This is a genomic window from Butyrivibrio sp. M55 (assembly GCF_900116865.1).
In the GTDB taxonomy this organism is placed as follows: Bacteria; Bacillota; Clostridia; order Lachnospirales; family Lachnospiraceae; genus Butyrivibrio.
The window spans coordinates 57,672-115,342 of record NZ_FPCD01000009.1; the positions used below are offsets into that span (position 1 = coordinate 57,672).

Annotated in this window: 47 protein-coding genes and 1 riboswitch (1 of these 48 only partly in view); of the genes, 37 read left to right on the plus strand and 10 right to left on the minus strand. The window is 41.7% G+C overall.

Annotated elements, in window-relative coordinates; all coding sequences use genetic code 11:
- Both BM398_RS10900 and BM398_RS10905 read left to right on the plus strand, forming a co-directional pair.
- Positions 1-759 carry the 3' portion of a GGGtGRT protein gene (locus BM398_RS10900; RefSeq protein WP_026654450.1) on the plus strand. Its footprint begins 261 nt before the window's first position, so only the last 759 of its 1,020 coding nucleotides appear in the window; its start codon lies off the left edge, out of view; its stop codon occupies positions 757-759.
- Positions 760-1,084: 325 nt separating this feature from the next.
- The gene (locus BM398_RS10905; protein WP_092337701.1) at positions 1,085-1,657 is read left to right on the plus strand and encodes a VanZ family protein; all 573 of its coding nucleotides are present in this window, start codon (positions 1,085-1,087) and stop codon (positions 1,655-1,657) included.
- Between the two features lie 75 nt (positions 1,658-1,732).
- On the opposite strand, the gene BM398_RS10910 is transcribed toward BM398_RS10905, so the two are convergent.
- Together BM398_RS10910 and BM398_RS10915 are read right to left on the minus strand one after the other, a co-directional pair.
- Complete coding sequence (locus tag BM398_RS10910) at positions 1,733-2,773, minus strand: GGDEF domain-containing protein (protein ID WP_092337702.1); 1,041 nt, start codon at positions 2,771-2,773, stop codon at positions 1,733-1,735.
- Between the two features lie 201 nt (positions 2,774-2,974).
- Positions 2,975-4,435, minus strand: coding sequence for a GGDEF domain-containing protein (locus BM398_RS10915; protein WP_175531915.1), 1,461 nt, complete (start codon positions 4,433-4,435; stop codon positions 2,975-2,977).
- A 176-nt stretch (positions 4,436-4,611) separates the two neighbouring features.
- On the opposite strand from BM398_RS10915, the gene BM398_RS10920 reads away from it, so the two are divergent.
- The 3 genes from BM398_RS10920 to BM398_RS10930 are packed head-to-tail and all read left to right on the plus strand — an operon-like array spanning position 4,612 to position 6,901.
- Positions 4,612-5,061, plus strand: coding sequence for an NfeD family protein (locus BM398_RS10920; protein ID WP_092337704.1), 450 nt, complete (start codon positions 4,612-4,614; stop codon positions 5,059-5,061).
- A gap of 22 nt (positions 5,062-5,083) precedes the next feature.
- Complete coding sequence (locus tag BM398_RS10925; protein WP_175531916.1) at positions 5,084-5,998, plus strand: SPFH domain-containing protein; 915 nt, start codon at positions 5,084-5,086, stop codon at positions 5,996-5,998.
- Between the two features lie 9 nt (positions 5,999-6,007).
- Positions 6,008-6,901 carry a metallophosphoesterase family protein gene (locus tag BM398_RS10930; RefSeq protein ID WP_092337706.1) on the plus strand — a complete coding sequence of 298 codons (894 nt, stop codon included), beginning with the start codon at positions 6,008-6,010 and terminating at the stop codon, positions 6,899-6,901.
- Here BM398_RS10930 and BM398_RS10935 read toward each other — a convergent pair.
- On the minus strand, positions 6,898-7,287 hold the full coding sequence (locus tag BM398_RS10935) for a hypothetical protein (protein ID WP_026667004.1): 390 nt from the start codon (positions 7,285-7,287) through the stop codon (positions 6,898-6,900). The two genes, BM398_RS10930 and BM398_RS10935, sit on opposite strands and share 4 nt — an antisense overlap.
- Positions 7,288-7,564: 277 nt before the next feature.
- Between BM398_RS10935 and BM398_RS10940 the strand changes: the two genes are divergently transcribed.
- A complete protein-coding gene (locus BM398_RS10940) occupies positions 7,565-8,608 on the plus strand; it encodes an SseB family protein (protein WP_092337707.1) in 1,044 nt (347 codons plus the stop codon).
- Positions 8,609-8,691: 83 nt separating this feature from the next.
- Here BM398_RS10940 and BM398_RS10945 read toward each other — a convergent pair whose 3' ends face one another.
- Complete coding sequence (locus tag BM398_RS10945) at positions 8,692-9,018, minus strand: hypothetical protein (RefSeq protein ID WP_092337708.1); 327 nt, start codon at positions 9,016-9,018, stop codon at positions 8,692-8,694.
- 208 nt (positions 9,019-9,226) lie between these two features.
- Positions 9,227-9,314, plus strand: a riboswitch (cyclic di-GMP riboswitch).
- 68 nt (positions 9,315-9,382) lie between these two features.
- Between BM398_RS10945 and BM398_RS10950 the strand changes: the two genes are divergently transcribed.
- From BM398_RS10950 to groL, 3 genes are all read left to right on the plus strand, one after another.
- The gene (locus BM398_RS10950) at positions 9,383-10,048 is read left to right on the plus strand and encodes a hypothetical protein (protein ID WP_092337709.1); all 666 of its coding nucleotides are present in this window, start codon (positions 9,383-9,385) and stop codon (positions 10,046-10,048) included.
- A gap of 199 nt (positions 10,049-10,247) precedes the next feature.
- On the plus strand, positions 10,248-10,532 hold the full coding sequence (locus BM398_RS10955; RefSeq protein ID WP_026654460.1) for a co-chaperone GroES: 285 nt from the start codon (positions 10,248-10,250) through the stop codon (positions 10,530-10,532).
- 189 nt (positions 10,533-10,721) lie between these two features.
- Positions 10,722-12,344 (plus strand): chaperonin GroEL, encoded by a 1,623-nt coding sequence (groL, locus tag BM398_RS10960; RefSeq protein WP_026654461.1) that lies wholly within the window; start codon positions 10,722-10,724, stop codon positions 12,342-12,344.
- Between the two features lie 300 nt (positions 12,345-12,644).
- Here groL and BM398_RS10965 read toward each other — a convergent pair whose 3' ends face one another.
- Complete coding sequence (locus BM398_RS10965; protein ID WP_207648076.1) at positions 12,645-13,559, minus strand: peptidoglycan recognition protein family protein; 915 nt, start codon at positions 13,557-13,559, stop codon at positions 12,645-12,647.
- Positions 13,560-14,066: 507 nt separating this feature from the next.
- Between BM398_RS10965 and BM398_RS10970 the strand changes: the two genes are divergently transcribed.
- Together BM398_RS10970 and BM398_RS10975 are read left to right on the plus strand one after the other, a co-directional pair.
- Positions 14,067-14,786: a queuosine precursor transporter gene (locus BM398_RS10970; RefSeq protein ID WP_092337710.1), complete on the plus strand. Its 720-nt coding sequence runs from the start codon at positions 14,067-14,069 to the stop codon at positions 14,784-14,786.
- Positions 14,783-15,532, plus strand: coding sequence for a radical SAM protein (locus BM398_RS10975; RefSeq protein WP_092337711.1), 750 nt, complete (start codon positions 14,783-14,785; stop codon positions 15,530-15,532). Before BM398_RS10970 ends, BM398_RS10975 begins: the two co-directional genes overlap by 4 nt.
- 71 nt (positions 15,533-15,603) lie before the next feature.
- Here BM398_RS10975 and BM398_RS10980 read toward each other — a convergent pair whose 3' ends face one another.
- A complete protein-coding gene (locus BM398_RS10980) occupies positions 15,604-16,476 on the minus strand; it encodes an Rpn family recombination-promoting nuclease/putative transposase (protein ID WP_092337712.1) in 873 nt (290 codons plus the stop codon).
- Positions 16,477-16,817: 341 nt separating this feature from the next.
- Here BM398_RS10980 and BM398_RS10985 point away from each other — a divergent pair, with 341 nt between their 5' ends.
- The 11 genes from BM398_RS10985 (at position 16,818) to BM398_RS11035 (ending at position 29,261) form a co-directional block, all read left to right on the plus strand.
- Complete coding sequence (locus BM398_RS10985) at positions 16,818-18,203, plus strand: hypothetical protein (RefSeq protein ID WP_092337713.1); 1,386 nt, start codon at positions 16,818-16,820, stop codon at positions 18,201-18,203.
- A 139-nt stretch (positions 18,204-18,342) separates the two neighbouring features.
- The gene (locus tag BM398_RS10990) at positions 18,343-19,587 is read left to right on the plus strand and encodes an MFS transporter (RefSeq protein ID WP_092337714.1); all 1,245 of its coding nucleotides are present in this window, start codon (positions 18,343-18,345) and stop codon (positions 19,585-19,587) included.
- Between the two features lie 126 nt (positions 19,588-19,713).
- Positions 19,714-20,241, plus strand: coding sequence for a TIGR04002 family protein (locus tag BM398_RS10995; protein ID WP_092337715.1), 528 nt, complete (start codon positions 19,714-19,716; stop codon positions 20,239-20,241).
- An 11-nt stretch (positions 20,242-20,252) separates the two neighbouring features.
- The gene (locus tag BM398_RS11000; protein WP_092337716.1) at positions 20,253-20,849 is read left to right on the plus strand and encodes a TIGR04100 family radical SAM protein; all 597 of its coding nucleotides are present in this window, start codon (positions 20,253-20,255) and stop codon (positions 20,847-20,849) included.
- A gap of 288 nt (positions 20,850-21,137) precedes the next feature.
- Positions 21,138-22,067 (plus strand): hypothetical protein, encoded by a 930-nt coding sequence (locus BM398_RS11005; protein ID WP_092337717.1) that lies wholly within the window; start codon positions 21,138-21,140, stop codon positions 22,065-22,067.
- Between the two features lie 210 nt (positions 22,068-22,277).
- The gene (locus BM398_RS11010) at positions 22,278-23,726 is read left to right on the plus strand and encodes an aminotransferase class I/II-fold pyridoxal phosphate-dependent enzyme (RefSeq protein ID WP_092337718.1); all 1,449 of its coding nucleotides are present in this window, start codon (positions 22,278-22,280) and stop codon (positions 23,724-23,726) included.
- A gap of 23 nt (positions 23,727-23,749) precedes the next feature.
- Positions 23,750-24,613, plus strand: a complete 864-nt coding sequence (gene speE, locus BM398_RS11015) for a polyamine aminopropyltransferase (RefSeq protein WP_026654477.1) — start codon at positions 23,750-23,752, stop codon at positions 24,611-24,613.
- Positions 24,610-25,872, plus strand: a complete 1,263-nt coding sequence (locus tag BM398_RS11020) for a saccharopine dehydrogenase family protein (RefSeq protein WP_092337719.1) — start codon at positions 24,610-24,612, stop codon at positions 25,870-25,872. The genes speE and BM398_RS11020 overlap by 4 nt, the downstream gene beginning before the upstream one ends.
- A 116-nt stretch (positions 25,873-25,988) precedes the next feature.
- Positions 25,989-27,152, plus strand: a complete 1,164-nt coding sequence (gene nspC, locus BM398_RS11025; RefSeq protein ID WP_092337720.1) for a carboxynorspermidine decarboxylase — start codon at positions 25,989-25,991, stop codon at positions 27,150-27,152.
- A gap of 13 nt (positions 27,153-27,165) precedes the next feature.
- Positions 27,166-28,326, plus strand: coding sequence for an agmatine deiminase (gene aguA / locus BM398_RS11030; protein ID WP_255367727.1), 1,161 nt, complete (start codon positions 27,166-27,168; stop codon positions 28,324-28,326).
- Between the two features lie 35 nt (positions 28,327-28,361).
- On the plus strand, positions 28,362-29,261 hold the full coding sequence (locus BM398_RS11035) for a nitrilase-related carbon-nitrogen hydrolase (RefSeq protein ID WP_092337721.1): 900 nt from the start codon (positions 28,362-28,364) through the stop codon (positions 29,259-29,261).
- Positions 29,262-29,381: 120 nt separating this feature from the next.
- Here BM398_RS11035 and BM398_RS11040 read toward each other — a convergent pair whose 3' ends face one another.
- From BM398_RS11040 to hslO, 4 genes are all read right to left on the minus strand, one after another.
- A complete protein-coding gene (locus BM398_RS11040; protein ID WP_092337722.1) occupies positions 29,382-30,512 on the minus strand; it encodes a metallophosphoesterase in 1,131 nt (376 codons plus the stop codon).
- The gene (locus BM398_RS11045; RefSeq protein ID WP_092337723.1) at positions 30,509-31,843 is read right to left on the minus strand and encodes a metallophosphoesterase; all 1,335 of its coding nucleotides are present in this window, start codon (positions 31,841-31,843) and stop codon (positions 30,509-30,511) included. Before BM398_RS11045 ends, BM398_RS11040 begins: the two co-directional genes overlap by 4 nt.
- A 211-nt stretch (positions 31,844-32,054) precedes the next feature.
- Positions 32,055-33,680 (minus strand): bifunctional UDP-sugar hydrolase/5'-nucleotidase, encoded by a 1,626-nt coding sequence (locus BM398_RS11050; RefSeq protein ID WP_092337724.1) that lies wholly within the window; start codon positions 33,678-33,680, stop codon positions 32,055-32,057.
- Positions 33,681-33,780: 100 nt separating this feature from the next.
- Positions 33,781-34,668 carry an Hsp33 family molecular chaperone HslO gene (hslO, locus tag BM398_RS11055; RefSeq protein ID WP_092337725.1) on the minus strand — a complete coding sequence of 296 codons (888 nt, stop codon included), beginning with the start codon at positions 34,666-34,668 and terminating at the stop codon, positions 33,781-33,783.
- Positions 34,669-34,916: 248 nt separating this feature from the next.
- On the opposite strand from hslO, the gene BM398_RS11060 reads away from it, so the two are divergent.
- The 15 genes from BM398_RS11060 to alaS all read left to right on the plus strand — a co-directional run bounded on the left by BM398_RS11060 (position 34,917) and on the right by alaS (position 57,323).
- Positions 34,917-35,555 (plus strand): redox-sensing transcriptional repressor Rex, encoded by a 639-nt coding sequence (locus tag BM398_RS11060; protein WP_092337726.1) that lies wholly within the window; start codon positions 34,917-34,919, stop codon positions 35,553-35,555.
- Positions 35,556-35,573: 18 nt separating this feature from the next.
- Positions 35,574-36,236, plus strand: coding sequence for a hypothetical protein (locus BM398_RS11065; RefSeq protein WP_026654487.1), 663 nt, complete (start codon positions 35,574-35,576; stop codon positions 36,234-36,236).
- Between the two features lie 51 nt (positions 36,237-36,287).
- Complete coding sequence (locus tag BM398_RS11070; RefSeq protein WP_092337727.1) at positions 36,288-37,844, plus strand: NAD(P)H-hydrate dehydratase; 1,557 nt, start codon at positions 36,288-36,290, stop codon at positions 37,842-37,844.
- Positions 37,845-37,861: 17 nt separating this feature from the next.
- Entirely contained in the window at positions 37,862-39,019 is a 1,158-nt protein-coding gene (alr, locus tag BM398_RS11075) for an alanine racemase (protein WP_092337752.1), read from the plus strand.
- 137 nt (positions 39,020-39,156) lie between these two features.
- A complete protein-coding gene (locus BM398_RS11080) occupies positions 39,157-40,326 on the plus strand; it encodes a hypothetical protein (RefSeq protein ID WP_092337728.1) in 1,170 nt (389 codons plus the stop codon).
- Positions 40,327-40,427: 101 nt separating this feature from the next.
- Complete coding sequence (locus tag BM398_RS11085; RefSeq protein WP_026654493.1) at positions 40,428-41,789, plus strand: hemolysin family protein; 1,362 nt, start codon at positions 40,428-40,430, stop codon at positions 41,787-41,789.
- 30 nt (positions 41,790-41,819) lie between these two features.
- Complete coding sequence (locus BM398_RS11090; RefSeq protein ID WP_092337729.1) at positions 41,820-42,557, plus strand: YebC/PmpR family DNA-binding transcriptional regulator; 738 nt, start codon at positions 41,820-41,822, stop codon at positions 42,555-42,557.
- Between the two features lie 42 nt (positions 42,558-42,599).
- Positions 42,600-46,934: a hypothetical protein gene (locus BM398_RS11095; RefSeq protein ID WP_092337730.1), complete on the plus strand. Its 4,335-nt coding sequence runs from the start codon at positions 42,600-42,602 to the stop codon at positions 46,932-46,934.
- A gap of 13 nt (positions 46,935-46,947) precedes the next feature.
- Positions 46,948-49,878: an insulinase family protein gene (locus BM398_RS11100; RefSeq protein WP_092337731.1), complete on the plus strand. Its 2,931-nt coding sequence runs from the start codon at positions 46,948-46,950 to the stop codon at positions 49,876-49,878.
- A 30-nt stretch (positions 49,879-49,908) separates the two neighbouring features.
- Positions 49,909-50,940 (plus strand): DUF4349 domain-containing protein, encoded by a 1,032-nt coding sequence (locus tag BM398_RS11105; protein ID WP_175531918.1) that lies wholly within the window; start codon positions 49,909-49,911, stop codon positions 50,938-50,940.
- Positions 50,930-51,838, plus strand: a complete 909-nt coding sequence (era, locus tag BM398_RS11110; protein WP_026654499.1) for a GTPase Era — start codon at positions 50,930-50,932, stop codon at positions 51,836-51,838. The genes BM398_RS11105 and era overlap by 11 nt, the downstream gene beginning before the upstream one ends.
- An 18-nt stretch (positions 51,839-51,856) precedes the next feature.
- Entirely contained in the window at positions 51,857-52,516 is a 660-nt protein-coding gene (gene recO, locus BM398_RS11115; RefSeq protein WP_092337733.1) for a DNA repair protein RecO, read from the plus strand.
- A 90-nt stretch (positions 52,517-52,606) separates the two neighbouring features.
- Entirely contained in the window at positions 52,607-53,227 is a 621-nt protein-coding gene (locus BM398_RS11120; protein WP_092337734.1) for a hypothetical protein, read from the plus strand.
- Between the two features lie 29 nt (positions 53,228-53,256).
- Complete coding sequence (locus tag BM398_RS11125; protein WP_026654504.1) at positions 53,257-54,654, plus strand: glycine--tRNA ligase; 1,398 nt, start codon at positions 53,257-53,259, stop codon at positions 54,652-54,654.
- 11 nt (positions 54,655-54,665) lie between these two features.
- Positions 54,666-57,323 carry an alanine--tRNA ligase gene (gene alaS, locus BM398_RS11130; protein WP_092337735.1) on the plus strand — a complete coding sequence of 886 codons (2,658 nt, stop codon included), beginning with the start codon at positions 54,666-54,668 and terminating at the stop codon, positions 57,321-57,323.
- Positions 57,324-57,671 lie beyond the last annotated feature (348 nt).

Here is a 57,671-nt window from a genome sequence, read left to right on the forward strand (position 1 = left end):
TTCTGTATTCCCGGATCAGTTGCTGACCGCCGTAAGGTAGGTCTTGGACACGGTAACCTTGGAAAGATGCTTCTTGAAGAGGATACAGAGTGCTTCGCATTCCTTGCAGGTCACGAGTCATTCGCTGCTGCTGAGGGTGCTATCGGTATCGCTGAGAAGGCTAACAAGGTTCGTCAGAAACCTCTCAGAGTTATTCTTAACGGTCTTGGAAAAGACGCAGCTCAGATTATTTCTCGTATCAACGGTTTCACATATGTTGAGACTCAGTACGATTACTACACAGGCGAGGTAAAGGAAGTATTCAGAAAGTGCTACTCTAAGGATGCTAACTCACCTCGTGCAAAGGTTAACTGCTACGGCGCTAACGACGTACAGGAAGGTGTTGCTATCATGTGGAAGGAGAACGTTGACGTATCTATCACAGGTAACTCAACAAATCCTACAAGATTCCAGCACCCTGTTGCAGGAACATACAAGAAGGAGCGTACAGAGGCCGGCAAGAAGTACTTCTCAGTTGCTTCAGGCGGCGGTACAGGACGTACACTTCACCCTGATAACATGGCAGCAGGCCCTGCTTCTTATGGTATGACAGATACTATGGGACGTATGCACTCAGATGCTCAGTTCGCAGGATCTTCATCAGTTCCCGCTCACGTTGAGATGATGGGTCTTATCGGCGCAGGTAACAACCCGATGGTTGGTATGACTGTTTCTACAGCCGTTTCAATCGAAGAGGCTGCTAAGGCTGGTAAATTCTGACCTCAATCACTTAGCGAGGTTTTTTCGAGCTTAGTGAGTGTGGTCGTTCGATTTCGCACATCGTGCGAAAGTCGAACATACCCCTTTCACTTAATGAGACGTAGTCGAATTTAGTGAGCGTGGTCGTTCGGGCGAGTGCTTTGCACGAGAGCCGAACTTCCATATTAAGCCAGATAGCTGACTAAAATAACAAGGTCGGTTCTGTTTCACACAGAACCGACTTTTTCTTTGCGAAACCCAGTCTTTTTTTGACTTTGCGGCGCTTCAGTGTTATTATTTTCGCATGTCATAGGCTCTTTTTTATGGCTTGAAAGGAAAGTTTTATATGATTCAGATTACTTACATGGGGATGTTTGCTTTTATTACTATATGCTGGATCGTTGCAAGATTAATATGTGCCAGAGTTAATAAAAGTGTAAATATAAAATATGAATTGAAACTTTTGACTGTATATGCCTGTATCGTTGTTATTGCAAGATATGTATATTTTCCGTTTCAGCTTGAAAACGGTCACATAACACCTGTTATTTTTGACATTCATAAGGCATATCCGTTTAAATGCAATTTCAAGATGTTTCTTTTTCTGGAGCAGAAATATGCAGGTTATAAGATAAACATACTGGGAAACATTGCGATGTTTGTACCTGTGGGAATTGTGTTGCCTTTCTGCTTTAAGAATCTAAATAATATAATAAAAGTTACTTTGGTTGGATTATGTTGTACGCTTTTTATTGAGATATCCCAGCTGCCTTTATATCAAAGGCGCACCGATATCGACGATGTGTTGCTTAATACAATAGGAGTGTTTATCGGGGCTTTGGTTTATTTTGAAGCAAGAGCGGTATATGAATTTATTAAAGAAGACAGAAAAGACTCTAAGATGATCGCTGAAAACTGATCGTAGGAGAGTAGTTTTTACAAAATAAGAAACGCCTGCAAAACGTTGATTTTGCAGGCGTGATTTTTATAATGATTATTTGATCATATCGGGATAGTTATAATAGAATTCTTCGTTGAATTCCTGTTCGTACTTGTTTGCGTATTTCATAGCACTGTGCAGAGCGCCGTCTGTGTTGTCTGTGTAGTATCCGACTGTGAAATAGAGCCACTCGGGATCGCTTGCAAGATCTTTTAAGTTCTCAATTTTTTCCTCAAATTCATCTTCGGTACAGGTTGTTGATATGATCGCGAACTCGTCACCTGATGAGCGATAGATATAATCGTTCTGGAATACCTCTTTTAGCACCTTTCCGGCTTCTTTAAGAAGGGTATTTCCTACATCGTGACCCTTTTTCTCATTGACGGTCTTAAGCGTGTTGAGATAGCAGAATGCAACGCTGAACGGAGCCGGAGCAAGCTTTAACTGTGCTGACAGCTCATCGACCATGTTGTTCATGGCAGTTCTGTTATATACGCCTGTTCTTGAATCAATAAGGCTAAGGCTTCTTAATCTCTCTATAAGGAGATGGTGGGCAGCTTCTGAGGAAACAAATATAGACATAAGAGTTATAGCCTCTTTTATATTGTCTATATTCGATGTATCAAAGTTTGTGAGATACATATAGCCGATGATTGTATTCTGATGAATGAATGGAATGAGACATAGTGATTCGACTCCGTTTTCTTTAAGGGTTTCTACCCATTTCGGAGAGCGTTTTGCATAATATTCCATGTCGTCGCTGTTTTTTATTATTATAGAATCGTTTTCCAGGATCATTTCTTCCCAGGATTCAACTATTTCATAGGGAATTTTGTCAAAAACATTCTGAAGGACAATCTCATTGTTTCTCACACTTTCGCCAATAACGTCAAATCTGTAAAGGTCTCTTGAAATAGTCATGATGCATGAAGCATAGGAATCGGTGAATTCTCTTAGATCTTTTGCAACGTTATTCATGCTTGAGCGAAAATCTTCACCTTTGCGCATGTGAAGACAAGTCTTTATTATGAATGCCGAGAGATCGGGCGGTAATTCTTTTTCTTCAAAATGATCAAATAATGTGTCGAGTGACATTGTATACCTCCAAAATGCTTTCTGCCGCGTCCCTGCGGAGCTTATAAGGAAGTGCAGATTAAATCAATATTCCTTATATATATTATCCTTAAAACGATGAATAATCAAACAATAAAGTGTGAAAAATAATAAATAAAAAATTAAGGAATTGCATATATATCGGGCTTTTAGGAGGAATTTATCAAATGCGTATCAAAATGTTCAGCGTCTCATGTCGGGATGTCTTTCATAGAATTCGTTTTTGTCCTGATACATTCGCTCGTCTGCGTATCTCATTGCAAGCTCTAAAGGGCCTGAACCGCCATCGTGATAGTATCCTACTGCAAAGCACAGTTTGTTGGGATCGCTGGTGAGCTCGCGTAGTTTCTTTATCTTTTCCTCAAATTCGCGCTCGGTACTGTGCGTTGAGATAATGGAAAACTCGTCGCCACCTGCCCTGTAGATATTGTCATCTTTAAAGATGTCTTTGAGAATATCGGCTGCGGCGGCAATAAGCTTATCACCGGCATCGTGTCCCTGATTGTCGTTTACTATCTTAAGACCGTTGATATCGCAAAAAGCAACAGAGAACGGCATTGGATTAAATTTGAATTTGATCGAAAATTCTTCAACATCGGCATTCATGCAGTTTCTGTTCTTTACACCCGTAAGAATATCTATATTGCTAAGGTATTCGAGTCTTTCAAGGAACAGATGGTTTGCAACCTCGGCTGATAAGAAGAATGATAAGAGCTCGAGCATTTCTTTGGCTTTTGTCATTAAACGGATATCAAAGTTAGAAATATATAAATAACCAATGATGGAGTTTTGGCGCAAAAAAGGTACGAGACAAAGATTGAACACATTACTGGCCCTTAGTGTTTTTACCCACGCAGGTGCTTGTGTCTCATAGTAGTTTAGATCGTCTTCGTTTTTTATGATTATCGCATTTGTGTGCTTAAGCAGCATTTCCCAGCTGGCAACCGTAGAGAAAGGAATATGAGAGAAGATTTCTTTTATACTTACATTATCTACCGTGGAGCCGCTGATAACTTCGTATTTTTCAAGGTCACTCTGGTATGACATTACGCTCGCACCATAGGCACCTGTATACTCTCTGATGTAATCCGTAACAAGCTGCATACTGGAATAGAAATCATTTTCACTTTGGAGCTCGAGACAGGCTTTAATGATAAAAGAAGCAATATCGGGAGATACTGCGGAAAACTTATTTACATCCATCTCTTTGTTGAGGGTGTATATAAAAAGGCAATAAGCAACATCCGGATCTTTTTCGTCATCGCTTACAGCGACAGGGAGGAAGAAGTCTTCGGTCCAGTAGCCGTACATTTTGGTTGTATCTACATAAGTATGGAGAGGTTCTTTTTTCCAGGCAGATTTAAAACAGGCGTCCTCAAATTTGGGCTCCTTTTGCACGTTTATTGTGTATAGTGCGCCTTCTACCTTGGATTCGACTTCTTTTAATTTTTCTTCCAGACTTTTATCTGATGTTTCATCTTGAAAAAACAGGGCGACACAGTCATTGGTGAACGAAGTGTTTATTGCAAAATAGCGCAGTTCGCCGCAATTTCCATGTTCGTCTTTTTTTACCGATATAACGGTTGCAGAAAGAGGTATAGAATTTACTGATACTTTAAGTTTGGTATAAAGCTCACGATTCATATGCATATATCCTTTCCCCTATTAATATATGATAACCGCGATTCAATTAATAATCAAATGATATAGCGATAAAAAATCAATAAACCAATTAGGACCTAATATGGCCAAGATATAAATAGCTTTTTTGCCTAAAAAACTGTATAATACGAGTAATACTAGGGAGGAAGGGGGCATCTATGGATTTTATTTCTACACCGGCCGGTTATTGGCTGATAATCACTGTTGTATTTGCATTAATTGAACTTGCAACCGTAGGACTTGTGACAATTTGGTTCGCGGCAGGCAGTTTTGTAGCGATGATACTTGCGCTCATAGGGGCAGGTATTCCGGTTCAGATTGCTGTTTTTGTGCTTGTTTCAGTCATATGCATTGCGGCGGTAAGACCTCTTGCAACCAAGCATTTCAATAATAAGCTGACCAAGACCAACATTGATTCGGTTATCGGTAAGAAACTTATTGTAAAGACTAAGATCGATAATATGAATGAGAGCGGTAAGGTTGAGCTTGAGGGTTCAATTTGGCTTGCAAGGTCGATTGATGACAACATCATTATTTCCGAAGGAGAGGAAGTTGTAGTTGAGAAAATCGTCGGAAATAAGCTGATGGTAAAAAAAGTAACTGATTAAAAAATAAGGAGAGGACATAATTATGGCAGTGGTATCTATTGTAATCGTTCTTGTGATAATTTTGCTTGCGGCAAATATCAGGATCGTGCCTCAGGCACATTCATTTATTGTTGAGAGACTCGGAGCTTACAAGGAGACTTGGGATGTAGGTCTTCACATCAAGGTTCCGTTTATAGACAGAGTGGCAAGACAGGTTGACTTAAAGGAGCAGTATTGTGATTTCCCGCCTCAGCCCGTTATCACTCAGGATAACGTAACAATGCAGATTGATTCAATCGTATTCTTCAGAATTTCAGACCCTATGGCTTTTGCATACGGTGTAAGAAATCCTATCGGAGCTATCGAGAACCTTACTGCAACAACACTTCGTAACGTTATCGGTTCACTTACACTTGATGAGACACTTACATCAAGAGACCAGATCAACGCACAGATGCAGGATGCGCTTGATATCGCAACAGATCCTTGGGGAATCAAGATCACAAGAGTTGAGCTTAAGAACATCAATCCTCCCGAGCAGATCCGTGACGCGATGGAGAAGCAGATGAAGGCTGAGCGTGAAAAGAGAGAGAAGATTCTTTTCGCAGAAGGTGAGAAGCAGTCACAGATCACTGTTGCAGAAGGTGAGAAGCAGAGTAAGATTCTTCAGGCCGAAGCTGATAAGCAGGCTACAATCCTCAGAGCTGAAGCTGAGAGAGAAAAGAGAATCCGTGAGGCTGAAGGTCAGGCTGAGGCTATCAAGAATATCCAGCAGGCTAATGCAGAGGGTATCAAGATGCTCAAGGAAGCAGGAGCAGATGAGTCTGTTCTTACACTTAAGAGCCTTGAGGCATTTGAGAAGGCTGCTGACGGACAGGCAACCAAGATAATTGTTCCTTCAAGCATTCAGGGTGTTGCGGGACTTGCAGGATCATTAAAAGAAATTGTAAAAGGATAATCATCTTACATGATGGATATTGCTGTATTTGCCGATATACACGGCAATCATTCTGCGTTGCAGGCTTGTATTGATTATACGATGGAGAGAGGAATAACGAATTTTATACTCTTGGGGGATTATGTGTCGGATTGCCCATATCCTCAGAAGACAATGGAACTTGTTTATGTTCTCAAGCAGTATTTTAATACCTGCATAATACGCGGAAACAGAGAAGAGTATCTTCTTAATTACAAGAAAAGGGGCGGAGAGGGCTGGAAGGCAGGTTCTTCCAGCGGAAGCCTTCTTTACACATATAATAATCTTACGGATAAAGATTTTGATTTTTTTGCTTCGCTTCAGAATCAGGGAATATATGAGATGCCGGGAATGCCGAAATTTCAGTATTGCCACGGTTCGCCCGAGAATACCAGTGAGGTGCTTATCAGGGAGAAGCGAAATACGAAGAGGATACTCGCGCATATGAACACGTCGCTCCTTCTTCACGGGCATGTGCATATTCAGGATGCATATGTTTACAGAGGGAAAAAAGCGGTTGGCCCCGGATCTATTGGTATTCCGTGGTTTCATGGAGGAAAGACGCAGTTCTGTATTCTTCACGGAAACGGGAAGACATGGGAAGAAGAGCTTATTCAGCTTGAATATAACAGGAAAGAAATCTTAAAGGAATTTAAGGAGTCGGGCCTTTGCAATATTGCACCTGCCTGGGCAGCACTTGCAATGCACACGATAAGGACGGGAGTAGATCTTACTGAAACAGTTATGCTCCGCGCCATGCGATTGTGCGAGCAGGAGCGCGGAGCAGTTAAATGGCCGGATATTCCGGAAAAGTACTGGGCTATAGCTCTTAAAGAGAACTATATCGATCTTGCGGGAAAAGAGATTCCGCATAAAACAAATTAAGTTGTTGTATCAATTGATACAGATGTGTCGGCGGCAGTAGTTTTACTGCCGTCTTTTTCATATTGTTTAAGCTGGTTATCAAGCCAGTTTGATTTGAATTTCTCGTATTTGTCTGTAGTAACTTTGCTTGTGTCTTTGGTATTTGATGTAGAAGTTACTTTCTTTGAATCTGTAGCCTTGTCGGGATCCGAAACAGAAACGTTTGCAGTGCTTCCTGTCTCGCGATATGCATCAAGTGCTGCCTGATTGCCGACTTTTTTCACATATGATTTCATAAGCGACCTGTAAGAGCCGTTTTTTATGCTTGAATAATCCGAAATAAGATTGCTCATATCGGACATGTAATTGTATGAGCCCGATAGACTGTTAAATATATTTGTGCTCATAACATTGCCCTCCTTGTACATGCGATACATCTGTAAACTCAAAACATCCATGTTTTGAAAGCGACATTTTCTTAACAGTATTATGTAATATAAGTGCCGTGGATGCAATTTATTTATTATTAAAAGAGTATGAAATAATTATGGCAGGTTTTAAGAGGGCAAATTATTGATATAAGAGGGCTCACATGGTAAGATGTTAATAGGAAGTTTATATAATTAATTTCCTAATAACGTAGCAGAAGAAACAGTAAAAGACAAAAGGGATATTTTTTTATTAATGACAAGAGAAGAGAGAACACAGCATGCACATGCTATAAGCGACAGGTATGTGCCAAGGATAAGTCCGGATGAAACAGAAACCATGAAGGAGATTAAAAAGCTCCCGATTCAGGATATTATTACGATTCATTCAAATGCGTGTTATGCAGTCGAAAAGGGATTGTTTGTAGGTATTAGCAAGGATACCTTAAAGAAGAAGGATGCGCACGCGGTCAGATTTGTTAAGGCAATAGATGTACTTAAGAAGATCATAATAGAAAGGCTTAAGTCAGCGGAATGTCTTTGGACGATTACAGACAGGATAACTCATTCGCCGTTTATCGATGACGGAAACAGGGTCTGGGTTTTTACGGAAAGAGAGTATGCCGATGAATGTGTCGGTTACTTTATGAAGCAGTTCAGAACAACATTTGAAGTAACTGAAATACCTCACAGCGATCTGTTAAGATTCTTTGGTATCTCGGCTTATATGCGCGGAGTGGAGGTTTTTCAGGTAGATATCCTGGCGTATTCTGCGATATCTATTAAGAGCGAAGAAATAATCCCGGCACCAGATTTTAGCAAGACGCCTGCAATAAACCGTCCTGTGATGAATCCGGATTTTTTCCGCTCGGTGGCAAAGTTCCAGGAAGAGCGCCTTTACAGTGCCGATTATGACGGAAAAAAAGAAATGCTTAAAAAGCTTGAAGAAGATATAGTCAAAGCATTTCGAAGTGCTTCGTTTCTGGTGCCTGTTAAAGGAATGGATCAGATTGCAAAAAGAATTGATGCAAAAGGTTCGGTGAAAAAGGGAACAAAGATTTCCATTCCCTGTCTTTCCAAAGGAAGCGGTAAGAATGAAACTAACGCAACTCCTGTATTTACCGACTGGGATGAGTTTAATAAGGTTTATTCCCAGGAAGAGTGGGGCGGCTGGATCTGGAAAGCATCGGATCTTATGGGCGCACCGGAGGATATGATTGTTGTTAATTCGGGATCGCTTGGTTTTGAGATGTCCAAGGGTATAATCAGAAAAATGCTCGGACGAAAGAAACTCATGTAAATATTATGAAGGTATATAAAAAAACTCCTGTCATTTGGAATTGGCAGGAGGTATTATTATGAGCTTTTTTGATGTTTTGACATTCAATTTTGGGAATGCTTTGTATCCGGACTTTCATCTTCGGCATCATTCGTAAGAAGTGTGTTTTTCATATATGAATAGTTGATGAGCCTCTCGGCGTACTGCTCCGCAATATTGTATGCAAAAGATATCTTTCGGATATTTGAATCAATATCGTGCATTGTTATGTTGATCTTGGCCGCCATCATGCGCACATAGCTTTTGTTGGCGGGATCGAGCTCCATTTCTTCAAATTTTGCCAGTAGTTCATTGATCTCTTTTCTGCAGCTTTCAAGTTCTTTTTTATGCGATATAAGTTCATCGTTGATGAATATTATTTTAGTTTCCATAGCATTTTCCAATCTTAGAGAAGATGTTTCTCTACATTTTTGTAAAATAAATGTTAATAAAATGATTATAAATAATTTTTTCAAATGATGCAAGAGTTTGTGCCATAAAAGTGGATTATAAGGCTGGAATATTTGCAAATAAAGGAGAGTACCTGGCATGGCGTGGTTGAGATTGATAATATTTTACAGTTATGTTAAAATTAACATATATAAAACGGGGCAAACATATAGCAATGTATGGGCGCAAAGTCGTAAATCTTTTATTATTTATATAAAGAGATGGTTTGACTGCAAAATAGCGGATTGATCTGCTGTTTGTGCGGTCTTTTTTGTTAGTTGGGGTTTTTGAAAGGGAGTTGGTTGTATGAAAAAAAGAATTTTGACATGTTTAATGGCAACAGTGCTGATGTTCGCGCTTTCCGGATGTGATGAGCTACCTGAAATAGAGGGGCTGCCCGAAATTGAGGGTTTGCCGGATATAGAGGAAGTATCCGATATAGGTGAATTTGTTGAGTCTTTTATCAATGATGAAAAGGATATTGATATAGAAGGATTATTTAGTGATAGCGGATCGGAGGATGCATCCGATGGAGCTTCGGGAGAAGATGCGGCTACGGAAGCAACTTCCGAGGAACCTGAGCTTCCTGCCGGTTCTTTTGAATACAATGGAAAAGTTGCTTCGATAAATGATGATATTGAAACGATACTGAGTGTTATCAGTACGGAAGATAATCAGACGGGCGATAATTCCGGAAATATCTATTATATTGATACCGATAGAATGATTCTTTTCACTGAAGAGGTTGATGGGGTAAAAAAGCCTGCGCAGCTTACGGTTCATGATGAGAACTTAAAGACTTCCAAAGGCATTTCCGTAGGAAGTACGGAAGAAGAGTTAAGAGCCGCTTATGGAGAACCTTCAAGTGAAGCTGATGAGGGAAGCCATATCATGAATTATGATTTCCAGGACTGTGGAATCACGTTTGCAGTAGATGACAAGGTTGTTGCGATTACGTATTTTAAGCCATAAAAAAGCATATGATGCAAAAACGAGAAAAAAAGAGAATATGAAAGAAAAAACGCGAATATAATAAATATGGTATTATATTCGCGTTTGCACATATAAAGCGAAGTCACTAATATATGTTCTTAGAGGTTAGCACTCAACTTAAAAGAGTGCTAACAATTAAGAAGATTATTCAAACCATCATATAAAGGAGGCATTTGTAATGAAATTACAACCACTTGCAGACAGAGTTGTATTAAAGCAGCTTGAAGCAGAAGAGACAACAAAATCAGGAATCGTACTTCCCGGAGCAGAGAAGGAGAAGCCTCAGCAGGCAGAAGTTATCGCTGTCGGACCCGGTGGAGTAGTTGACGGTAAAGAAGTTACTATGCAGGTTAAGAAGGGTGACAATGTCATCTATTCAAAATATGCCGGAACAGAAGTTAAGCTTGATGATGTAACATACATTATTGTTAAGCAGAACGATATTCTTGCTATTATAAAATGAGTGATATAGCAGACAGAGGTCAAAAAGTCATGTGCTTGCACATATGACTTTTTGACTTCGGGATGCGAACATACATGAGGAAGTAGGCAGATATGCCGGATTCCGAATGTATGTAGGATTGCGGGAGCGAAGCGGAGCAATCCGTATATCACGGAAAAATAAATAATATATTAAACGGAGGCATTTAAAATGGCAAAGACAATTAAGTACGGCGCAGACGCCCGCACAGCTATGGTGGAAGGCGTTAATAAGCTTGCAGATACAGTCAGAGTTACAATCGGACCTAAGGGAAGAAACGTAGTTCTTGATAAATCATACGGTGCACCTACAATCACAAACGACGGTGTTACAATTGCAAAAGAGATCGAGCTTGAAGATGCTTATGAGAACATGGGCGCTCAGCTTGTAAAAGAAGTTGCTACAAAGACAAACGACGTAGCAGGTGACGGAACAACAACAGCTACAGTTCTTGCACAGGCAATGATCAATGAAGGTGTTAAGAACCTTGCTGCAGGTGCTAACCCCATCGTACTCAGAAAGGGTATGAAGAAGGCTACAGAGTGCGCTGTAGAAGCAATCGGAAAGATGGCTACAAAGGTTAAGGGCAAGGATCAGATCATGAGAGTTGCCGCTGTTTCATCAGGAGATGATGAAGTAGGACAGATGATCGCTGACGCTATGGAGAAGGTTTCAAACGACGGCGTTATCACAATCGAAGAGTCAAAGACAATGCAGACTGAGCTTGACCTTGTAGAAGGAATGCAGTTTGACAGAGGATATATCTCAGCATATATGGCTACAGATATGGATAAGATGGAAGCAAATCTTGAAGATCCTTATGTACTTATCACAGATAAGAAGATCTCAAACATTCAGGATATCCTTCCTCTTCTTGAGCAGATCGTTAAGACAGGATCTAAGCTCCTTATCATCGCTGAGGATGTAGACGGTGAGGCTCTTACAACACTTATCGTTAACAAGCTTCGCGGAACATTCAATGTAGTAGCGGTTAAGGCTCCCGGATACGGTGACAGAAGAAAGGCTATGCTTGAGGATATCGCTATCCTTACAGGCGGTAAGGTTATTTCTTCAGACCTTGGCCTTGAGCTTAAGGATACAACACTTGATGATCTTGGAAGAGCTAAGAGCATCAAGGTAGAAAAAGAGAAGACAACAATCGTTGACGGTCTTGGAGAGAAAGATGAGATCGCAGCAAGAGTTGCTCAGATTAAGAAGCAGATTGAAGATACAACATCAGATTTCGATAAAGAGAAGCTTCAGGAGAGACTTGCTAAGCTTGCAGGCGGTGTAGCTGTTATCAGAGTAGGTGCTGCAACAGAGACTGAAATGAAAGAAGCTAAGTACAGAATGGAAGACGCTCTCAACGCTACAAGAGCTGCTGTAGAAGAAGGTATCATCTTCGGTGGTGGATCAGCTTATATCCATGCATCTAAGGAAGTTGAGAAGCTTGCAGCAAGCCTTGAGGGAGATGAGAAGACAGGTGCTAACGTAGTTCTTAAGGCACTTGAGGCTCCTCTTTTCCACATCGCTAACAACGCAGGTCTTGACGGATCTGTTATCGTTAACAAGGTTAAAGAGAGCAAAGTTGGCGTAGGCTTCAATGCATACTCAGAAGAGTACGTAGACATGGTTAAGGACGGAATCATCGATCCTGCCAAGGTTACAAGAAGCGCTATCCAGAACGCTACATCCGTTGCATCAAGCTTCCTTACAACAGAAGCAGCCGTAGCAACAATCAAAGAGCCCGCTCCCGCAATGCCCGCAGGTGGCCCCGGTATGGGAATGATGTAAGCGATAACGAGCAAAACTCGCCAAGCGCATAATCAATCGCCACGTAGTGGTCAAAATAAAAAAGAGAACTGCCCTCAAGCTTGCTTGAAAGGGCAGTTCTCTTTTTTATTTTGAAAAGCTCCGAAGGAGCGTGATTGATTATGCGCTTGATAGAGCTTTGCGACAACGGACGACAAGAGAAAAACACCACATCGTACTGATTATTTATAAGCAATGTACGATGTGGTGTTTTTCTCTTGTATAGGCGCTTGCACTATGCTATCATCGCATAACTGCTCGCATTCCCCAACTCACTTTCTTTTAATAATAAATCTCTTCATACTCCTCAACCGGTGTCTCATACGAATACTCATCATATTCCGTATTATCTGCATAATAATCATTAGATTCACTATAATCTACATCCTCACTATTCTCCGCAGAATAATCTTCAGTATCATCACTATCGTCCAGACCATAATTTATATCGTCTACAGAAGCATGCTTGGGATATGTACTCGTAACTTCTTTTCCCTCTTCGGCAGTCTTTAAATCTGCCTTAAACTGATCCCACTTTTCCGGATTTTTTACATAATACATCGGACACTCTTTTCCGGTAACTTCGTAATGCCTTATAACATGGTCCGTACTGAGATTAAATGTTGCTCTGAGCCAGTTTACAAGCTTTATCAGCGACTGGTAAGACTCATCTGTAAATTCGCCTGTGACATCCGGGTGGCATACCTCAATAGAAATGGTGTCTTTGTTTCTGTCGTTACTTGAAGCGGACTTTTCAGTGAGAGGAACGCACATTATTATCTCGCCATCCATTCCTACAACAAAATGTGAGCATACATCTGAATCCTGCTGGTTGTAGTAATCTCTGTTCTGCTGTGCGGTAGTCCTTGGATTACCAACATAATGAATAACAATATCATTTATGCCTTCAAGAATCACACCACTCCTTGATGGGTTGCCCTTATCTATAAGTTGAACATCTATCCAAGATGGAATTTTTGTCTCAGCAGCAATCTCAACATTACTTTTTTTGGATAATATTGTAAAAGCCTGTGCGCCGATAGCAATGAGTATAAGCAGTTCAATAAAAAGAATGATTACATTGCTTTTTAGTTTGCTCTTCTTTTTTGGAGCCGGATTTTTTGTTTGGCTTTTTTGACTGCTCTGAATAGGAGAGCGGTCGTGCCGGGGCTGTGCTTGTCTTTTTCTTTCTTCCAATATAGTTCTTATATTTTTGCTTTCGTTAAAGTTTATTATGCGATTGTTCGGCATAAATTGTACCGATTGAGCTACCATATGTCTGTTCATATTTTTATACTTTCTTTTGATGTAATAGTCTAAATAAATATGTTAAAGGGGTTTTAGAGTTTTAGTAATAGTGTATTAACACTCCTAGTACACTTATACCATGTTTTAGAAACAGTGTCAACGATTATCATTAAGAAAAATAAAAAACGAAATAATACACATCTTGACACGACCCTAAACTCGTAGTACTATACCCAAGGTCATATCAGTAATGACTCGACAGTTCGTTTGCACCATCCTGTCGTTAAACAAAACCAGGGCTGATTGGAAATAACATGTATTATCATGCATTCTGATAGCTCTGCGTACATTCGCAGAGCTTTTCTTATTTCATAGGAAATAGTTTTCTTTATTTCTGATTTTCCCTGCGCAAATATTTCATGTAGACATATTTTTATTAAAGAAAGGTCATAGAAAATGAATTTATTACTGGGCATTTTGGAACTTATCGTATGTTTTTCGGGAGTCCTTGTAATGGACAAGCTTTTTGGGAAGTGGGGGCTCTATACATGGATGGCACTTGCAGTTGTTTTTGCAAATATTCAGGTTTCCAAGCAGGTTGATATCGGAGGTATTTCAACGGCTCTTGGAAATGTCATGTTTGCTTCGACATACCTTACGACAGATATTCTCAATGAGAAGTACAGTGACAAAGCAAGCAAGAATGCTGTGAAGATCGCGGCGGCAGCGCTCATTGCCTATATTATCTTTGCGATATTCACACAGCTTTTTGTTCCGAATTCATATGATACGGTAGATGGTGCCATGAAGAGCATCTTTGCTATGTCTGTGAGAATTACGACAGCATCCGGAGTAATGTTTGTGTTATCAAACTGGGGGGACGTTATTCTTTATCAGAAGATTAAACAGAAGACCGGTGGAAAATATATGTGGTTCAGAAACAACATATCTACCATCCTTTGCAACTGCGCTGAGAACTTTGGATTTTCAATACTTGCATTTATTGGAACATTTCCGCTTTTATATTGTCTCGAAGTTGCTCTTGCGGGATCTGTCATAGAGATGCTTATCGCGGCCTGCGATACGCCGTTTTTGTACCTTGCGGGATATCTTAACCGTAAAAGCGGAATTCTTTTGGAAAAAGATGATGATGACGAGCAGGAGGCAGTTGCATGATCTACGATCTTGTGCGCTATCAGCTTGTAGATGAAAACACGAGCTCTATGAAAAGAGAAAATGTTTTATTGGTATCTCTTGGCTGTTCTTGGGGAAAATGTACTTTTTGCGATTATCAGGATGATAAATCCTCGTCAGTTCTTGCATGTGATTCGGTAAATAAAAAAGTACTCGCACAGGTAAAAGGAACAGAAGTTGGTTCGACGGTTCTTGAAGTTACCTGCTCGGCGTCATATACCGAGCTTCCGTTTACTACGATCAATTACATCAGGGAAACTTGCAGAGATAAGGGAATTAAGACAGTTATCCTTGAAGGACATTATATTTATAGAGATGCAAATCGCTTTTTCACCGAGTTTTTTGAGCAGGATGGTATTGACACGGTTTTTCGCTGTGGCGTTGAAACATTCGATGAGCATATCAGAGAAGATATCCTGCATAAAGGGCTTCCGGGGGTCACACCTGAGCAGATAGCACAGCATTTTCAATGGAGCAATATTATGTTCGGGATGGAAGGCCAGACTATCGAACAGCTCAAAAAAGATATTGAGATAGGACTGGAGTATTTTGACCGAGTTAATCTAAGTATATATACAACGGTAAAGAACGGGCCTGAGCGTGATGTTGACGCGATAGAAAGATTCTATAACAGCGATTTCTACAAAGAACTTAAAATGAATCCTGCAATTGATATCTACGATGAATGGGATGAAGGGAACGAGCACAAAGTGGGGCATGATATATAGATGATAGAGCCGCTCTATCAACAAACGGAGATAACTCATATGAGCTATCTCCGTTTTGTTTACAGTATACTTTAATTATTATTTTTTGTGATGCTATCAAAGATTTTTTGAATCTCGTCTTTGGGGAAGGCAGGAATCGAAGCTGCAATAACATCCAGAGATATTCCATTTTTTATCATGTTGATGGTTACTTCGTGGTATGCTTCATTTTTTCCTTCGATTATACCTTTGATTTTTCCTTTATTTTCATACATATCAAGTAATTCGTCCATAGTAGAATCTCCTTCTTTAAGTTTTCCTTGCAAACTTTTAAATCGTTTATCACCTGTGAGTACAGATAATAACTTAAGTAATTGATCCGGATACTCAATTTTATCCTTAAGTTCGTTGGGATCTTTGGTTCCGTTCATATGCTTGGCAAGTATCTTAAAATCGCTATTAAATAAATGATTAATTTGTTCGGTCGATGTGTGCGAGATATCAAATACGTTGATATGATAATCGCTTACATATTTGCTTAATTCTTTAGGAATGCTTAGTCTGTTTTTTAGATTTATTGGAGCATTCCAAGGCTCTTTTCCATAGTATAACACAATAGTTGTGACAGGGTATCTGATAGAATAATCTTTTTTAATCAGCTGACTCCTGTATGAAGCTCCGTCATAACCGATCACTCTTAGAACCATATCTTTATCTATTACCGTCTGATTTTCGATTCCGATTATAGAAAAGATGACGTTTTCTTTTGACCAACGTTTTACAATATCGCGTTCTTGTTCGTGGAGTTCACCGTCATCGGCTTTATATTGCGATCTGCACGGGATGTCTATCAGTTCGTTTTCGTGAACGGTCTGACGCCCTGCAAACAGTGTTCCGTTTACGATATCTGCAAATACCTTGTTAATCTCTTCAAAGTGTTTTTCTGCAATATCTTTGTTTCCCATATTTTCCTTTCAATGATGCATAAATTTGGCGAGTCGCCATGAAATCAGCAAAGAATGGTTGTTGAAAAACCTGCTGACTAAATTATGATAACAGATAAATCTTAAGAAATACCTGCGAAATTCCTTAAGATTTTATGTAGAAGAGAATGAGTATACAATATTTACGAGAAAATAGATGAAATCTTGTTTAAAAAAAGGAATATTCTGAATTTATAAAAAATTTACTGTTAATTATAGTTAAACTATAAGATAATAAAAACATACCGAAAGAGTGATATGCTGTTATAGTATGACAGCAAGAAATATCTGAATAAGAGGATAGCTTTGAAAGGAGACAGTATATGGAAGGTATGGACACTCAGGATATTCTGGGCGAACAGGATTTATCTAATGCAAATATTGACGATCTTTTGGCTGCTATGAAAGCAGAAGAATCATCGGCAGGATTTTTGCGCGAAGATGTTGGGACTGCAACGGATGTGGGGAATGCCGCTGCAATTGATGATGCGCCGATTGATGTGCTTAATGCAATAGCAGATGCGGCGCCTGATGCTCAGGACATTATTGAAGCTGATGCGGCTATGACTGAAGCATTGGAGGGTATTGCGACAGATGTACAATCGGAGGAGCTTGCTGAAACTTTGGGAGAAGGCGAATCTATTGATATTGAACCGATAGAAGAGTTATTGGATACAGAGGAAACTGCTGAGGAAGTAACAGATGAAGCTGTAGATGAAGCTAAGGAAGCAGAACCGGCTGTTGATGTCGATGCAATGCTTGCTGCAATGGCGGAAGCCGAGACAGCAACTGATGTTGATGCGATGCTTGCTTCGATGGCTGAGGCAGATGCTTCCGGCAATGCAGAGTCTGAAGAGGTGAACCTTTCAGAGGAAGAGGCGGCGATTATGGATGATTTAGAGGCTTTGGCGGCAGAGATACCTGAAGTTGATAACGCTGCAGAAGTGCCGATTACCGAGACTGCAGATAACAGCATTACAGAGGCACCCATAACTGAAATTACAGAAAATATGTCAGATGAGATTCCTATCACGGAAGCAACGGAGCCTATGCCTGAGTTTTCGGAAGTAATCTTGGATGAGCCTGTTATAGAAGAAGATAAATTAGAAACTCAGGAAATTCCTGATATAGAAGAAGCTATGCCTGAAGCACCGGCTGCTGAGGATGCGTTTCTTGGAGAAGTTGTTGCCAAAGAGGCAGCGAATGTCGAGAGCAGTTTGCCCGATCCCGCTGAGATGGATGCTCTTATGGACGCAATGAAGGAGCCTGAGAGTGATCAAACTATTACTGAAGATATTGGAGGAGACATGTCAGCTGACGAGATGAATAATTTGGATGAAGTTTTGAATGCGGAGGTGGATGCTCTTACAGAGGCAGTTGTAGAGGAAGCAGCAGCTTCTGCTTCTGATATGACTATGGCAGATGCCGTATCGGGAGATGTAAATCAGATCGAGAGCTTCCTTGAAAGCAACGGATATGAATATACTGCCGTTAAAAACGGTGAAGAGACTATCTTTGTTCTTAAGACAAGTGAGAATAATGCTCTGGCTATTACCTATGCTGATGGGGAATTCCAATCACTTGAGCCGGGATTTAGCAAGGATAATCAGCGCGGCTACGGAGATATCCTTACCGCGTATGTAGAAGATACAATCACATCAGGCGGCCGGTTTGAGATTAAGAGACATAAAGGCGGCAAGCTTGTATAAATAATAAGAAAAGTTACATATGATTTTTTCGGAGGCCCTGGCGAACATGTCGGGGTCTCTTTTTACTTGACTGTTTATTGTAAAAATGCTATCTTCTTGACTTAATACGTAGAGTTGCTTCAAAGGAAGGATTGACATCATGAGATTATTTACGCAATACAAGGGACTTAAAAGAGAAAACTACATTTTGTTTATAGGAAGGATAGCAACGAATCTTGGCGCGATGATCTGGCCGATTCTTACTATGATCCTAAACAAGAAGCTTGGAATGGATGCCACTGATACTGCGACGTTTTCGATAATCAGCGGATTGTTCTTCCTTCCGGCAAATATATGGGGCGGACATCTTGCGGACAAATTTAACAAGAAAAAACTAATAATATTTTGCGATATTATATCTATCATCCTTTATATCACAAGTGGTTTTTTACCGCTTTCCCTCTTTACAATATGTGTAATAATGGCGGGATCCTTTTTCCAGACACTTGAGCATCCTGCTTATAGTGCACTTGTTGCTGATATAACACCCAAGGATAAAAGAGAAAAAGCCTTTTCGCTGTTGTACCTCGGAAAAAATATCGGACTGATACTTGCACCGACAATCGCAGGATTTTTGTTTAACAACCACCTGCAATTGTGCTTTATCATAAATGGACTTGCAATATCAATTTCTACCGTTCTGATTGGACTTTTTGTGAAAGATAAAGGTTTTCCCAATAGAGAAGCCAAATCGAACGCTATGGTAAAGAAAACGGGCAATGAGACTATATGGAGTGCTATTAAAAGCAGCACTGCGCTTATTTTCTTTATTATAGCCATGTGTTTTCAAGAAGGGGCATATTCTCAGTTTGGATACCTTATGCCACTTGATATTTCCAAAGCTTATCCGGAAACCGGTGCGGCGATATATGGTTCGGTTGCAAGTTTGAATTGCATAATAGTAGTTCTTTTTACTCCGTTCATGACCATGCTGCTGGAAAAAGTATCTCTTGCAAAAAAATATATGATGGGAACAGTGTTTCAGGTGCTCAGCTTTGTTTCGTTCCTTCTGTCATTTGGTCTGATCGGGGGATATTATATATCAATAATTCTCTTTACTTTGGGAGAAATCCTGACGGCCACGGCTGTAGGCGCGTATCTGGCCGGAAAAGTATCTGCCGATCTTAGAGGAAGATTGTATGGTATTACAGATTTTGTTTCAGCATTTATAACCGGCATTGTGAAGTATTACAGCGGATACCTGTTTGATAATTGCGGACTTAAATATGCGTGGACATTTTCAATAATTATGGCAGCTGTTGCTGTGATCGCGGCGATTGCTGCGGTGAAAGCCGATAAAAAAGAGATTGTCGATTGTTATGACGAGTCTCGAATGGCAAGTTGATCAAATTGGGATTAAAATGTCAAAAAAGCATCTGGTCATATCAAAAAAACATAATCTGACTATTTCTATATAATCAGATTTGCTGTAAAGTTTCATATAAATATTTGATATGGGAGGGATGTTTCCATGACAGAGAAAAATGCAAATACAAAAATACGACTTATGACCCTCACCGGAGCAATGACTGCGTTAACCGTCATATTTACGGCATATATTTTTCATATACCTGTTGGTGTGAACGGAGGATATGTGCATTTCGGTGATTCGATCATATATCTTTCGGCGGTACTTTTGCCTACGCCATATGCAATGATTGTAGGTGCACTCGGGGGAGGAATCGCCGATCTTTTGACAGCACCTATGTGGGCTGTTGCCACGGTAATAATAAAGATGCTTATCGTGTTGCCTTTTACAAGTAAAAGCGATGCGCTTCTTACGAAAAGAAATATTATAGCTCCCATAATTTCATTCTTTATCTCGGCGACCGGATATTATATTGCGGAAAAGATTCTGTTTGGAAGCGAAGTTGCACTATTGTCGGCTTTGTCGGGCAGCCTTGTACAGTCCGGCGGAAGTGCGATCTTTTTCTACATAGGAGCGGCAGCGTTCCAGAGCGCGGGAATAAAGAGAAATATTTTAAAATTTACATCATAAGGAGCGGGGAAATGGCAGATATCTTATATACATACAAAAACTCGGTTTATGCGAATATTACCAATAAATGTAATTGCAGTTGCACTTTTTGCATCAGATCACTAAAGAATGGACTTGGAAGTGCCGATAATCTATGGCATGAGAAAAATCCAACCAAAGAAGAAGTATTAGATGCGATACGAAATTATGATTTTTCCGGATATGATGAGCTTGTGTTCTGCGGATACGGCGAACCAACCTGTGCACTGGATACGCTTATTGAGGCGGCAGGGCTTGTGAAAAAAGAATTCGGATTAAAGACACGTCTTAATACCAACGGGCTTGGCAATGAGGAGAACGGCAGAAATATTGTGCCGGAGCTTTCCAAGGTGATCGACAGCGTTTCTGTCAGCCTTAATGCACCTGATGCGGCAAAGTATCAGGAAGTGTCGAGACCCAAATATGAAAACGGTTTTGATAAGATGGTTGATTTTGCAGTGAAATGCAAAGAACAGATAAAAGATGTCAAATGGTCGATTGTTGATGTCCTTCCTGAACAGGATATCGAGAAATGTAAGGAATTATCTGAAAAAACCGGAATTGAACTTAGGATAAGACATTATTCTTAAATAAGAAAAACTTGTGAAGCGCTACACCACGGGGATTGAAATGGTTTATTTTTTCTCTTGACTTTAGACTAAATTAATCATAAAATCCTTGCTGGATGTAGTGTTTTTTAGTTAATTATTCGGTAATGAGTAAGTTTATTATTGATTAAACGACTTTTCACAATCTTCACAATTTAGGTCGCATTATATGCTATAATATGACTCATGTATCAGATTGTGTGCGATACTAAGCAGCAAATGATGACACTTAATATTATGTTTCACGTTAAGCGGAGGAATTAGCCAAGTATGAAAATGTCAATTAATTCAATGTTACTGATCTCAACGCTATCAGTTGCCGTATGGGGATGCGCTGCAGCAGATACCGTAGTTGGGGTTGACCCGGCCAATGTTAAAATGGTCACTGCAAATGTAAATGCGAATGCAATACAGATTGCAGGAAGTGCGGATTCAGAAGATCCATCAAAGTTTGATTTTTTTAAGGATCACTCATTTGAAATCAAAGAAGAGATTAAGGATGCTATAGCTGATGCGACATCAATGCAGAATGAGATTGACAGAGTAGAGAAGATCGCTAAAAAGTACTCAGAGTTTTCTTCGATGGCTGTTACAGAAGAAGAGAAAGATGTTGCTGCAGGACTTGTTCGTACTGTATGGGATTGCGAATTAAATACGCTTTGCACAAGAGTTGCCGGCATATCAGATGCCGCTAAGAGAGAAAAACTTCTTGAAGACCAGAAAAACTGGAACGCAGTTAAAGAAGATGTAATGAAGAAAAGTATCGGCGACAGCAAAAATGGTGAAGCCGTAGATCCTAAACTTGCAAGCGAATTTATGGAGGATACCGCTCATAACAGATGCGTGGCTCTTGCATATGAAATTGCCCAGTCAAGAGAAGAGAAGTTTAAATTCCCTGACAGATCGGCATACGGAATTTTTGTTGATACTCAGGATTCAGATACTCTCAGCAGTATACTTATAACACGAAAAGGTGCTGATAACAGTAACGAGGCTGTAATTTCAATTCATCAGATGGCTCTTTTGGAAGGAACCTTTAAAGATAAAGGTAACGGCGAGCTTGAGTTTACCGGAAACAGAAACAATATTAAAGGAATCATTAAGCTGAACGGCTGGAAAGATGCAACATTAGAGATCACACAGAGTAATGATAAGATTTACAATGCGGGTCTTAATTACACATTTAATTTTGCATTTTGACACAGATATACAGAATAATAGAATAGTAGCTTAAATACTTTATTTCCTGCGAAATTTTACTTTCATAATGGGAAGATATATAGTATCATAATTTTGCTGCACAATTAGAATTGATTGGGGAGTAGTGCGTACGCTTTACACTGTACGCACCGCTCTTTTTTGATAGAGAACTTGTGCAACACCATTTCTCGATGGTAGGAGGAACGGCAGTTGGACCTTAGTAGACAAAAGAAAGCGCCTGTTTATGACGCTCTTGAAAAATTTCGCAAGCAAAGGGTAGTACCTTTTGATGTACCGGGGCATAAGAGGGGACGAGGAAACTCTGAACTGGTACGTTTTTTGGGTGACAGATGTGTTGGGATAGATGTTAATTCCATGAAACCTTTGGATAATCTCTGTCATCCGGTTTCCGTTATCAAGGAAGCTGAGGAGCTTATGGCGGATGCATTTGGCGCCGCGCATGCATTTATGATGGTAAATGGCACGACGAGTGCTGTTCAGGCGATGGTTCTTTCTCATGTAAAAAAAGGTGAAAAGATCATCATGCCCAGAAATGTGCATAAGAGTGCGATAAATGCACTTATCTTATGTGGGGCTGTACCTGTATATATTGATCCGAAGGTTGATACCAAGCTTGGAATTCCGCTTGGTATGGAGATTGCAGATGTAAAAAAGGCAGTGAAGGAAAATCCCGATGCCAAGGCTATTCTGATAAACAATCCTTCGTATTACGGAATTTGTTCAGATCTTAAAGCAATTGTCGATCTTGCACATGAAAACGGAATGAAAGCTCTGGTTGATGAGGCGCATGGAACTCATTTGTATTTTGGACCCGGGCTTCCTTTAAATGCTATGGCTGCCGGTGCGGATATGGCAGCTATCAGTATGCATAAGTCCGGTGGAAGTCTTACGCAGAGTTCGATTCTTCTTTGCGGAGCGGATGCAAATATCGGCTATATCAGCCGTGTTGTAAATCTGACTCAGACTACAAGTGCAAGTTACCTTCTTTTGGGAAGCCTTGATATTTCCAGAAGAAATCTTGCTCTCAACGGACATGACAGTTTTGAGAAAGTAACTAAGATGGCGCAATACGCCAGAGAAGAGATAAATGATATAGGCGGATATTACGCTTATGGCAATGAGCTTATAAATGGAGGAAGTATCTTTGACTTTGACGAGACCAAGCTTGTAGTAAATACGAGAAGCATCGGTCTTACAGGAATAGAGGTATACGATCTTCTTAGAGATGAATATGACATTCAGATGGAGTTTGGAGACTTGTCGAATGTCATGGCATATATTTCTATAGGAGACAGACTTCAGGATATAGAGAGACTTGCGGGAGCGCTTGCGGATATCAGAAGACTTTATTCTAAGCCGGCGCAGAGCTTTTTCTCGGCAGAGTATGTTACCCCTATAGTCAAGGCTACGCCTCAGGAAGCTTTTTATGCGGAAAAAGAACAGCTTCCTATCGAAGAATGTGTAGGAAGGATAAGCGCCGAATCTGTAATGTGTTATCCTCCGGGAATACCGATTCTTTCTCCGGGAGAAGTTATAACAGGGGATATCCTTTCGTATATTAAGACGGCTATGGAGAAGGGATGTTCGATGCAGGGACCTGAGAGCGAAGATATTTCGGAGCTTTTTGTATTAAAATAAATAGGAGATCGATAATGGCAGAGATGGATTATTGGTTCAGTGATATGCATACCGGAAATGTTAAGATCAGTATCAGGATCAGCAAGCAGCTTTTTTCCGGTAGTAGCGAATTTCAGAGAATAGATGTTTTTGATTCGCCTGAGTTTGGCAAGTTCCTTACTTCGGACGGTAACATTATCTTTTCCGAGAAGGACGAGTTTACTTATGATGAGATGATCGTACATGTTCCTATGGCTGTTCATCCCAAGGTTCAGAGAGTTCTCGTTCTCGGTGGCGGTGACGGCGGTGTTGCCAGAGAACTTACTCACTATGAGGAGATTAAGGTAATAGATGTTGTTGAGCCGGACAATATGTTTGTGGATGTCTGCAAGCAGTATTTCCCTGACAATGCGGTAGGTCTTGAGGATGACAGAGTACATATCTATTATCAGGACGGTCTTAAGTATCTCCGTAAATGTGATGATATGTATGATCTTATAATAAATGACGCGACGGAACCTTTGGGACATGAAGCGGGTCTTTTCACTAAAGAGTTCTACGGAAGCTGCTATAAAGCACTTCATGACGACGGAATCATGGTATATCAGCATGGAAGCCCGTTCTACGATGAGGACGAAGAGAGCTGCAGGGCGATGCACAGGAAGGCGTACAGAGTATTCCCCGTAAACAGGGTTTATCAGGCGCACATTCCCACATGTCCCGCCGGATACTGGCTCTTTGGCTTCGCCAGCAAGAAGTACCATCCGCTCAAGGATTTTAATCCCGACAGATGGGATGAAAGAGGAATAAAGACGTGGTATTACACCACACATTTACATAAAGGAGCGTTTATGCTCCCCAAGTATGTAGAAGATTTGCTTCAGGAAGAGGAGGATATGTCTAGATGAGCAGATTATTAGTTATAGGTTGCGGTGGTGTCGCACAGGTTGCGATACAGAAATGCTGTCAGAACAGCAAGACATTTACCGAGCTTTGTATTGCGAGCCGCACGGTTTCTAAGTGCGATGCATTAAAGGAAAAGATTGAAAAGAGCGGTAGCAGTGTCAAGATTACTACAAAGTCTGTAAATGCAGATGATGTAAACGAGCTTATCGCACTTATTAAGGAGTATCAGCCTGACGCTGTACTTAACGTTGCTCTTCCTTATCAGGATCTTGTGATCATGGACGCATGCCTTGAGTGCAAGGTTGACTATATCGATACAGCAAACTATGAGCCTGAAGATACAGACGATCCGAAGTGGCGTGAGATCTATGAGAAGCGCTGCAAGGAGAAGGGCTTTACAGCATACTTTGATTACAGCTGGCAGTGGGCGTATATGGATAAGTTCAAGGAGGCAGGAATAACAGGCCTTCTCGGAACAGGATTCGATCCCGGCGTAACAAGCGTATTTACCGCATATGCAAGAAAGCATTATTTTGACGAGATTCATTATATCGATATTCTTGATTGCAACGGCGGCGACCACGGTTATGCTTTTGCAACAAACTTTAATCCTGAGATCAATCTCCGTGAAGTAAGCGCAAACGGAAGCTACTGGGAGGATGGCCACTGGGTTGAGACAAAGCCTATGGAGATCAAGAGAGTATATGAGTTCCCTGAAGTGGGACAGAAGGATATGTATCTTCTTCACCATGAAGAGATCGAAGCTCTCGGAAAGAACTTCCCTGAAGTTAAGAGAATCCGTTTCTTTATGACATTTGGACAGAGTTACCTTGATCATATGCGTTGCCTTGAAGATGTCGGAATGCTTTCAACGACTCCTATCAAGTTTGAGGGAAAAGATATTGTGCCTATTCAGTTCCTTAAGGCACTTCTTCCGGATCCCGCAAGCCTTGGTCCAAGAACTGTAGGAAAGACAAATATCGGATGTATTTTCCGCGGAATCAAAGACGGAAAAGAAAAGACTGTATATATCTACAATGTATGCGATCATCAGGAGTGCTACAAAGAACTCGGAAGCCAGGCTATCAGCTACACAACAGGTGTGCCTGCAATGATCGGAACAGCTCTTGTTGTAAACGGTCAGTGGAAAAAGCCTGGTGTATATACAACAGATGAGTTCGATCCGGATCCATATATGGAGATGCTTAATGAATACGGACTTCCTTGGGTAGTTGACGAGAATCCGATTTTGGTTGATTGAGATTGTTTTAAGCGATTATAATATAGGCAAAGCTTCACTTTTTATTTTAGAAGTGGAGCTTTGTTTGTTTTTTGTTGTAGGAAATTGAGCAGTAGATAGGATTTAGGAGAGTTTTAATGAACATAACCGAAATAACAACGCCTGCTTATGTTATAGATGAGCAGAAACTTTTGAATAACCTGATAATTTTGTTGGATATCGCCAAAGACACGGGGGCAAAGATTCTTCTTGCACAGAAGGCTTTTTCTGCGTACAGCACGTATCCTCTTATAGGAGAATATCTTCAGGGAGCTACGGCTTCGGGACTTTACGAGGCAAAGCTTGCCTACGAAGAAATGATAAAGCCTTTTGAGGGAAAGAAAAAGCTCGAGAATCACGTTTTTGAGCCGGCATTTAAGGATGAGGAATTTCCTCTTGTGTGTGAAGTTGCCGATCATATAGTTTTTAATTCTGTAGCACAGCTTGAACACCACAGAAACGTATGGGAGAAAGCAGTCTCAGAGAAAAAACTATCTGTTGGACTCAGGATAAATCCTGAATTTAGCACGCAGGAAGGACATGAGATATACGATCCTTGTGCACCCGGATCGCGCCTTGGAATAAGAAGAGAAAATCTTCCCAATCCGCTTCCCAAAGGAGTGGAGGGACTTCATTTCCATACTCTGTGTGAACAGGGATTTGAGCCACTTGAGGCGACTTTTAACGAAGTTGAAAATGACTTTGGAGAATTCTTTTCACAGATAAAATGGATAAACCTCGGCGGCGGACATCACATTACAAAGCCTGATTATGACAGAGAGGGGCTTAAGAATCTTATCAGATATATTAAAGAGAAGTATGATATTGATGTATATCTTGAGCCCGGCGAAGCGGTGGCACTTGATGCCGGATACCTTGTTACAACGGTAATGGATATTGTCGAGACGGAGGATTATCCCGTTCTTATTCTTGATACATCGGCTGCGTGTCACATGCCCGATGTGCTTGAAATGCCCTACAGGCCGCCTCTTAAGGATTCAGGCCTTTGCGATGAAAAAGAGTATACCTACAGATTGTCATCGAGAACATGCCTTGCGGGTGACGTTATAGGCGATTACAGCTTTGATCGTGAGATTAAGATCGGTGACAGGCTCACTTTTGAAGACATGGCAATCTACAGCATGGTAAAGAACAATACATTTAACGGTATGCCGCTTCCCGATATTGATATTATGCATAAAGACGGAAGTGTTGAAGTACTTAAGAAGTTTTCATATGACGATTTTAAATCAAGATTATGAGTAAGGAGTTAGGTTGAAGATAACAAGAAAGGGCGCATTGCCCATAAATGACGGCTTTCGTATGCAGGCTGAGTTTGACCGGCACGAAGGTACAATAATGATATATCCCACAAGGCCGGGAAGCTGGGGAAAAGACAGAAGCGGAGCACTTGCTTCTTTTGGAATGATCTTTTATGAGATATTAAAAAGAGAAGACTTATATCTTCTTGTTCCGAACGATCCGCTGTATTATGCGGAGGCGAAAGAGTTCACCGATCTGATAGCGAGAAAAATCTGCACAGACTGCGGAGGAAGACTTGATCATGCTATGAACCTGATCAAAATCGATACCGATGATTCGTGGGCAAGAGACGTTGCGCCAATATTTGTTTCGGGAAAAGACGGATCGAAAAGAGGCGTGAATTTTGGCTTTAATGCATGGGGCGGCGAATTCGACGGACTTTATGCAAGCTGGGATAAAGATAATGCGGTTCCTGAAAAATTCTGCGATTTTTGCGGATATGAATATTACGATGCAGAGCCATTTATCCTTGAAGGCGGATCTGTTCATACGGACGGCGACGGAACATTGATGGTTACTGAGAGCTGTCTTTTAAGCAAGGGAAGAAATCCTTCTCTTTCAAAAGAACAGATAGAAGATAAGCTAAAGACATATCTCGGAGCTGAGAAAGTTTTATGGCTTCCCAGAGGAATCTACAATGATGAAACGAACGAGCATGTAGACAATGTGTGCGCGTTTACAAAGCCCGGCGAAGTTGTTCTTGCTTGGAGCGATAATAAGAATGACCCTCAATATGAGCTTTCGAAGGCATCATATGATTATCTTATGAGTAAGACGGATGCAAAGGGTAGGAAAATAAAGATTCACAAGCTTCCGATTCCCGATGTTCCAGTTCTTATAAATGAAGACAATCTCGCCAATTATGTGTTTGAGGACGGCGAAGAAGAAAGAAGTGTGGGAGAGAGACTTGCTGCAAGTTACGTGAATTATTATTATATTAACGGAGCACTTCTTGTTCCTCAGTTTGGCGGAGCGAATAAGGAGAGCGATAAGAGAGCTCTTGATATATTAAAAGATATTCATCCGGACAGAGAAGTTGTAGGCATCCCTGCTACAGACATTCTGCTTGGCGGCGGAAATATTCACTGCATAACACAGCAGATACCGGAATAAATAAAAAACTTGTCTATAATACGGAGGACATTAAAATGTCAGATACTGTCAAAGTTGCATGCATCCAGTTTGCATGCGAAGAGAGCGCGGCATCCGATGAGGAGCAGGTAAAGCGCAATATAGAAAAAGCGGGAAAACTTGCTTTGGAAGCGGCACAGAACGGTGCAAAGCTCATTCTTCTTTCTGAACTTTTTGAAAGAAAGTATTTTTGCCAGGAGAGAAGATACGATTATTATGAGCTTGCAGAGCCTGCACTTACAAATCCTGCGGTAGTTTATTTCAAGGATTTCTGTAAAAAGAACAATGTGGTAATGCCGATAAGTATTTTTGAAAAAGATGAGAATGTATTCTATAACTCTGTTGTTATGATAGATTCTGACGGTGAGATAGTAGACATATACAGAAAGACTCATATTCCTGACGATCATTATTATCAGGAAAAATTCTATTTTACGCCCGGAAATACCGGATTTAAGGTGTTTAAGACCTCGGTAGGAAATGTGGGCGTGGGAATATGCTGGGATCAGTGGTTTCCTGAGACTGCAAGGTGCCTTGCGATAAACGGTGCCGATATTATCCTTTATCCTACTGCAATAGGATCTGAGCCGATACTTGATGTTGACAGCTCGGGACATTGGATGAGAACTATGCAGGGACATTCCGCTGCAAACGTTATTCCTGTTGCAGCCGCAAACAGGATAGGAACGGAAGAAGTTACACCATGCGAAGAAAACGGCAATCAGAGTTCAAGTCTTTGTTTCTACGGAAACAGTTTCCTCACTGATGAGACGGGAGATGTGATCTCTAGGGCAAGTCGTGACAAAGAAGAGATTATATATGCGGAATATAACTTTGAAGAGAACAGAAAGATGAGATCTTCATGGGGGCTTTTCAGAGACAGAAGGCCTGAATGTTACGGAGATATAGTGAAGTAAATTCTTATGACTTAAAAAATTAAAAGATACCACCTGTTTGATGTCTAGTTATCAAACAGGTGGCTTTTTGTTGGGACATATGATTTGTGTTCTTAGTGATTAATACCTTTATTGCTTATGTTACTGTTTTTTGGAACCATTCTGTGATTCTTTTTTTACCGCTTCTACAACCTCGGCTGTAGCGGCAGCAGCTTTGCTGACTTTTGGGCTGATCGGTTCAAAGCTTTCAAAGTCTTCTCTTTGTACAAGAAAGGCATCTTCAATCGCTTTTTCATGATTGTCGATTATTACTACGCCGATATTTTGGAATTCTGTTCCTGTAGAGAGGATGGGTTCGTTATTTACATCATCGCCGTTTTCTTTTTTATAGATAAGAGGCTTGCCGTATTCGGGTGGTGTTATTTTACTGTGCGAGTGACCGTCAATCATAAGATCGATATCTTTTACGGCGTTATATACATCTACACTTCTTTCTTTGGGTTCTTCGAATTTGTCTTCTAAGCCCAAATGTGCAAGACATATAATAATATCAGCTCCATCGGCTTTTAACTTATCACACTGTTCCTGCGCACAAGTATGCATGGCGTCGCCTAAAAGTATTTCGCTTTTTGAGCTTTTGCCTTCTGATGTAGTCAGTCCAAAGAAACCAATCTTTACGCTATCTGTGCCTTTTGTTGCAGTTTCATGTATGACATTTGATGCGAAAAGCGGAGCGCCTTCTACGGAATAATGGATGTTTGAAGAAATGATGTGTAAATCCGAAGGCTTTTCGGGAATATGATAGTATTGCTGTAGTTTACCTAATGTTGTGCCTTCGTGATTTCCTAAAGTAGCATAATTGTATCCTACTGAATTCATGCATTTAAACGCAAGGCCGTTCTCGGGGGTTATATATATCTCTTTTTTCTTCTTATGATCTGTTTTGGTCTGACTGAAGTCGCCTGAGTCAACGACAATGACATCTGCACCGTTTTCTGAAAAATATTCTTTCATTCCTGCAAGATAAGGGTAGCCATCGACAGCGCCGTGCACGTCGTTTGTTGTAAGAATTACAGTTTTATTTGAAAAGTTTTTATTGTATTTTGATTCAACTTCAGATAATTTTTTATATACTTCGTTGTCGATACTATATGAGATGGGTCCTACATCTGCATGTGCAGTCGAACCGTTGATATTTGGTGAAAAGAATAGGGTAGTGGCAAGTGTTAATGAAAGAAATGCCTTACTTGTTGCTTCTTTTAATATGTTCATGCTGATTTCCTCCTTTCGTTGTCTGACTGTTCTGCTGTATGATCGAGGAGATCATTTATATATGGATCCTGTGTATTGTTTAATAAACTTTTGTTATAGTCATCTATCAGCTTTAAAACAACTTTAGCGGTTGCTTCGTCAGGGCCAATACTATCTTTTATGTCATCGATTGTAACAAGGACTGACTTTTCGATTTTGGCTTTATTCTGCTCATCCTTACCGATTATTGTGATGCCGACTTCTCTGAGTAGCATTTCTCCGGACAATAAAGGCTCATCGTTTGCGCCTGCAGATACTTTGTTATGAGAGTGGCCGTCGAGTACCAGGTCGAGCGGATAAAGAGCTTTATATGGCTCTTTACTTGTAACGGCATCATATACATCAATACTTCTGTTTCCTTCACGATCATCTTCAAGACCTAAGTGTGAAAGACAGATAACAATATCGGCGCCGTTGTCTCTCAATGATTCAATCTGGTGTTTTGCGCAAGTAGAAGCCAGATCAAAATCTATTATGCTATTTTTATCCAGTTCAATATTTGATTTGAGTTTTTTATATTTATTTTTAAATTTACTGTTAAGGCTGGCTTCTTCTGTAAGAAGTCCGAAGAATCCTACTTTTATGCCTGATTTGGATTCATATATATAATTTGGCTGGCGATAATAATCTTTCTCGGTAAAGCTGCCAAATGTGTCCATTATTTTGCTGAATGTCTTTTTGGCATCTTTGTCACTTTTTGCATTTTTATAGGAAATGGCCAGTTCTTCCAGTTTGTTATATGCATCTTTGGTAACCAAATTTGAATTGATAACCTTGAACTGTGCTTTTTTAAGATTATCATCAAGGGCAACAAAACTTTCAAATTCATGATTGCCTAAAGTTGCTATATCATAGCCGGCGGCGTTCATAGCTTCAACACCGGCTAAACCTGCGGACTCTTCCATACAATAGGCGCTGTCGGCACCTTTATTGCCTTTGAGTTTTTTATCCTGACTGAAATCGCCTGAGTCAACAAGAAGGACATCAGCGTTAAGTTTAGTGCTTAAATAATTTTTCAGAGCCGCAACATATGGATATTTCTGAATTGCGCCATGCACATCGTTTGTGGAAATAATAACTGTTTTGCCTGAGAGATCCTTGCCGTCATTTGCCATTTGCACGAAGTCGGATACTTTTCCGTCAACGGAATCTTTATATTTGTAGCCAACTTGTTTCTCTTCGGCATGTGCTACAGATGCACCGAGATTTGAAGAAAGAAAGAGAGAAGAAGCCATGATCAAGGACATTACAGCCCTAATGGCCGGTGCTTTGTTTACATTGTGTCTTTTCATACTACTACCTCCTTTGATGTTAAAATCTCTGTTATGTCACGTAGTAAGCATCTTGGGCCCCAATGCTTAAACAATAGTATATCGTAAAAAGAAAATTAATTAAACCCCCAATTTTTTAACTCGAATTTTAAGATGTTAAAAAATGAGCCACTTCCCTGATATATGATCAAAGAAGTGGCTCGATATATATTAAAACTTTTTCATTTGAAAATTAGAACCAGAAGAAATCATCATCATCCTCTTCAGGGAATAATTCGTCAAATAATGACTTGCTGTTCTGCTGATACTGAGGGGCAGGTGCTCCATCGGGCTTAGCGGGAACAGTTTCAGCCTTAGGTGCAGCAGCTCCGTCGGGCTTAGCGGGAACAGTCTCACCCTTAGGTGCGGCAGCTCCGTCGGGCTTAGCGGGAACAGTTTCGCCCTTAGGCGCAGCGGCTCCGTCCGGTTTTGGAGTCGATGTGGTACCCTTAGGTTGTGGCGTTCCTTTTGGTTGTGGCGTAGTCTTGGTCTGAGACTTGCCTGTGCATGAAGAGTTATTTGTGCAGCTTGTGTTTCCGTTAGGCTTAGGTGTTGTCTTGCCGTTGGTATTTCCTGTGCAGCTGCTGTAATCCCAATCCCAATCGCAATCGAAATCGCAATCAGCATCACCGAAGAGGTTGAATCCAAATCCACCGATCATATCACTTACGAAGTTGGAGATGCTTGAATCACCGCCAAGGTTCTTGATGATATCATCGAGAGAGAAGAGGAAGTTATCCTCGATAGACTTGCTGTTGTTATCAAGAATTGTTACACCGATATTACGAAGGAGCATATCAGCTAACTTAAGGGGAAGAGCGCTTTCACCTTCAGCAAAGAGAGAGCATCCGTCGAGAAGAAGGTCGATGAAATCGATACCTGTTCCGCCCTTAGAAGCGCCCTTTGAGCTGCTCTTTCCACCAAGTCCGAACAAGTTGCCGAGCAGATCGAAGATTCCGCTGCCACCTTTGAGAACATCACCCAAACCAAGCTGTGACATGCAGATAACAAGGTCGGCACCGTCTTCCTTAAGGCTTTCAGCCTGCTGTTCGGCACATGTATACCATTCAGTATTCTTGGATAAGTCATAGTTTCCTAAAGATTCATATTCAGGCAATCCGAAGAAACCAATCTTCATGTCTGAGTTTTCGCAGTCATACATGAAGCTGTTGTCACACAGGCTGTTCTGTTTCATGATGCTTGAGAAGCAATCGGATGACTGTGAGAAATCTTTTCCTTTACCTTTGCAGGCAGCATTCATTGCCTTATCGGCACAATCGAAATTAACAATGCTGCAACCTGAATCAAAATAACTGTTTGTATTAAAATCGGATCCATAGTTAAATCCGTAATTTCCAAAATTAGCGAAATCGTAGCCGGCTTTATTCATTGCAAGAAAAGCGGCATATTCATTATCATAATTGTCTAAGCACTGAGCGCCACCGTTGGCATTCCAGAATTTTTCCATATCCTTACCTTCACAGAAATCACCTGTGTCGATAAGAACAACATCAGACTTCAAGCTGTCTTCAAAAAAGTTTTTAAGAGATGCAACATAAGGATATTTATCAAAATTACATTGTGCATCGTTGGTTGAAAGGATAACAGTTTTATCGGACATATCCTTTCCTTCTTCTACAAGTTTCTTGAAATCATTGATACTGGCTACGCCAGAAGTGTTATTTATATGTACACCTTCTTTTCCCCCGGCATGTGCAACGGCTGCACCGATACCGGAAGTCAGAAAGATTGTCGATGCCAGAGTCAAGGACATGACAGCCCTAATGGCACGCGATTTTTTTACAGTGTGTCTTGTCATACTACTACCTCCTTTTGTTAAAATCCCTGTAACTTTGTTAGCAAAATGTTACTAACATCTAAGCAATAGTATAACGCATAATTTGTTTTTATAAAAGGTGTTATTTCAAATTTCTTTGAATTTCAAGGAGTTCAGACGTTTTAAAGACATATTTTTTGTTACAAAATTGACAACATAATTCTATGGGCTTTCCATCGTCAATCAGCTCCTGAAGCTCTTTTCGGCCAATTAACATAAGGGCTCTTTCAACCCTGTCTTTGTCGCAATTGCAGAAAAAATTTAAATCAATTTTATCTGTGATCTCTATATCAAAGCCTTCGAGAATTATGTTAAGTAAATCTTCGGGAGTCTTACCGGCCTTGAGAATATCAGTAACTGAAGAGAATTTTGTAAGATTTTCCTCGAGTTTTGAGATGACTTCTTCGGAAGCGAAGGGCAGAAGCTGGATGATAAATCCACCTGCGGCGATAACAGAAAGATTCTCTCTTTCAACAAGAACGCCGAGTCCGACTGAAGAAGGAGTCTGCTCAGACTTTGTAAAATAGTATGTGAGGTCTTCGGCAACTTCTCCGGTATACAGGGGAACCTGGCCGACATAGGGCTCTTTTAACCCCATATCCCTGATAACGGTGAGAGTACCTTCGCCGATTCCGCCTCCTACATTTAAATGACCGGAAGCATTTGGCTCCATGACAACATATGGATTTGTAACATAGCCTTTAACATTTCCAAATCTGTCTGCGGTGGCAAGAACTCCTTTTAAAGGACCGTCGCCGTCCATCTTTACGGTTATGAGGTCCTGATCGTTATCCATCATTGTTCCCATCATTACAGTGCCTGTCATAAGACGTCCGAGTGCCGCTGCGGCAATGGGAGAGAGGTTGTGTGCTTTTCTTCCGTATTCGGCAAGATCTCTTGTTGTTGCAGCGAAAGCTCTTATCTGCGCATCTGCTGCGGTTGCGCGTACCATATAATCTTTATATGACATGATTTATCCTCAACTTTCTTTATTATCAATAGATTTAATTCGTATTGAATAATAAATGATTTCACTATTAAAGTAAATGGCGCGGTAAATTCGCTGTTTTTTGCGGAATATGTGGCTTTATCCGATTGACATAGATTTAACGCACAGATATAATTATTTTGTATAATCCTTAACAATCTATACTATTGTTTAAAAGAGAATTCTAAGAATTTTTTCGGTTAAAAAAATACATAATAAAGGAGCAGAATATGGCAGATAAGGAAATTTCTCAGGCGGTCATTTCCAGACTTCCGCGTTATTTCAGATATTTGGGAGATCTCAAGGAGAAAGGTGTTGAGAGGATATCTTCTCAAGAGCTTAGCGACATAATGAAAGTTACTGCTTCTCAGATAAGGCAGGATTTTAATAATTTTGGTGGTTTCGGTCAGCAGGGATATGGATATAACGTAGGTTATCTCTATGACGAGATCAGCAAGATTTTGGGAATAGACAAGGAACACAGCCTTGTTATTATCGGAGCCGGACATCTTGGCAAGGCAATCGCGGGATACACGAATTTTACGAGAAGAGGATTTGTTTTCAAAGGAGCATTTGATTGTAACCCCGATCTTTTCGGAACAAAGATAAGAGATGTGGAAGTCCGTCCGATCGATGAAGTAGAAGATTTTGTAAAAAACAATAAAATAGAGATAGCTGTTTTGACCATTCCTAAGGATCAGGCAGTTCCGATGGCTCACAGACTTTGCGAGTGCGGAATTAAGGCCATCTGGAACTTTGCACACGTCGATCTTGAGGTGCCTGACTATATTGTGGTAGAAAATGTACATTTATCTGACAGTTTGATGAAATTATCGTATAATATAAACAGGTCAGGAAAAAATGTTTAACTCAGGTGAGAAAAACTAATGGCAAAAGACAAAGAAGCTTATATGTCTGCGTTACAGGGAAAGAATATTCCCATTTTGACGCTGGATAACAAATGGCACCAGCTTTTTACGCAGACGGAAATGACACCGGAGATCTCGAATCTTGCGGATGAACTGAATGCACTTGTCGAGCGTGACGGGAAGTTGCGCAGTGAGACCAAGGACCTTAAGAAGGTTAAGAAAAAGCTTCTTGGTGAGATTGTGCCCCTTAGGGACGAAGCCAATAAAGCGGGTGATTCATCTGCTATCGAGAAGAAAATTGAAGACAGAACAAGACTTATCAATGACTGCAACGAGAGAATCGAATCCTACGATGATGAACTCAGGGATCTTTCAAAAAAGATATATGAAGCCGATTACGAGCTGATGATCGAAACGATGAAGGTTTGCTATGAGAGACTTCATGATAATACCGAGTACATCACGGAACTTGATAAATGGGTTTCGGATTTCAGAGTGCAACTTAAGAAGAATATAGTTCTCATGCAACAGGCGGAGATGGAAAATTACAATCTTTATTCCTATATGCATCAGATCTTTGGGCCGGAAGTTATTGAAATATTCGATATGAAATACGATCCGGACAGAAGACATCCTATCCGCAGGCCTCTTGCAGGCAATGACAAGGATTACACATCATAATTGATTTAAAAAGCTGCCTGATGGCAGCTTTTTTCAAAGGGGAGATAAGCTATGAAGTATGCAGTGACAAGCGATGAGATGAAAAGATATGACAGAAATACTTCGGAGGTCTTCGGAGTGAGCACTGAGATTTTGATGGAAAGAGCGTCTCTTTGCGTTGCTGATGAGATTGAAAAACATATTTCTTCCAAAAACGCAGACAGAAAGTACACGGCGCTTGTTTTTGCCGGAGTCGGAAATAACGGCGGAGACGGTGTTTGTACCGCGAGGCTTTTGAAGCAAAGGGGTATAAGAGTAAAGCTTGTTGTTGTCGGTGATATGACTAAGTGCAGCGATCTGTGCCTGAAGCAACTTAAGATCGCGGCAAATTACGGAATCAATGCTGACACTTTTTCCAATATAAGAGACAACAAAAGCCCTGCTGAATGGGATATCATAGTAGATGCATTGTTTGGTATAGGGATTTCCAGAAACATTACGGGAAGTTATGCCGAGGTTATCGACTATATCAATGATTGCAAAAAAGACAGAGGAGACGATCTTTTTGTTGTATCTGTCGACATTCCTTCGGGAATAAATGCTGATGACGGAAGAATCTGTTCTCTTTGTGTAAAAGCTGATGAAACTGTTACGTTTAACTGCGTAAAACTGGGACATATTCTGTATCCCGGATGCGAATATACAGGCAAGCTTGTTGTCGGTGATGCCGGAATTACAAAAGAAAGCTTTTGCGGAAACACTCCGGAATATTTCTTTTATGATGAGAAAGTTACAGCTCTTTTGCCCGAGAGAAAAAAGTATTCAAACAAGGGAACGAACGGAAAAATCCTTATAATTGCTGGCTCGAAGGAAATAAGCGGAGCATGTGCGCTTAGCGCGGGAGCGTGTCTTAAGGCCGGGGCAGGGATGGTAAAGGTGTTTACGGCTTTTGAAAATGCGGAAGTTATTAAGACTGTTATTCCCGAAGCTCTTATTGATACATATGAGGACTATGAGCCAGTTTCGGAGAAGCTTGAGGATGCGATGAACTGGTCGACGGCAGCGGTTGTGGGCCCCGGAATCGGTATGACCGGTAGGGGCGCTGAGATCCTTAAGGTCGTTCTTTCAAGATATGACAAGAACCTTGTTGTTGATGCGGACGGACTTAATCTTATTGCAGCCGATAAGGAGCTTAGGCGCCTTGCAAGCGACTTTGGAAGAAACGGCAAAAAGCTTATCCTTACGCCTCATCTTGCTGAATTTGCAAGACTTTTTGGAAGGGACATTAAGGAGTGTAAGAGGAATATTCTCTTTTACCCAAAAGAACTTGCCAAAGAACTTCATTGTACGGTCATATGTAAGGATGCACGAAGCGTTGTTAGTGACAGTAACGAAAAAAAGATTTATATTAATATAAGCGGAAATGACGGCATGGCAACCGCAGGAAGCGGAGATGTGCTTTCGGGCGTACTTGGAGCTCTTGTGGGAACGGGACTTAGTTCTTTTGAATGCGCCTGCATAGGAGCGTATCTGCACGGAGCTGCGGGCGATCTGGCGGCTGCGCGTCACGGAAAGCTTTCGATGGTTGCTTCCGATATAGTGGATGAACTTGAAAATATTTTGAATTAAAGATGGATGGAATGGAAATGTATGATGAGAATTCAAGGGTCTGCGCAAGAGTAGACCTTGGTGCAATAGAATATAATCTTGAAGCGATGAAGAACAATATCCCGGACGGAGTCAGGATCATGGCTGTAATCAAGACCGATGCGTACGGACACGGCGCTTTGAGAATTGCCAATTTTTTGGAAAATAAAGATTATATCTGGGGATATGCGACTGCGACGGCAGAAGAGGCGTTTGACCTTAGAGAGAACGGAATCAAAAAGCCAATACTGGTACTTGGTTACACATTCCCTTATGCATATGAGAAAATGCTTTCTTTGGGAATAAGGCCCGCGGTATTTAGGGAAGATATGTTAAAAGAGCTCGGAGACTGCGCAGAAAGACTTATGAAGTCGGGCGTAATTAAGAATCCTGCTCCGATACACATCGCTGTTGATACCGGAATGTCAAGAATCGGAATCCGTCATGACAAGAGCGGAGAAGAGTTTGTCAAAAAAGCATTTGGAGTAAGCAGCATTGAGGTTGAAGGTATATTTACCCACTTTGCAAGAGCCGATGAGAAGGATTTATCTAACGTAAAAGAAAGAGAACAGATCTTTGCTGAGTTTGTAAAGAGCGCAGAGGCTGCCGTAGGTAAAAAGATACCGATCCATCACTGTGCAAATTCCGCAAGTATTATTGCGGTTCCCGAATCTTCCATGGATATGGTAAGAGCGGGCGTTACGATCTACGGAATGTGGCCTTCGGATGAAGTTGCGAAGGATATTATAGACCTTAAGCCGGCTATGGAACTTGTAAGCCATATAGTAATGATAAAGGATGTTCCCGAGGGAACACCCGTAAGCTACGGCGGAACCTTTGTTACCGACAGCGCGACGCGTATTGCCACAATACCTGTCGGATACGGAGACGGATATCCGAGAAGCCTTTCAAATAAGGGCTATGTTCTTATAAAAGGGCATCGCGCAAATATTCTCGGAAGAGTGTGCATGGATCAGTTCATGGTCGATGTAACGGATATTCCGGATGCAAAAGAGGGAGACGAGGTTGTTCTTCTCGGAAAAGATCCTGTTTCCGGTGAAGAGATCTCGGCTGAGATGCTTGGAAACTTAAGCGGACGCTTTAATTATGAGCTTACCTGCGATATTAACCACAGAGTTCCCAGAGTATATATTTAAGCATGCATTAAAAAATATTTTTTGTTCAGAGAGCCCTTTTTACGGCTCTCTTTTTTCTTTATCAAAAAGGCGGACACTCGACATAGGTACGTATTTCGTATAAAATTTTCATAGAAGTTTTGCAAGGGAGTTTATTTATGATATCTATTCTGACTACAGCAGCCAATGCGATATTGGGTCTTGCCATAACCGCGCTTAAGGCTTTTTTATCCATGCTTACATGGTTTCTTAAGCTGTTTTTTGGCTTACTTAAATACCTGTATTGTGTGTTGCCCGTGACTGCTGTTGTGTTCTGCGGACTATATTGTCTTAATACATTTCTTTTACTTTCGGGGAGTGCCGGCCCCGATAAGATTTCCACGGATGCTTTATCAAACGAGAGAATTGAACAGACTGCACAGGATTTTTTGAAGATTGGAAATTCCGAAGTCGGATATTTTTACAATGAACTTGTGACCTGGTGGAAGGGCGAGATAGGCAAATATAAGGGAACATTTTCGTTCGTCATTTTGCTTGTTTTAAGCTTTGTTCTTCTGGCTCCCGTTGTCGGCGTTATCCTTGGGATAACCGTACTTTTTTCTTACGGAAAGATCCTGCTTTTTGCCGTTGCGGCCGATATGGCTTTTTATGTGGGATTTGCGGTGCTGGGAAAAGGCTTTATGAGCGTGATGCAGAACAGGTATTACAGACTGTTTCCCGATGCGGGTAAAAGACATTTTGCCAGAGAGTATGCGCAGTGGAAAAAAGAAAGAAATGCCGAAGCCGCTGAAAATGCGAATAACAGAAGAGAGCAGGAAGGCAGGAGTTTTTATGATGACAGTGCCGACCGCTATCCTGACGATGACTGCATAATCCGCCGAAGAAGGCATGAGTATTACGATGAGAGAGCACGTTATGACCACGGATATGATGAGAGGTATGACGATTCGCGATACGATGACGACGGATACGAAGACTCACGCTATGATGAGCCATATGACGATGCATACGGCGATGCAGATTATGCGGATGATTATTCGGGGAATGAATATTATGAAGAAGAGTACCCTGAAGAAGACTATTATGAAGACGAATACTACGAAGAAGAGGAGGAAGATGAATCTTACGGTTATGAAAGAGAACCTGCGGTAGCTGCGGCGGGTTCACAGACATTTGATTTCTTTGCCGGCTGTAAGAGCAGGGAGAGCGCAGAGCGAAAGTATAAAAGTCTTGTAAAACTCTACCATCCCGACAACATGGATGGCGATAACGGAGCATTACAGGAGATAAATGTACAGTATGATAAGGTGAAGAAGCATTTTAGCTAATATTGTCGGAATTATATATAGTACATTATGCTAAAATGTGGTATATTTTAATTTGAGGTTTTAGGTTTATTTTAATCAATCGCGTATCAGGAGGGCTGATTATGGACGAAGGCTTGCCTTCTGCCAGTTTTCTTTTACTCGCGGCTGTTCTTATAGCAGATATCTTCGTTTTCGGATTTGATGCAGCGATAACCCGCGTCAAAGAAGAGGATGTTGAAAAGAAAAGTCGGGAGAACAAAGATAAAGTTGCTTCGGGACTTCTTAATATCATGAAGAGCCCCGAGAAACATATAAGAGCCATGAATGTTTTTGCGGCAGCAGTGAACATGGTTCTCGGAGGATTTGTTACAAGAGATATCGGACGGTATATCGCATATGTTTTGGACCTTAGTGAATCCTTTATTGCGACCCGTTTTACATATTGTTTGACCGGTGCGGTTATATTGCTTCTTACAATGAGCTTTGGCGTAAGGATACCTGAGCGCCTTGCTGTCAGATGTCCCGAAAAATGGGCGGTGGCATGCTATTATCCGGTGGCGTTTATGAGATTTCTGGTGACTCCTTTTGTTGTAGTTATCAGAGCAATCTCCGGAACGGTCTTGTATCTTTTTGGCGTAAGGGGAGATGAGAATCTCACCGATGTAACCACGGAAGGAATCATCTCGATGGTTTCGGAAGGCCAGGAACAGGGCGTTCTTCAGGAAACAGAGGCTGATATGATATCCAATATTTTTGAGTTTTCCGACAAAGAAGCTCAGGATATTATGACTAACAGAAACGCCATGGTTGCCATTGATGCAAATATGACTCTTAAAGAAGCTGTTGGATTTATGATGGATACCAACAATTCCAGATTCCCGGTTTACCTTGACGATATCGATCATATAATCGGCATCATGCATATACGTGATGCAATGAAGAAGTTGTCCGAGGAAAAAGAAAAGGATCTTCCGATCAGGAAGATAAAAGGACTTCTTCGCCAGCCCAAGTTTGTTCCGGAGACCCGGAATATTGATTCTCTTTTCCATAATATGCAATCGTCCAAAACGCAGATGGTTGTGGTCATTGATGAATATGGTCAGACTGCGGGACTTGTTTCCATGGAGGACATTCTTGAAGAAATTGTCGGAAATATCATGGATGAATATGACGAAGATGAGAATTTCATTAAACCAACCAAGAACAGGGATGAGTTTATTGTAGAGGGCACAGCGCCTATCGAGGCACTTGAAAAGAAATTTGAGATGTCTTTCGGTGAGTCGGAGTTTGAGACTTTGAACGGATTTCTTATATCAAAGCTCGACAGAATACCGGAGGAAGACGACGAATTCAGCGTCGAAGTGGATGGCTATAGTTTCACGATTCTTTCCGTTGGAAATCATATGGTACAGAGCGTACTTATGAAAAAACTTCCAAAAGAAGAGGAAGCAGAAAGCGTGAAAGATTCGGAATTAGCAAAATAGTTTATATATGAGTAATGAAAGGAATTTTATATGTCAGGACATTCAAAATTTGCTAACATCAAGCACAAGAAAGAAAAGAATGATGCGGCAAAGGGTAAAATTTTTACTATTATCGGTAGAGAAATAGCGGTTGCCGTTAAGGAGGGAGGTCCGGATCCGTCAAACAACTTCAAGCTTGCAACGGTCATTGCAAAGGCAAAAGCAAACAACATGCCTAACGATACGATTGAAAGAGGTATCAAGAAAGCTTCCGGTGCAGAAGGCGGAGTTGACTACAAGAGCATCACATACGAAGGATACGGCCCCGGCGGAACAGCCATTATTGTTGAGGCGCTCACAGACAACCAGAACAGAACAGCAGCTAACGTAAAGAGTGCATTTACAAAGGGAAACGGAAATGTCGGTACTCCCGGATGCGTATCTTATATGTTTGATAATAAGGGACAGATCCTTATCGACAAGGAAGAATGCAAGATGTCTTCAGACGATCTCATGATGCTTGTTCTCGATGCGGGAGCAGATGATTTCAACGAAGAGGAAGACAGCTATGAGGTACTTACAACTCCTGAGAATTTCCAGGCTGTTGTAGAAGCTCTCAGCAAAGAAAATATCGAGACAGCATCAGCGGAAGTAACAATGATTCCTCAGAATTATGTATCTGTTACAGATCCCGATACTGTTAAGTATCTTCAGAGAATACTCGATCTTCTTGATGAAGATGACGATGTTCAGGCTGTATATCACAACTGGGAAGAGCCTGAAGAATAATTAAAGATTATGATGGGAATAAAATGAGGGGAGTCCTAAAGAATGAAACTGAGACGAAAAATACCGACATTGTGCATATGGCTTTTATTCATACTCTTTAATGCGGTGATGGTTGGTTGTTCAGGCTATTTTTTAGGGCTTTTTCCTGCCTCAAACAGACTTGGATTCACATTAATCTTTTCCACATTGGGAATTATCTGGACTAACGCGGTCGCGTTACTGGCCGGTAAGGTGTTCGACAGCGTCAAATTGTACAGATATACTCACAAAAAAGGTTTTGAGATTTTTTATAAAGTCGCCGTTGCCTGCCTCATTATTGCTGCATTTGTTTACAGATACAGGACTATTGCGGTGGGTGACCCGATATTTACGGGAAATACGTCTTTACTTGACAATGCAATAGTTGGATCCGACAGCGTTTCATACGAACAGGATCTTTTGTCTATTACTTATTCCAAACTTCTTGGATTCTTTATGATCTTTACCGGAAATATGTCAGAGACCGTGTATGTTTATGAAGCGTTTCTTGCGTGTGTTTTCATAATGTTCACAGGTTCTGCGGTAAAACTTCTTTTAGGGCCGATAGCATCTATTGTTTACATTGGTTATGTATCTTTTATGCCCGCATTTCTTAAGACATTTGCAGATAAAGAGCTCAACACGGACAGAATCTTTTATGTTATGTTCGGTATCGAGATTTACGTTGTAATACGTTATCTGAAGCAGATATATACCGTGGAATGTAAGGGACCGGCATTTATGATACTGTTCTTCCTGGTGGGAGTGACGGTTGGATTTATGGGTTATGTCGATGCCGGAACTTTTGTTGCGGTTTTCCCTTTACTTATCTCAGTATTGTTCATGGCGGAAGGAAGTCTTGCGAATGGCGGAAAGAGTCTGCTGGTCGTGCTTGGAGGAACGCTTTTTACCTTCCTTATCATGATGATACAGGAAGCCGGTATCGGACATGTAGGTGTTGTATTTTCGAAATGGATGTCATATTATTTCCATGAAGTGGGAGCTATTAAACCTTTCTTTATTTATTCGGAGAATAAGCTTGCATACCTTATCACGGTTGTTATAATGTCAGCTGTTTTTGCCGGATACTTAAGAAGTAAAGACGCAGATAATATAATCCCATGGCTTTTTGGAATGATCTTTCTCTTTTTGATGCAGCCAAGTCTTGGTGAGACAAGGATGATCTCTCAGTATGTAGTAACCGTATACTATGGCTTTATTCTTGCGTGTGTTGCCATGCTTGTTTCTCAGGGACCCAAAAAGGAGACCGATATCGTCGAGGAAGAGGAAGAAGAGGAAGAATCAGATCCCGAGAACAACTATGCATATAAGAAAGCCTCTGAGATGAGCGGCTTCGGAAATCATGGTGACAATTCTCTTGCTGCCCGCAATCGTCGTGCTACCGACCGAAGAGAAGGATTTATGACCGGCGAACTTATGGGCGAGGGAGAAATCATGGACAGAGGCGGAGCTTATGAAAAAGAGCTTCGTGAGAAAAAGCGCCGTGAAAGAGAAGAACGCGCAAGAGAACGTCGTGAACGCCGTGAGCAGCTTGCCAGAGAAAGAGGAATGCGCTTACAGGAAGAGCGCGAAGAACGCGAAAGAGAGCGTGAGCAGGCAGAGCGCGAGGACGATCAGCGTACACAGCAGATTGATGTGGAAGAAGTTCGTGAAAGAGAACTTGCTGAAAAAGAAGCCGTTGAAGAACGTGCAAAAGAGCTTCTCGAGCAGGAAGATGACAAAGAACGTCGTGAACAGGAAGAGCTTCAGGAAGAAGAAGCTCGTGAATTGGAGCGCCGTGACATAGAAGAACGTGCGAAGATCCTTCGTGAGAGAGCAAAGCAGGGTAAATTCAGACGAGACATGGATGTTGCCGAAGATGAAGAACCCGAGCAGGAAGATCTTGAACAGGCTGAGCGCGAAGATGCAGAACGCGAAGAGCAGGAAAGACTCGAGCGCGAGCAGGCAGAACGTGAGGAACAGGAAAGACTTGAGCGTGAGCAGGCAGAACGTGAGGAACAGGAAAGACTTGAGCGTGAGCAGGCAGAACGCGAAGAGCAGGAAAGACTTGAGCGTGAGCAGGCAGAACGTGAGGAACAGGAAAGACTTGAGCGTGAGCAGGCAGAACGCGAAGAGCAGGAAAGACTTGAGCGCGAGCAGGCAGAACGCGAAGAGCAGGAAAGACTCGAGCGCGAGCAGGCAGAACGCGAGGAGCAGGAAAGACTTCAGCGTGAGCAGGAAGAGCGCGAAGAGCGTGAAAGAATTCTCCGTGAACAGGAGGAACTTGTCAGAAAGCGCCGCGAACAGGAAGAGCAAGACAGAATCAGACGTGAACAGGAAGAGCGCGAAGAACGTGAAAGAATTCTTCGTGAGCAGGAAGAACTCGAAAGACAGCGTCGCGAGCAGGCTGAACGAGAAGAACAGGAAAGATTACAGCGCGAGCAGGAAGAGCGCGAAGAACAGGAAAGACTTGCGCGTGAGCAGGCAGAACGCGAGGAACAGGAAAGACAGCAGCGTGAGCAGGCAGAACGTATGGAGCAGGAAAAGCTTCAGCGTGAACAGGCAGAGCGCGAAGAACAGGAAAGACTTCAGCGTGAACAAGCAGTACGTGAAAGAATCCTTCGTGAGCAGGAGGCAAGAGCCAGAATGCTCCACGAACGTGCAGCGCTTGCTCGTATTCAGCGAGAGCAAGAAGCGCAGGAGGAACAGGAAAGATTGGCACTTGAACAGGGAACACGTGAAAAGATATTACGTGATCGAAAAGAAAGAGAAAGATTACAACGTGAACAGGAAGCTCTCGAGAGAGTTATGCGTGAGCAGGAAGAGAGCATAAGGCGTCAGCGTGAACAGGAGAATCAGGAAGAACAGGCAAGAGTTCAGCGTGAACAGGAAGCACGTATCAGATTGCAGCGTGCAAGAATGCTTCGTGAGCAGGCGGAACGCGAGCGACTTCTTTTTGAAGCAACCATGGAACCTGAGGCTGAGCTTAGTGTACCTGAAGAACGTGAAAATAAATTCCGTGAAATAGAAGAGCGCAGAAAGAAACCGCGCGAACAGCAGGAACAAGAGATACGTCAGCGTGAACTTGAAGAACAGGCAAGAGCAATGCGTGCAAGAGAAGAACAGGAAGAACTTGCCAGAATTCAGCGCGAACAGCAGGATCGTATCAGATTGCAGCGCGCTCAGATCCTTCGCGAACAGGAAGAACGAGCAAGGCTGATCGAGAAAGAAGAACGTGAGCAGGCACTTCGCGAGCAGGCAGAACGTGAGAGACAGCAGCGTGAGCAGGCTCTCCGTGAAGAACGTGAAAGACAGCTTCGCGAACAGGCAGAGCGCGAGGAACGCGAGAGAATCATGCGTGAACGCGAAGAGCGTGAAAGAATGATGCGTGAACGTGAAGAACGCGAAAGAATGCGTCGTGAGCAGGCAGAGCGTGAGGAACGTGAAAGACTTGCACGTGAGCAGGAAGAACGTGAGCGCCTTGAGCTTGAGAGACAGCGCCGTGAGCAGGCAGAGCGTGAGGAACGCGAGAGACAACAGCGCGAGCAGGCAGAGCGCGAAGAGCGCGAAAGACAGCAGCGCGAACAGGCAGAACGCGAAGAGCGCGAAAGACAGCAGCGCGAGCAGGCAGAACGTGAAGAGCGCGAGAGACAGCAGCGCGAGCAGGCAGAGCGTGAAGAGCGCGAGAGACAGCAGCGCGAGCAGGCAGAACGTGAAGAGCGCGAGAGACAGCAGCGCGAGCAGGCAGAGCGTGAAGAGCGCGAGAGACAGCAGCGCGAGCAGGCAGAACGTGAAGAGCGCGAGAGACAGCAGCGTGAGCAGGCAGAACGTGAAGAACGCGAGAGACAGCAGCGCGAACAGGCAGAGCGTGAAGAACGCGAGAGACAGCAGCGCGAGCAGGCAGAGCGTGAAGAACGTGAAAGACAGCAGCGCGAGCAAGAAGAACGTGAAGAAGAACTCAGTGAGGAAGAAGAACTCGAGAGAGAGCGTCGTGAGCAGGAAGAGCGCGAAAGAAAGATCATCGAAGAGGAAGAAAAGTTCTTTGCTGAGGAAAGAAAACGTCAGGAGCAGGAGGAAGAGGAAGCAAGAGCCCGTCGTGAGCAAGAGCGCATAAAGAGAATTCGCGCACGCGAAGAAAAGAAGAATATCCGCTTTGTTCCCGAGGGAATGGTTCTTCCGAAAGAAACTGAGGCAGATGCTTCCGATGGCAGAAGTGCTGAGCCCAGAATGAAGATGCCTGAATATAACGGCACAATCTCGATAAACAGAAATAATAAAGAGGCTGTTAAAGTAAGTGCTGCCGGCTCAAAGACTGATTTCGACTTTGACTTCAGTTCCGGAGACGATTTTGACATTTAAGGAAGGCTGATTGATGAACATAGAAAATTTATCCGCATATGAGACCGTCGAAAAGAGACATATTGACGATCTAAACTCAGATAGTTATTTGATGAGACACAAGAAGACCGGGGCGAGAGTTGCCATTCTTTCAAATGATGAAGAGAATAAGGTATTTGCCATAGGCTTTAGAACTCCGCCCAAGGATTCCACCGGTGTTGCTCATATCATTGAGCACACGGTGCTTTGTGGATCTGAGAAATATCCTATAAAAGACCCGTTTTTGGAACTTGCAAAAGGGTCACTTAATACTTTTTTGAATGCAATGACATTCCCGGATAAGACCGTTTATCCCGTTGCAAGCTGCAATGATGCTGATTTCCAGAATCTGATGGATGTATATCTGGATGCGGTTTTTTATCCCAATATCTACAAGACAGATAAAATATTCAGCCAGGAAGGCTGGCATTATGAAATGGAAAATGACGACTCCGAGCTTACAATAAACGGAGTCGTTTACAATGAGATGAAGGGAGCATTTTCATCTGCGGATGATGTGCTTTCAAGAGAAATTCAGAATTCTCTTTATCCCGACATTACATACGGAATGGAGTCGGGAGGTGATCCGGATGATATCCCGTCTCTTACTTATGAAGATTATCTTGATTTTCACAGAAAATATTATCATCCCTCAAACAGCTATATTTACCTGTACGGAAATATGGATGTAGCGGAGAAACTTGATTATATCGACAAGAATTATCTTTCAAGATTTGACAGTCTTGATGTTGATTCCAAGATAGAAAGACAGGAAGCGTTTAAAGAGCCTAAGGAGATAGTTAAGCCTTATTCGATCCTTTCCGAAGAGAAAATCGATAAGAACACTTATCTTTCATACAATTGCAGTGTGGGCTCTACTCTCGATAAAAAGCTATATATTGCTTTTGATATTTTGGATTATGCGCTTTGTTCCGCGCCCGGAGCTCCGATCAAGAAGGCTCTTATAGAAAAAGGAATCGGACAGGACGTTTACAGCGAATACGACAATGGAATACAGCAGCCTGTTTTTTCCATTATCGCAAAGAATGCCGATGCATCTCAGAAAGACGAATTTGTAGAGATTATCAGATCTGTGCTTAAAGAGCAGGTGACAAACGGAATTGATAAGAAGGCTCTTTTGGCAGGACTTAATTATGATGAGTTCAAGTACAGAGAGGCTGATTTCGGAAGATATCCTAAGGGATTGTTATACGGGCTTCAGGTTTTTGACAGCTGGCTCTATGATGACAACAGACCTTGGATAAACGTTGAAGCAAATGCCACATTTGCTGAGCTTAAGAAGGAAGTTCAGGGAAGATACTTCGAGGAACTTATCGAGAAATATCTTTTGGATAATCCGCACAGGACTATTCTTATGCTTGAGCCCGTTCCGGGACTTACGGATAAGAAGGATGAGGAGCTTAAAAAGAAGCTTGCCGATTACAAGGCTTCTCTTTCAAAGGATGAGATTTCTGAGATCGTGAAGTATACAGCGGATCTAAAGGAGTATCAGGATGCTCCGGATTTACCCGAAGATCTTGAAAAGATACCGGTTCTTGAACTTAAAGATCTTAAGAAAGAATCTGATAAATTTATTTATGAGAAAAAAGAAGAGAACGGAGTCGATATCCTTTTCCATAATATATTTACTAACGGAATTGTTTATCTGACCTTTGTTTTTGACTTAAAAAATCTTGACGCGAAGCTTATTCCATATGTTTCCGTGCTTAAAAAAGTAATTGGAATGATGGATACCGAGAATTACAGTTACGGTGATCTTTTTAATGAGATCAATATCAAAACGGGCGGTATTACAGGATCCATCAGCACATACACGAATGCGGATGACGTTTCTGAGTTTAAGACAACTCTTGAAATAAGTGTAAAAGTTTTGCATGAGAACCTGCATTACGCATTTGAGCTTGTAAAAGAGATTCTTACTAAGACAAAGCTCGATGACGTTAAGAGACTTAAGGAGATTTTTGGCGAGCAGTACGCAAGACTTCAGTCGGATCTTGCAGCTGCCGGACATCAGACAAGTGCTGTAAGAGCAATGTCTTATGTTTCACCCGCTGCGGCTGTTTCTGACAGAACCGGCGGAATTGGATATTTAAGGCATCTCGAGGGACTTCTTTCAGAGATTGAAACTCCCGATGGAGCAAAAGAGATATCCGATAAGCTTAAAGATCTTTGCAAGGTTATATTCAGGGCAGAAAACCTTTTGGTTGACGTAACCTGCACGGATAAAGAGTATGCGGGAATTGCCGAAGAAAGTAAGTTATTTGCCGATTCTCTTTTCACAGATGACTATGAAAAGGTTAAGTTCGAGATTGAGACATGCAGAAGAAATGAGGCGTTCAAGACGGCCGGACAGGTTCAGTACGTGTGCCGTGCCGGAAACTTTGCATCCAAGGGACTTAAGTACAACGGAGCTCTTCGTGTTCTCAAGGTTATGATGGGATATGATTATCTTTGGAAGAATATAAGAGTGCTCGGCGGAGCGTACGGATGTATGAGCAGCTATGCAAAGAATGGTGATTCTGCGTTTGTAACATACAGAGATCCGAATCTTAAGAACAGTATCGATGTTTTTGAGAAGGCATCAGAATATCTGAAAAACTTCGATGAGGATGAGAAGGTTATCCTTAAATACATTATCGGAGCCATTTCTGATCTCGATACGCCTAAGACTCCCGCAGCAAAGGGAACTTACGGACTTTCGGCATATCTCTGCAATGCCAAGATGGAGAATATCCAGCGTAACAGAGATGAGCTTCTTGGAACGACGAAGGAGACGATAAGAGGACTCAGTAAGTATGTGGACGCATTTATGGAAGATAAGTGCCTTTGCGTAATAGGAAGTTCGGATAAGATTGATTCGGAAAAAGATCTGTTCGATAATATTGAGCAACTTGTAAATAAGTGATTTTGTGCTTATGCACACATGGGTAAAAATATGAGAAAAAGATTTATTGAAAAGAAAGTATTTGTTATTTTCGCATGTGTGACTTTATTGGTTTTGACATCTGTGGGATGCGGAAGTTCTTCGGACAGCTCGTCGGGCTCATCAAAGTTGCATTCGCCCGGTCCGGTAAGCCCAAAAGCTTCCGGCAGTACTGAGTTTTTTACAAAAAATGCAGCTGTTGATGAAAATGCCGATGCGGCGGCTTTTGAAGTAGAGGAGAGCGCGGAGGCAAGCGGTGAAACAGCGCAGGAAAATCCCGAGGCTGTGGTCGATACATCGAGGAAACTTATCACAACGATGAATATCGGTGCCGAAACTGATAATTTTGACGAGGCGCTCAAGGCGGTAGAATCGAAAGTGGGTGAGCTTGGCGGATATATCGAGTCAAGCGATATCTACAACGGAAGCTCCTACGACAAGAACTACAATGATTCGAAAAGAAATGCCAATTTTGTTATAAGAGTTCCCGCGGATAAACTTGGAAGTTTTGTAGACAGTCTGGGTGATGCGTATAATATCACAAGCAAATCGACAAACGTTGAAGATGTAACACTTCAGTATGTCGATCTTGAGAGCAAGAAGAAAGCTCTTTTGACCGAGGAAGAAAGTCTGCTTAAGATACTTGAATCCGCTCAGTCGGTGGAAGATATCATCGCTGTTCAGGACAGACTTTCACAGGTAAGATATCAGCTTGAGAACATGGAATCCCAGCTTCGTACCTTTGACAATCAGGTCGATTACAGTACGGTGAATCTCAGCCTTGAAGAGGTTGCGAAGTATACGCCTGTTGAAGAAAAAGGTGCATTCGCAAGAATGGGCGAAGGTTTCGTTGAAAGCTTTAAATCTGTGGGACATGGCATAAAGGAATTTATTATCTGGTTCGTGATACACATTCCGCAGCTGCTTTTCCTTGCGATATTTGTGGCTGTTATCTGGATATGTGTCAAGAAATACAGAGAAAAGAAGCAGGCAAAAACAGTAGTAACTACTGAGAAGAAAACAGAAGGTAAAGATGGAGAATAATTTTAAAACCGGGTATATAGCGCTTATCGGACGTCCGAATGTCGGAAAGTCAACGCTCATGAACCAGATGATCGGGCAGAAGATCGCAATAACTTCATGTAAGCCCCAGACTACCAGAAACAAGATAATGACTGTTTTTACGGATGAACAGTGTCAGATGATCTTTCTGGATACACCGGGTATTCATGAGACCAAAAATAAACTTGGGGAATATATGACCAAGGTTGCAAAGAGCACTCTTGAAGAAGTTGATGTGGTCTTGTGGCTTGTTGAGCCGAGTACCTTTATCGGTGCCGGTGAGAAGGGCATTATCGAGGAACTTAAGAAGTGCAGAAAACCGGTCATACTCGTTATAAATAAGATTGATACGGTTGAAAAAGACAGCCTTTCAAAATTTGAAGACGCGTATAAGAGTCAGATGGATTTTGCCAAGATTGTTCATACCGCGGCACTTCGCAGAATAAATGTCGATGAGGTTATGAATGCGATAAAAGAGTTTCTTCCCGTGGGACCACCTTTTTACGATGAGGATACTCTTACGGATCAGCCTGAAAGACAGATTGTTGCTGAGATTATCAGAGAGAAGGCACTCAGGCTTATGAAAGATGAGGTACCTCACGGAATCGCCGTTACGGTTGAGCGAATGAGGGAACGTGAAGACAAAGAACTCATGGATATTGAGGCTACGATCATCTGTGAGAGAGATTCACACAAGGGAATAGTTATCGGAAAAGGCGGAGCGATGCTTAAGAAGATCGGATCGACCGCCAGAAGGGATATTGAGGAACTTGTTGGAATCAAAGTAAATCTTCAGTTGTGGGTCAAAGTCAGAAAAGACTGGAGAGATGATAAGACTCAGCTCAAGAGTTTTGGTTATGATGTCAAAGGCATTAACTGAGAAAATGGTAACTGTCATATGGAAGAATTGGTAAATGTAAAAGGCATGGTCATAAAGCATTCTCCCGTCGGAGATTATGACTGGGTGGCAACTGTGTTTACGGCTGACAGAGGCAAGATAACTGCTTTTGCCAGAAATGCAAGAAAGCCCGGAAGTAAGCTGGCAGGAAGCGTTGAGCCTTTTTGCTTCGGAACGTTTAAACTGTTTGCCGGAAGGAATTCCTACACGATCGTCGAAGCGGACATAGAAAATTACTTTGAAGGTTTTAGACAAGATCTGGAAGGTGCCTGCTATGGCACCTTTTTTCTTGAGATAGCTTCTTTTTATACAAGAGAAAATAATGAGGATAAAGAGCTTTTGAATCTTTTGTATATTTCACTCAGAGCTCTTTTGAACGAAAAGATCAGGAACAGTCTTGTCAGATGCATCTATGAAATAAAGGCTCTTTGCATAGAAGGAGAGTTTCCCGGAATTCCTACCGGAAGGGAATTTCTGGACTCCACAGTGTATACGGTCAATTACATAGCGACAAGTCCTCTTAAGAAACTGTACTCATTTGATGTTTCTGAAGAAGTGCTTTCGGAACTTGAGGAGATTACCGCAGATTACAGGAAAAGGTTCATCGACAAACCTCTCAAAAGCCTTGAAATGCTTGAGACTCTGTATAATGTGCGTTAGTATTGAAAAAAAAATACTATTTGGATATAATATCATTTGTTTGCTAGAAAAACAGTTTAATTTATAGAAAAGGAGGGCATCAGCACAACTATGCAGGTTAATACATTTCGACTTAATAAAATGAAGAAGATAGCCGTTGTTTTCATGACTGCAACTATTTTCGTTGTGCTCGCAGGATGCGGAGAAGAGAAAAAGGACATTACGTCAATTAAGATTGACAGCAAAGGGAACATCACAAGTGTAATCTATGATGATTTTGCCGGAGAGAATTACAGTCAGGAAGAGTTTGAGATTGGTAATTCTGCAAGGGTTGAAGCATATAACGAAGAGTGCCTTGGTGAGAGAATTACTGTTGAATCAGTTGAGAAAGACGAAGAGACATCAAAGATTAAGGTTGTTATGACATATGACAGCCCGGACGATTATAAAAAGTTTAATGGTAAAGTTCTTTTTTACGGAACCGTTAAAGAAGCAGAGAAAGCAGGATACACGCTTACAGACAAGCTTGTAGACAGTGAAAGAAAAGCACCGGACAAGGATATCTTAAAGAAATATAAGAACAAGCATGTTATCATAACAGAGGACAAGACTACATTTATTGCGCCTTATAAGATTGATTACATGTCTGTAGGTGCAAGGTTTAACGGCAAAAAGGAAGCTGATCTGTCGGGTTGCAGTACACAGCTCGTAGAGATACTTCTTTCAAAATAAAAAAATATTCGCAGGAATGGAGACAGACAATGGAAAATAGTGCAAAGACAATGGAAAAAATTATAGCTCTTGCAAAGGGAAGAGGCTTTGTACATCCGGGCAGTGAGATTTACGGCGGACTTGCAAACACATGGGATTACGGAATTTTAGGTGTTGAGCTTAAGAACAACATTAAGAAAGCTTGGTGGCAGAAGTTTGTTCAGGAGAGCCCAACCAACGTAGGCGTTGACTGTGCCATTCTTATGAATCCCCAGACATGGGTTGCTTCAGGACACATTGGAAGTTTCTCCGATCCTCTTATGGATTGTAAGGAGTGTCATGAGCGTTTCAGAGCAGATAAGATCATTGAAGACTATGCTGCAGAGAACGGCATTACACTTGAGTCAAGCGTTGACGGTTGGTCACAGGAGCAGATGAAGGCGTATATTGAAGAGAACAATATTCCTTGTCCTTCCTGTGGTAAGCATAATTTTACAGATATCAGACAGTTTAACCTTATGTTCAAGACTTTCCAGGGCGTAACAGAGGATGCCAAGAATACGGTATACCTTCGTCCGGAGACTGCACAGGGTATTTTTGTTAACTTCAAAAATGTTCAGAGAACATCACGTAAGAAGATTCCTTTTGGTATCTGCCAGGTTGGTAAGTCATTCAGAAATGAGATCACACCCGGTAACTTCATTTTCCGTGTAAGAGAATTCGAGCAGATGGAGATGGAGTTCTTCTGTGAGCCTGATACAGACCTTGACTGGTTTGCATATTGGAAACAGTTCTGTATTGATTTCCTTAAGAGCCTTGGCATGAAGGAAGAAGAGATGAGAGTAAGGGATCACGATCCTGAAGAGCTTTCATTCTATTCAAAGGCAACAACCGATATCGAGTTCCTCTTCCCGTTCGGATGGGGCGAGCTTTGGGGAATCGCAGACAGAACAGACTACGATCTTACGCAGCATCAGACTGTATCCGGTGAGGATATGACATATTTCGATGATGAGAAGAGAATTAAGTATCTTCCTTTCGTTATCGAGCCTTCACTTGGTGTTGAGAGATTGTTCCTTGCTATGCTCTGCGGAGCATATGATGAAGAGGAGATTGGAGAAGGCGATGTAAGAACAGTTCTTCATTTCCATCCCGCTCTTGCACCTGTTAAGATCGGTGTGCTTCCTCTTTCAAAGAAGCTTAATGAAGGCGCTGAGAAGATTTATGCTCAGCTTTCAAAGAAATATAATTGCGAATTCGACGACCGTGGAAATATCGGTAAGAGATATCGCAGACAGGATGAGATCGGAACTCCTTTCTGCATCACATATGACTTCGACTCTGAGACAGACGGTAAGGTTACCGTAAGATTCAGAGACAGCATGGAGCAGGAACGTGTTGCTATTGATGAGCTGGAGACTTATTTTGCTGACAAGTTTACATTTTAAGGAGTGATTAGATGAGACAATTTACAGCTAACGAGCTGCGCAAGACATGGAAGCAGTTTTATATAGACAGAGGGCATGTTGATGTCGGTGCGGTTTCTCTTGTATCCGACGGTTCTACCGGTGTTATGTTCAATGTTGCCGGAATGCAGCCTCTTATGCCTTACCTTCTCGGTAAGAAGCATCCGCTTGGAAAAAGACTTTGCAATGTTCAGGGATGCGTAAGAACTAATGATATTGATTCTGTAGGTGACAAGAGCCACGTTACATTCTTTGAGATGATGGGAAGCTGGAGTCTCGGAGATTACTTCAAAGAAGATCGTTGTAAGTGGAGCTATGAGCTTCTTACAGAGGTCTTTGGCTTTGATGCCGATCACCTTGCTGCAACAGTTTTTGCGGGCGATGAAAATGCTCCCAGAGATGAAGAGGGTGCTAAGTATCGTATAGCTTCAGGTTTTAAGAAAGAGAATATTTATTATCTTCCCGCTGAGGACAACTGGTGGGGACTTGAATACGGTCCTTGCGGTCCCGACAGTGAGATGTTCTATATTGCCGATAAGCCGGATTGCGGCCCGAATTGCGGACCCGGATGCGACTGCGGTAAGTATACAGAGCTTGGTAACGACGTATTTATGCAGTATGAGAAGCATAAGGACGGATCGCTTACACCTCTTAAGCAGAAGAATGTTGATACAGGTTGGGGACTTGAGAGAATTCTTGCATTCCTTAACGGTTCCAAGGATGTATATCAGGTTGATGTATTTACACCTGTTATCAGCTATATCGAGAAGAATGCCGGTGTTAAGTACAATGCGGATGAGAAGACTACAAAGTCTATGAGAATCCTTGCGGATCACATTCGTACATCCGTTATGCTTATCGGAGATGAAGCTAAGCTTCTTCCTTCAAATACAGGTGCCGGATATATTCTCAGAAGACTTATCCGTCGTGCCGTAAGACACGCAAGAGCACTTAATCTCGGTAAGGACAAGATCATCGAGATGGCTTCAATCTATATCGACAAGGTATACAATGAGAGCTACCCGAATCTTGTAAAGAATCGTGAGTTCGTTCTTACAGAACTTTCAAGAGAGATTGCACGTTTTGAGAGCACTCTTGAGAACGGTCTTAAAGAGTTTAACAAGATTCTTGAGAAGACTAAGAGCGAAGGCAAGAAAGAGATTGACGGAAAGAACGCGTTCTTCCTTTATGATACTTACGGATTCCCTGTAGAGCTTACTGTAGAGCTTGCGGGAGAAGAGGGACTTCTTGTTGATGAGAAGGGATTTGCGGCTGCAATGGAAGAGCAGAAGCAGAAAGCCAGAGATAATCAGAACTTCTCTGCTAATCTCTCAACCAATGAGGGTGTATTCGATGCACTTGATGCATCAGTACAGTCTGAATTCGTAGGATATACAGATATTGAGGCAAAGGGCAAGATTGTAGCCATTGCCGATGAGACAAAGCTTGTTGACAGTGCGAAGGAAGGTGCCAACGTTACTGTTATTACAGATAAGACTCCTTTCTACGGTACAATGGGTGGACAGGTTGGTGATATCGGTGTTATCGAGGGCTCTAAGGGCACTAAGATTGAAGTTACCGAGACTATTCATGTTGCCGGCGGAAGAATTGCCCACGTAGGTAAGGTTGTATCCGGAAGCATCAAGAAGGGTGATAAGGTTACTCTTTTGGTAGATGCCGATAACAGAGCTAAGACTTGCAGAAACCATTCTGCAACACACCTTCTTCAGAAAGCTCTCAGAGTTGTTTTGGGAGACCATGTTGAGCAGGCCGGTTCATACCAGGATCCTGACAAGACAAGATTTGACTTCAGCCATCATCAGGCCATGACTGCCGAAGAGATCAAGAAGGTTGAAGACCTTGTTAATGCTAAGATTGCAGAGGCACTTCCTGTATCAACAAAGGAAATGTCTATGGAAGATGCAAAGAAGACAGGCGCTATGGCACTGTTTGGAGAAAAATACGGTGATGTCGTTCGTGTCGTTGAGATGGGCGATTTCTCTGTTGAGCTTTGCGGTGGTACTCATGTGTCAAATACCGGAAAGATCGGTCTTTTCAAGATTGTATCAGAGAGTGGTGTAGCTGCAGGCGTAAGACGTATAGAAGCTCTTACAGGTTCAAATGCAAGAGAATATTATATTAATACCGAAAATACCCTTAATGAAGTTGCAAAGCTTCTTAAAACGAATACAGAGGGTGTTTCGGCACATATTAAAAAGCTTCAGGATGAACTCAAGGCTCTCAGGAGTGAAAATGAGTCATTAAAGAGTAAAGAAGCTCAGGCAGCTCTCGGAGATGTAACAGATAAAGTTAAGCAGATTAACGGCGTTAATTTCCTTGCCGTATCTGTAAAGAATGTTGATATGAACGGTCTTCGTGACCTTGGCGATCAGATGAAGACCAAGATTGGCGGAGGCGTGATTCTCCTTGTGTCTGAGAGTGATGGCAAGGTAAATCTTGTTGCTATGGCTACCGATGACGCAATGGCTAAGGGAGCTCATGCAGGTAATCTTATCAAAGCTGTCGCACCTATCGTAGGCGGTGGCGGCGGTGGACGTCCTAATATGGCCCAGGCCGGCGGTAAGAATCCTGTAGGAATTCCTGATGCATTAAAGGAAGCCGAAAAGATTTTAAGCGGCCAGATAAAGTAATTAATCGTTACTGTTTAGTGTGAATATTTAAAACATATTTTTACGAGGTAACTGAAGGTTACCTCGTTTTTTTTAGAAAATTAAAAAATAGTTAAAAATATTTCCTTTTCTATTAATGAATATGTAATTTTTTGAAAACGTTTAAGATGCGGCAGTTAAGCCAAAAACACGACTTCACACAGCGATAACAAGCGATATTATAGCTCTGACGGGTATTGACAATCCTTTAGAAAATGTGATATAAAAATTAAGTCATGTAAAGTTTATGAGTTGATTTTTTTAAAAGACGGGGGACGTTTTTATTACTAGTTAATTATGACTAAAAAATAGGTTGACTAAAGGATTTGC

Excerpts from the sequence above, each read along its gene's own strand:
- BM398_RS10935 (WP_026667004.1), bottom strand. The coding sequence starts at position 7,287 with ATGAGCACAAATATATTTAACAGTCTATCGGGCTCATACAATTACATG.
- alr (WP_092337752.1), top strand. The coding sequence starts at position 37,862 with ATGTATGATGAGAATTCAAGGGTCTGCGCAAGAGTAGACCTTGGTGCA.
- BM398_RS10970 (WP_092337710.1), top strand. The coding sequence starts at position 14,067 with ATGAATTTATTACTGGGCATTTTGGAACTTATCGTATGTTTTTCGGGA.
- BM398_RS11065 (WP_026654487.1), top strand. The coding sequence starts at position 35,574 with ATGGCAAAAGACAAAGAAGCTTATATGTCTGCGTTACAGGGAAAGAAT.
- BM398_RS11005 (WP_092337717.1), top strand. The coding sequence starts at position 21,138 with ATGAAAATGTCAATTAATTCAATGTTACTGATCTCAACGCTATCAGTT.
- BM398_RS10925 (WP_175531916.1), top strand. The coding sequence starts at position 5,084 with ATGGCAGTGGTATCTATTGTAATCGTTCTTGTGATAATTTTGCTTGCG.
- BM398_RS11080 (WP_092337728.1), top strand. The coding sequence starts at position 39,157 with ATGATATCTATTCTGACTACAGCAGCCAATGCGATATTGGGTCTTGCC.
- BM398_RS10955 (WP_026654460.1), top strand. The coding sequence starts at position 10,248 with ATGAAATTACAACCACTTGCAGACAGAGTTGTATTAAAGCAGCTTGAA.
- BM398_RS11040 (WP_092337722.1), bottom strand. The coding sequence starts at position 30,512 with ATGAACATATTAAAAGAAGCAACAAGTAAGGCATTTCTTTCATTAACA.
- BM398_RS10980 (WP_092337712.1), bottom strand. The coding sequence starts at position 16,476 with ATGGGAAACAAAGATATTGCAGAAAAACACTTTGAAGAGATTAACAAG.
- BM398_RS11000 (WP_092337716.1), top strand. The coding sequence starts at position 20,253 with ATGGCAGATATCTTATATACATACAAAAACTCGGTTTATGCGAATATT.
- BM398_RS11035 (WP_092337721.1), top strand. The coding sequence starts at position 28,362 with ATGTCAGATACTGTCAAAGTTGCATGCATCCAGTTTGCATGCGAAGAG.
- alaS (WP_092337735.1), top strand. The coding sequence starts at position 54,666 with ATGAGACAATTTACAGCTAACGAGCTGCGCAAGACATGGAAGCAGTTT.
- BM398_RS10910 (WP_092337702.1), bottom strand. The coding sequence starts at position 2,773 with ATGTCACTCGACACATTATTTGATCATTTTGAAGAAAAAGAATTACCG.
- BM398_RS10995 (WP_092337715.1), top strand. The coding sequence starts at position 19,714 with ATGACAGAGAAAAATGCAAATACAAAAATACGACTTATGACCCTCACC.
- era (WP_026654499.1), top strand. The coding sequence starts at position 50,930 with ATGGAGAATAATTTTAAAACCGGGTATATAGCGCTTATCGGACGTCCG.
- BM398_RS10945 (WP_092337708.1), bottom strand. The coding sequence starts at position 9,018 with ATGGAAACTAAAATAATATTCATCAACGATGAACTTATATCGCATAAA.
- BM398_RS11100 (WP_092337731.1), top strand. The coding sequence starts at position 46,948 with ATGAACATAGAAAATTTATCCGCATATGAGACCGTCGAAAAGAGACAT.
- BM398_RS10985 (WP_092337713.1), top strand. The coding sequence starts at position 16,818 with ATGGAAGGTATGGACACTCAGGATATTCTGGGCGAACAGGATTTATCT.
- nspC (WP_092337720.1), top strand. The coding sequence starts at position 25,989 with ATGAACATAACCGAAATAACAACGCCTGCTTATGTTATAGATGAGCAG.
- BM398_RS10940 (WP_092337707.1), top strand. The coding sequence starts at position 7,565 with ATGACAAGAGAAGAGAGAACACAGCATGCACATGCTATAAGCGACAGG.
- BM398_RS10920 (WP_092337704.1), top strand. The coding sequence starts at position 4,612 with ATGGATTTTATTTCTACACCGGCCGGTTATTGGCTGATAATCACTGTT.
- BM398_RS11095 (WP_092337730.1), top strand. The coding sequence starts at position 42,600 with ATGAAACTGAGACGAAAAATACCGACATTGTGCATATGGCTTTTATTC.
- BM398_RS10975 (WP_092337711.1), top strand. The coding sequence starts at position 14,783 with ATGATCTACGATCTTGTGCGCTATCAGCTTGTAGATGAAAACACGAGC.
- hslO (WP_092337725.1), bottom strand. The coding sequence starts at position 34,668 with ATGTCATATAAAGATTATATGGTACGCGCAACCGCAGCAGATGCGCAG.
- BM398_RS11085 (WP_026654493.1), top strand. The coding sequence starts at position 40,428 with ATGGACGAAGGCTTGCCTTCTGCCAGTTTTCTTTTACTCGCGGCTGTT.
- groL (WP_026654461.1), top strand. The coding sequence starts at position 10,722 with ATGGCAAAGACAATTAAGTACGGCGCAGACGCCCGCACAGCTATGGTG.
- BM398_RS11090 (WP_092337729.1), top strand. The coding sequence starts at position 41,820 with ATGTCAGGACATTCAAAATTTGCTAACATCAAGCACAAGAAAGAAAAG.
- BM398_RS11060 (WP_092337726.1), top strand. The coding sequence starts at position 34,917 with ATGGCAGATAAGGAAATTTCTCAGGCGGTCATTTCCAGACTTCCGCGT.
- BM398_RS11020 (WP_092337719.1), top strand. The coding sequence starts at position 24,610 with ATGAGCAGATTATTAGTTATAGGTTGCGGTGGTGTCGCACAGGTTGCG.
- BM398_RS11050 (WP_092337724.1), bottom strand. The coding sequence starts at position 33,680 with ATGACAAGACACACTGTAAAAAAATCGCGTGCCATTAGGGCTGTCATG.
- BM398_RS11045 (WP_092337723.1), bottom strand. The coding sequence starts at position 31,843 with ATGAAAAGACACAATGTAAACAAAGCACCGGCCATTAGGGCTGTAATG.
- BM398_RS10990 (WP_092337714.1), top strand. The coding sequence starts at position 18,343 with ATGAGATTATTTACGCAATACAAGGGACTTAAAAGAGAAAACTACATT.
- BM398_RS10915 (WP_175531915.1), bottom strand. The coding sequence starts at position 4,435 with ATGAATCGTGAGCTTTATACCAAACTTAAAGTATCAGTAAATTCTATA.
- BM398_RS11120 (WP_092337734.1), top strand. The coding sequence starts at position 52,607 with ATGCAGGTTAATACATTTCGACTTAATAAAATGAAGAAGATAGCCGTT.
- recO (WP_092337733.1), top strand. The coding sequence starts at position 51,857 with ATGGAAGAATTGGTAAATGTAAAAGGCATGGTCATAAAGCATTCTCCC.
- BM398_RS11125 (WP_026654504.1), top strand. The coding sequence starts at position 53,257 with ATGGAAAATAGTGCAAAGACAATGGAAAAAATTATAGCTCTTGCAAAG.
- BM398_RS10905 (WP_092337701.1), top strand. The coding sequence starts at position 1,085 with ATGATTCAGATTACTTACATGGGGATGTTTGCTTTTATTACTATATGC.
- BM398_RS11070 (WP_092337727.1), top strand. The coding sequence starts at position 36,288 with ATGAAGTATGCAGTGACAAGCGATGAGATGAAAAGATATGACAGAAAT.
- BM398_RS11105 (WP_175531918.1), top strand. The coding sequence starts at position 49,909 with ATGAGAAAAAGATTTATTGAAAAGAAAGTATTTGTTATTTTCGCATGT.
- BM398_RS10950 (WP_092337709.1), top strand. The coding sequence starts at position 9,383 with ATGAAAAAAAGAATTTTGACATGTTTAATGGCAACAGTGCTGATGTTC.
- speE (WP_026654477.1), top strand. The coding sequence starts at position 23,750 with ATGGATTATTGGTTCAGTGATATGCATACCGGAAATGTTAAGATCAGT.
- BM398_RS10930 (WP_092337706.1), top strand. The coding sequence starts at position 6,008 with ATGATGGATATTGCTGTATTTGCCGATATACACGGCAATCATTCTGCG.